This window comes from Streptomyces sp. NPDC021212, from assembly GCF_044332925.1.
Lineage (GTDB): Bacteria > Actinomycetota > Actinomycetes > Streptomycetales > Streptomycetaceae > Streptomyces.
Genome location: NZ_JBIRPZ010000006.1, coordinates 170,137 through 225,860, shown reverse-complemented (window position 1 = coordinate 225,860; position 55,724 = coordinate 170,137). Strand labels below are relative to the sequence as shown.

Sequence of the window (55,724 nt, the reverse complement as noted above, 5' to 3'; positions counted from 1 at the left end):
GCAGGGTGTGGACGGCATCGTCCTGTCCGATCCCATCGACAACGGCGCCCCGTCGGACCTCACCACCGATGTGCCCGTGGTCAGCCTCAACGTGGTCGGGAAGGAGGGCGTGGCGGCGGCCCGCGCCGGCACCGAGTATCTGCTCTCCCTCGGCCACCGCACGGTCTGGCACATCCCCGGCCCGCAGAACTGGTGGTCCGCCCGGGACCGGCTGCGCGGCTGGCGGGAGGCCCTTGCGGCGGCCGGGGCAGCCGAGCCGCCGCTGCCCGACGCGGGCGACTGGTCACCCGCCGCCGGGCATACGGCGGGACTGCGGCTGGCCCGGGCGCCGGGCGTGACGGCGGTGTTCGCGGCCAACGACGAGATGGCGATCGGGGCGCTGCGGGCGTTCTCCGAGGCGGGCCTGTCGGTGCCCGGCGACATCAGCGTGGTCGGCTTCGACGACATCCCGGCGGCCGCGTACCTGGCCCCGCCGCTCACCACCGTCCGGCAGGACTTCCAGGCCCTCGCCGACCGAGCGCTGGACGTCCTGCTGGCCCGGATCGAGGGCCGGGCCCGCCCGGACGGTCTCGCCGACCTCCCCGTACACCTGTCGGTCCGTCAGTCGACCGCGCCGCCTCCTCCGCACTGACGCGCGGCGGGACGCCGCACACCCCTCTTGGAGCCGCAGATGAGAGGACCGTCCCCCTACCTCACCCGACGCACACTCCTCGGCGGCGGGCTCGCGCTCGGCGCCACCGCCTGTGGCGGCCACCGGGCCGCCGCCGTCCGTACCTCCGGTCCGGTCACGCTGTCCCTGTGGACCCATGACGAGGGCTACGAGACGTTCTTCCGCACCGGCATACCCGGCGCCGACCATCGCACCGACTTCCGCTACCGGCTGGACGTGACCCGGGCCGGCGCCGCCGACCTCGTCACCAAGCTGCTCGCGCAGGCCGTGGCCGGGCGCGGGATACCGGATCTGATGGGGTTCGAGATCGGCGGCTTCCCCCGGATGCTGCGCGGCGACATCGCCGAGCGGCTGCTGCGCGATCTGACCGGCGACATCGCCGCCGTGCCCGGTCTCGCGGCCGATCTGCTGCCCGCGCGCACCGCGCCGTACCGCCAGGACGGCCATCTCTACGCCCTCGACTCCGACACCCCGCTGGTCGTCCACTACTACCGCCACGACCTCTTCGCCCGGTACCGGCTGCCCGTGGACATCGCCACCTGGGAGGAGTTCGCCGAGGTGGGCGCGCTGGCCCACCGGCGCCATGGCATCGCGCTCAACGCGGTGGTGACCGGCAGCGACGTCAACCAGGTGGTGCAGTCGTTCCAGATGCTGCTGAACCAGCGCGGTGGCGCGCTGTTCGACGCGGAACAGCGGCTGGTCCTCGACTCGCCGGAGGCGGTGGAGGCGCTGGACTTCCTGTGCCGGGGCCTGCGGGACGGCTTCGTCATCGACATCGGCGACTACTACGGCGGCGCCATGCAGGCGGCGCTGAAGCGGGGCACGGTGGCCGGGCTCGCCATGGCGAGCTGGTACAAGGTGTACGGGCTGATGGCCAATGTCCCCGAACAGTCCGGGAGATGGCGCATCCGGCCGCTCCCCCGCTTCTCGCGCGGCGGCCACGCCACCTCGGCCGTGGGCGGCACCGGTTTCGGCGTGCTGCGCGGCAAGGCGAACGAGCGGGCCGCCGTGGACTTCCTGCGCGCCACCTGGCTCACCCACGAGGGACAGGTGCGCCGCTTCCGCCGCACCGGCTATCTGCCCACCCGGCGCTCGGTGTTCAAGGACCCGGCGCTGCTGCGCACCGAGGACGCGTACCTGGGCGGTCAGCGGCCGTTCGACGTCTACACCGCGCTGCTGGCCGATGTCCCGCCCGTCCATCTGAGCCCCGATCAGTCCATCCTCCACGACGTGCTCAGCGGCCATCTGCTGCGTGCCTACCACGGGACCGAGTCACCGCGGGAAGCGCTGCGCAAGGCGGCGGAGGACTTCCGTGACCAGGCCGGCCGGTAGAGGGAGGACATGTGATCGCGCCGTATCTGTTCATCGCTCCCTTCTATCTGCTGTACGTGCTCTTCATGCTGGTGCCCATCGGGGTGGCGCTGTGGCTCAGCCTGTGCGAATGGGTCGGGCTCGGCGCGCCGCACTGGGTGGGCCTGCGCAACTACCACCATCTGCTGACCGATGGCAGCTTCCAGCGGGCGCTGGGCAACACGGGGGTCTACGTCCTGGTGAGCGTGGCGGTCATCGTGCCCGCCGCGTTGCTGATCGCCCAGGCCCTGAACTCCCGCGGACTGCGCGCCCGCGATCTGTGGCGTACCGCCTATTTCGTGCCCATGGTGGTGTCGCCGATCGTCGTCGCCCTCGTCTTCGGGCTGATCTTCGACCGGCACTTCGGGCTGGCCAACGCGGTGCTGCGGGCCCTGTTCGGCACCGGCGGGGTGGACTGGCTGGGCGATCCGACGATGGCCCGGGTCAGCATCTGCCTGGTCATGGTGTGGCGCTGGACCGGGTATCTGACCATTTTCTTCCTCGCCGGTCTGCAGAACGTGCCGCGCGAGCTGTACGAGTCGGCGTCGCTCGACGGCGCCGGGCGGCTGCGTACCTTCCGCGCCGTCACCCTGCCCGCGCTGCGGCCGGTCACCGCCTTCGTGCTGGTGACGTCGTTCATCGGAGCCGCGCAGATCTTCGACGAACCGTTTCTGCTCACCGGTGGCGGGCCGTCCGAGGCCACGCTGTCGGTGGCCCAGTTCGTCTACCGCGCCGCCTTCGAGCGGCAGCAGTTCGGGTACGCGGCGGCCGCGGGCGTCGTGCTGTTCGCGGTGGTCTTCACCGTGAGCCAGGTCTTCAACAGGCTGCTCGGCATCGGGAGGCCGGTATGAACCCCATGAGCCCGACCATACGGGGCGGCCTGATCGCCCGCCGCTGTCTGCTCTACGCGACCCTCGCCGCCCTGCTGCTCGCCTTCACCGCGCCGCTGCTGTGGGCGCTCAGCGGCTCCTTCAAGCCGCGCGGCGACATCTTCGGCTATCCGCCGCGATTGCTGCCCGACCCGGCGACGTTGCACAACTACCGGACGCTGCTGAGCGATCAGCCCTTCGGTCGGTGGTTCCTGATGTCCACGGTGGTCGCGCTCACGGCCACCGCCGTGTCGGTGTTCGTCTGCGCGCTGGCCGGGTACGGCTTCGCCAAGTTCCGCTTCGCCGGGCGGCGGCTGCTGTTCTCGGTGATGTTCAGCTCGTTGTCGATCCCGTTCGCGGTGATCCTGGTGCCGCTCTTCGTCGTCCTCGTCAAAACCGGTCTGGGCAGCCCCTGGTTCGCGCTGATCGTGCCCTGGGTGGCGCCCGCGTTCGGGATCTTCATGATGCAGCAGTACATCGTGCAGGGCGTGCCGGACGAGGTCCTGGAGGCCGCCCGGATCGACGGCTGCGGGGAGTTCCGCATCTTCCTGCGCCTCGTGCTGCCCCTGCTGCGGCCCTCGCTCGGCGCCCTCGGCGTCTGGACTTTCCTCCAGAGCTACAACAGCTTCCTGTGGCCGCTGGTGCTGGTCTCGGACAGCGAGCAGTACACCCTGCCGCTCGGTCTGCAGACCCTCTTCCGCGCCGAGAACCGCCAGTACGACCTGGTGCTGGCCGGGTCCGTGCTCGCCGTGCTGCCCGCCGTCGCGGTGTTCGTGCGCCTGCGCAGACAGCTCCTGGAGGGGCTGTCCACGGGTGCCGTCAAAGGCTGATCGCACATCCCGAAATTCGCGAGAGGAATGGGAGTGTCCATGCACCAGCTACCCGGCCGGGTCCTCTTCGGCGCCGCCTACTACCACGAGTACCAGCCCTGCGATCGGCTGAAGGAAGACCTCGATCTGATGGCCGCGGCCCACTTCTCGGTGATCCGGGTCGGCGAATCCGTATGGTCCACCTGGGAACCGGAAAACGGCCGCTTCGCGCTCGACTGGCTGCGGCCCGTCCTGGACGGCGCCCAGGAGCGCGGCATCTCGGTCGTGCTGGGCACCCCGACGTACGCCGTACCGCCGTGGCTGGCCCGGCAGTACCCGGAGATCGCGGGCGAGCGGCGGACCGGGCGGCGCACCCCGTGGGGTGCGCGGCAGGAGGCCGACTTCACCCATCCGGCCTTCCGCTTCCACGCCGAACGCGTCATCCGGAAGATCGTGGGCCGCTACGCCTCGCATCCGGCCGTGATCGGCTTCCAGGTGGACAACGAGCCCGGTCTCGAACTCTTCCACAACCACGGTGTCTTCCAGCGCTTCGTGGACGAGCTGCGGACCGCCTACGGCGATGTGGAGACCCTCAACCGCGAGTGGGGGCTGGTCTACTGGTCGCACCGGCTCTCCACCTGGTCCGACCTGTGGACGCCGGACGGCAACGCCCAGCCCCAGTACGACTACGCGTGGCGGTGCTTCCAGGCCCGGCTGACCACGGAGTTCATCGGCTGGCAGGCAGATCTGGTGCGGGAGTACGCGCGGCCGGAGCAGTTCGTCACCACCTGCATCGCCTACGACCGGCCCGCCGTGGAGGACGACCGGCTGACCCGGCGGCTGGACGTCACCGCGGGCAACCCCTACTACACCATGCAGGACGCGCTCACCCTGCCCGACCGCTCGGCGGCCGACCAGGACTGGACCGCCACCGGTACCTGGGCCCTGTACCAGAGCGCCGACCGGATGTACTCCTCCCGGCAGGAACCCTTCCTGGTCACCGAGACCGACGCGCAGGCCATCGGCCACTCCTGGAACAACCGCCCGGCCTACGACGGCCAGTGGCGGCAGGCCGCGTGGGCCCTGGTCTCGCGCGGCGCCGCCATGATCGAGTACTGGCACTGGCACACGCTGCACTTCGGCACCGAGACGTACTGGGGCGGGATCCTGCCGCACAGCGGGCGACCCGGGCGCGTCTACGGTGAACTGGCTCGGCTGGGCGCCGAGTTGGCGGCGGCGGGCGATCTGGTGGCCTCGCTCACCCCGGACGCCGAGGCCGCGTTCCTCTACTCCTCCCCCAGCAAATGGGCCCTGAGCGGCCAGCCGCCGCTCGCCACCCCGGACGGCGGGCCCGACCGGCGCTCCTACCACGGCATCCTCGACCCCTTCTACCGCGGCGCCTTCGACGCCGGGCTCCAGTCCCGCATCCTGCACGTGGGGCAGCTGGCGGACGAGGCGCCGGAGCGGATCGCCGGGCGCTTCCCGCTGCTCGTCGTCCCCGCGCTCTACATCGCCGACGACGCCACGCTCGACCTGCTCACCGGGTACGCGGAGGCCGGCGGGCATCTGCTCCTCGGCCCGCGCACCGGCTACGCCGACCACGAGGCGCGGGCCCGGACGGACGTCCAGCCGGCCCGGCTCGCCGAGGCGGCGGGGGTGTCGTACGACGAGTTCAGCAACCTCGGGGGCGAGGGGCTCGCCGTGCGCGGCGCCGGGCCGCTCGATCTGCCGCCCGGGGCGCGTGCCACCCGGTGGGCGGACGGGCTGGTGGCGTCCGGCGCGAAGACCCTCGCGGCGTACGACCACCCCCACTTCGGCCGCTGGCCGGCCGCCACCACCCGCCGTCTGGGAAACGGCCGCATCACCTATGTGGGCACCGTGCCGGATCCGTCCTTCGCCGAGGCCTTGTTCCGCTGGGCGGCCCCGGAGACCGCGCCGGACACCCCCGACTGGCGGCTGCCCCAGCCCTCCGTCACCTCGACGGGGGCGACGGCGCGGGACGGGCGCCGGGTGCGCTTTCTGCACAACTGGTCGTGGGAGGAGGTGACCGTCACCCTGCCCGCGGCGGTGCGGGACGCGGTGTCGGGGACGGAGCACGGGGCGGGTGAGCGGCTCGCGCTGGGGGCGTGGGACGTACGGGTGCTGCGGGAGGTCTGACGGCGGGCGCGAGGGGAAGAGGGGGGTCAGTCCACCGGGACCCAGTTCAGGGTGCGCTCGACCGCCTTCTTCCAGCCCGCGTAGCCCTCCGCGCGCCGCTCCTCGCTCCACTGGGGCTCCCAGCGCCGGGATTCGCTCCAGTGCGAGCGCAGCTCATCGGTGTCCCGCCAGAAGCCGGTGGCCAGACCCGCGGCGTAGGCGGCGCCCAGCGCGGTGGTCTCGGCGATGACGGGGCGGCTGACCGGGACGCCCAGGACGTCGGCCTGGATCTGCATGCACAGCTCGTTGTCGGTGACACCGCCGTCCACGCGGAGGACGTCGAGGTGGATCCCGGCGTCGCGTTCCATGGCCTCCACCACGTCCCGGCTCTGGTAGCAGATGGCCTCCAGCGTGGCCCGGGCCAGATGGCCATTGGTGTTGTAGCGGGTCAGGCCGACGATGGCGCCGCGGGCGTCGGAGCGCCAGTACGGGGCGAAGAGGCCGGAGAAGGCGGGGACGAAGTAGATCCCGCCGTTGTCCTCGACGGTGAGCGCGAGCCGTTCGCTGCCCGCGGCGTCGTCGATGACCTTCATCTGGTCCCGTAGCCACTGGACGGCCGAGCCGGTGACGGCCATGGAGCCCTCCAGGGCGTAGACGGCGGGGCTGTCGCCGAACTGGTACGCCACGGTGGTGAGCAGCCCGCTGGTCGAACGGACCAGCTCGGAGCCGGTGTTGAGAAGGAGGAAGTTGCCGGTGCCGTAGGTGTTCTTCGCCTCGCCGGGGGCGAAGCACACCTGTCCGACGGTGGCCGCCTGCTGGTCGCCGAGGACACCGGTGATGGGGGTGGGGTTACGCAGCGGGCGCGAGGAGCGGGCCTGGCCGTACGCCTCGGGGTGGGAGGAGGGATTGATGGCCGGGAGCATGGCGCGCGGGATGCCGAAGATGGCGAGGAGTTCGTCGTCCCAGTCGAGGGTCTCCAGGTTCATCAGCATGGTGCGGCTGGCGTTGGTGACATCGGTGGCGTGGATGCCGCCGGAGGGCCCGCCGGTGAGGTTCCACAGCACCCAGGCGTCGGTGTTCCCGAACAGGGCGTGGCCGGCTTCCGCGGCCTCGCGGACCCCGTCGACGTTCTCCAGGATCCACTTGATCTTGCCGCCGGAGAAGTAGGTGGCGGGCGGCAGCCCCGCCTTGCGGCGGATGGTCTCGCCGTGGCCGTCGCGTTCGAGGGCGGAGGCGATGGTGTCGGTGCGGGTGTCCTGCCACACGATGGCGTTGCAGTACGGGCGCCCGTCGCGCGGGTCCCAGATGACGGTGGTCTCGCGCTGGTTGGTGATGCCGATCGCGGCCAGGTCGGCGGGCGAGAGGTTGCCCGCGCGCAGGGCGTTCTGCATGACGGAGTTGGTGCGCTCCCAGATCTCCACCGGATCGTGCTCGACCCAGCCCGCGCGGGGCAGGAGCTGGTGGTGTTCGAGCTGGTACCTCGCCACCTCGCCGCCGTCGTGGTCGAAGATCATGAAACGGGTGCTGGTGGTCCCCTGGTCCACGGCACCGACGAAGTCCGGCATGCCGCCTCCTTCAGGCTTCGGGACCCTCGGGGGCCGGGATGCGTCCCACTTCCTGCGGTCCGGCCTTCGGGAGGAAGCGGCTGACCAGAACCTTGTAGAGGGCGGCGCCGACGAGCCCGCCGATCAGCGGGCCGACGAGGGGCACCCAGAAGTAGAAATTCCCGTACTGGTCCCGCCAGGCGGTGCCGTAGCCGGTGAGGAAGCTGGCGAGCCGGGGGCCGAAGTCACGGGCCGGGTTGATGGCGTAGCCCGCGTCGGCACCCCACGCCATGCCGATCGCGACCACGACCAGGCCGATGATGAACGGCGCCAGGTTGGCCTTGGGCGGATCGTTGAGGAGGTCGGTGAGGGCGAAGATCAGCAGCACCAGGATCGCGGTGCCGATGATCTGGTCGCGCAGCGCGCCCCATTCGCTGACCGGCAGTACCCCGTTGCCGGGCAGGGTGGAGAAAACGAACTGCGTCTTGAAGGTGTGCCCGGGGTCGGCGTGGCCCAGCGCCTCGGTGTAGTTCCAGCGCACCAGCAGGGCCGCGACGAACGCGCCGAGGGTCTGGGCCCCCATGTACGGCAGCACCTTGGGCCAGGGGAAGCCCTTGAAGGTGGCCAGGGAGAGGGTGACCGCCGGGTTGATGTGCGCGCCGCTGAGCCGCGCCGCCACATACACGCCCAAGGTGACGCCGAGCCCCCAACCCCAGGCGATGGAGTCGTGGTCGCCGAGCCCGCCGACCGGCTTGGTGAGCGCCCCGCCCGCCACCACCTGGGCCACCACACCACAGCCGAAGAGAATGAGGATCATGGTGCCGGCGAACTCGGCGCTGAGTTCGCCGAGCATGCGGCCCCGGGTACCGTCGTTCTTCTCCTCCGCCATGGCCGCCCCTCTCCAGCGGTGCGCGAGCGGCGGTACCGGTCGCGTTCGCACCATCGTGTGCGCGACCCTGGCCCGGCGGCCCGTCCTGCTGCTCCATCCGGGTCACATCGGGTGGCAGCGGGGCGGTCTGTACGGATCAGGGGGCGGGCCTGTACCAAGGTCCTTGCCACATCACCCCCGGCCCGGAGCGGGCCCAGCCCCTCAGCAGGAATCAGGAGTGTGGATGCTGACCACCGGAGCCACCACCAATTGGGCAGGCAACATCACCTTCGGCGCGGCCCGGCGGCACCGCCCGGCCTCGCTCGACGAACTGCGGCGGATCGTCGGCTCCGCCGACCGGGTCCGGGTGCTGGGCACCGGTCACTCCTTCAACCGCATCGCCGACACCGACGGCGATCTGGTGTCCCTGGAGCGGATGCCGCACCGGGTCGAGATCGCCGCCGACGGCGCGACGGCCACCATCGCCGCGGGCATGCGCTACGCCCAGGTGGCCGAGGAACTGCACATGGCGGGCTACGCCCTGGCGAACCTCGCCTCGCTGCCGCACATCACGGTCGCCGGTGCCTGTGCCACCGCCACCCATGGCTCGGGCAATGTGCAGCGCTGTCTGGCCGCGTCGGTGGCGGGTCTGGAGATCGTGGGACCGGAGGGCGATGTGACCGAGCTGCGCCGGGACACCGAGGCCGACCGGCTGCCGGGGGCGGTGGTCGGGCTCGGCGGGCTGGGCGTCGTCACCTCGATGACCCTGGACATCGAGCCGGCGTACGAGGTGGCGCAGTGGGTGTGGACCGGGCTGCCGCTGGACCGCCTGGGCGACAGCTTCGACGAGATCTTCGCCGCCGCGTACAGCGTCAGCGTCTTCACCGACTGGCACGCGGACGAGGGCGTGGTGTGGCTGAAGTGCCGTACGGACCTGCCGGGCCCGCCGGAGCCGGGCCAGCCGTGGCTGGGCGGCCGCCCGGCCGACCGCCACCACCACCCGGTGCCGGCGATGCCACCGCTGCACTGCACCGAGCAGCTGGGCTCGCCCGGGCCGTGGCACGAGCGGCTGCCGCACTTCCGGCCGGACTTCACGCCCAGCAACGGCGACGAGCTCCAGTCGGAGCTGATCCTGCCGCGCACCGCGGCCACCGAGGCCTTCGCGGCGCTGCGCGGCCTCGGGGACCGGATCGCGCCCGTGGTGCAGGTCTCCGAGGTCCGCACGGTCGCGGCGGACGAGCTGTGGCTGAGCCCCGCGTACGGCCGGGACTGCGTGGCCCTGCACTTCACCTGGGTGCCGGACCACGCCGCGGTCATCGAGGTGGTGGCCGCGATGGAGGAGGTGCTGCTGCCGCTGGGGGCGCGGCCGCACTGGGGCAAGCTCACGGCGGCGGCTCCCGGACGGATCGTCGCCTCGTACGAGCGGGCCGACGACTTCCGCGACCTGCTGGCCGACCACGACCCCGCGGGGAAGTTCCGCAACGCCTACCTGGACGGCTACTTCCCGGCCTGACGCCCGGGTCCTAGCCGGTCCAGGACCACTCGGCGATCTCGGGCATGTCGGTGCCGTGGTCGCGGATCCACTGGTGGTGGCGGGTGCGCGCGTCCTGCATCCGCTGCCGTACGGACACGGCGCGCACCGCGAGCCCCGGGGTGCGGTCGATGACGTCCATGACGAGGCGGTAGCGGTCCAGGTCGTTGCGGACCACCATGTCGAACGGTGTGGTGGTGGTGCCCGACTCGCGGTAGCCGCGCACATGCAGATGCGGATGGACGGCGCGTTTGTAGGCCAGCCGGTGCACCAGCCACGGATAGCCGTGGTAGGCGAAGATGACCGGCCGGTCGCGGGTGAACAGGGCGTCGAACTCGGCGTCCGGCATCCCGTGCGGATGCGCGTCCTGAGGCAGCAGCCGGGTCATGTCGACGACGTTGACCACGCGCACGGCCACATCGGGCAGATGGCGGCGGAGGATCCCGGCGGCCGCCAGCACCTCCTGGGTGGGCACGTCGCCCGCGGCGGCCAGCACCACATCGGGCTCGCCCGCGCCGGTCTCCGTCCCCGCCCAGTCCCAGCTTCCGGCGCCCCGGGCGCAGTGGACGCGGGCCTGGTCGAGGTCGAGCCAGTCGAAGCAGGGCTGTTTGCCCGCGACGACGACGTTGACGTAGTCGCGGCTGCGCAGCACGTGGTCGGCCACGCACAGCAGGGTGTTGGCGTCCGGCGGCAGATACACCCGTACGGCCTGGGGGCTCTTGTTGAGCACATGGTCGACGAAGCCGGGGTCCTGGTGCGAGAAGCCGTTGTGGTCCTGCCGCCACACATGGGAGGTCAGCAGGTAGTTGAGGGAGGCGATGGGGCGCCGCCAGGGCAGGTCGCGGGCCACCTTCAGCCACTTGATGTGCTGGTTGACCATGGAGTCGACGATGTGCACGAACGCCTCGTAGCAGGAGAACAGGCCGTGCCGTCCGGTGAGCAGATAGCCCTCCAGCCACCCCTGGCAGAGGTGTTCGGAGAGGATCTCCATGACCCGGCCGTGCCGGTGCAGATGCTCGTCGGTGGCGAGGATGTCCTCCTGCCACGTCTTGCCGGTGGCGCGGTAGACGGCGTCGAGCCGGTTGGAGGAGGTTTCGTCGGGGCCGACGAGACGGAAGTCCCGGCGGTCCGCGGTGTCCTCCATGATCTGCTCCAGCAGCCCGCCGAGCACTCGGGTCGGCTCGTGCAGGGTGGCGCCGGGCTTGTCGACGGGCACCGCGTACGGCGCGAGGTCGGGCACGGGCAGGTCGCGCAGGAGCAGTCCGCCGTTGGCGTGCGGATTGGCGCCGAGTCGGCGGTCGCCCTCGGGCACGCAGGCGAGGACCTGCGGGCGCGGGCGCCCCCGGTCGTCGAACAGTTCCTCGGGGCGGTACGAGCGCAGCCACCGCTCCAGCAGCCGCAGATGCTCCGGGTTCTCCCGGACGCCCGGCAGCGGCACCTGGTGGGCGCGCCAGGTGTCCTCGACGGGCAGGCCGTCGACCTCGGCCGGACCGGTCCAGCCCTTGGGTGTACGGAGTACGATCACCGGCCAGCGCGGGCGCTCGGTGGCGTCCTCCTCGCGGGCGGTGCGCTGGAGGAGGGCGATCCGGTCGAGCGCCTGGTCCATGGCCCGGGCCAGCGCCCGGTGCGTCCGCAGCGGGTCTTCCCCGGGCCGGGCGGCGACGTGGATCGGCTCGTGGCCGTAGCCGCGGAGCAGATCGTCCAGCTCCGGTTCGGGGAGCCGGGCGAGCACCGTCGGGTTGGCGATCTTGTAGCCGTTGAGGTGGAGGATCGGCAGCACGGCGCCGTCGTGGACCGGGTCGAGGAACTTGTTGGCGTGCCATGAGCCGGCCAGCGGGCCGGTCTCGGCCTCCCCGTCGCCGATGACGCAGACGGCCAGCAGTCCGGGGTTGTCGAGCGCCGCGCCGTAGGCGTGGGCCAGGGAGTAGCCCAGCTCACCGCCCTCGTGGATCGAGCCGGGGGTCTCCGGGGCGACATGGCTGGGCACCCCGCCGGGGAAGGAGAACTGGCGGAAGAGCCGGGCCATGCCCGCCTCGTCCCGGCTCACGTCCGGGTAGACGTCGGCGTAACTGCCGTCCAGCCAGGATCCGGCGAGCACCGCGGGCCCGCCGTGGCCGGGGCCCCACACACAGATCGCGTCCAGGTCGCGGGCCTTGATGACCCGGCCGAGGTGGGTGTGGACGAGGTTCAGGCCGGGTGAGGTGCCCCAGTGGCCGAGCAGCCGCGGCTTGATGTGCTCGGGGCGCAGCGGTTCGGCGAGCAGGGGGTTGGCCAGGAGATAGATCTGGCCGGCCGCGAGGTAGTTCGCGGCGCGCCAGTGGGCGTCCAGGGCGTGCAGTTCGTGCTCGGTGGGGTCGGTGTGGTCGGCGGGGCCGTTCGGCGCGGTCCTTGCTGCGTCGGGCATGGGCCTCTCTCTCCACTCGTCCTGTATGGGTTGATGCGTACCCCTTTTGCCGATCGGGTCACCGGCCGATTCGGGCCGTTCGGCCCGGACCCGACCCCGGGCAGCCCAAGTGGGCGGGCGGGCGGCCGGTGGAGGCTGGTCCGCGAGGAGGCGGGGATGAAGCATCGCAAAATCGGCAACGTGATGACCGACGAGGTCGTCCGGGTCGGCCACGGGGCCACGTCCGACGAGGTCGGCGCGCTGCTGAGGCGGCACCGGATCGGCGGGCTGCCCGTGGTGGACGAGGACGACAAGGTCGTGGGCGTGATCACCGGCACCGATCTGGTCGGCCGGGGCGGCCGGGCCGATGGGGCCGACGGCGCTGACGGCACCGACCGGGCCGTTCCGGCGGGACAGCTGATGTCGCGGCCCGCCGTCACCGTGCGCCCGCAGGACTCCATCGTCGACGCCGCGCGCTCCATGGCGCGCCATCGCGTGGAGCGGCTGCCCGTCGTGGACGAGGAGGACCGGCTGATCGGCATCGTCACCCGTCGCGATCTGCTCGGCGTCTTCCTCCGCCCCGACGACGAGATCCGCGCGGAGGTCATCGACGAGGTGCTGGTGCGGTCGCTCTGGCTCCGGCCGCAGTCGGTCGCTGTGACCGTCACCGACGGCGTCGTACGGCTGGAGGGGGAGCTGGACCGGCACAGCGAGATCCCGATCGCGGTACGGATGGCCGGGCAGGTGGACGGGGTGGTGGCGGTCGTGGACCGGCTCACCTACCGCGTGGAGGACGACTCCCGCCCGGCCGCCCCCGCGGGCGGTGCGCCCGGAGGTGGGGCGTGACGACGCGTAACGGCGGCCGGGTCGTGGTCGGTCTGGACGGCTCCGACAGCGCCTGGCATGCCCTGGACCGGGCGGTCGGCGAGGCGCGGCGGCGCGGCGCCACGCTGGAGATCGTGCACGCCTGGCCCTGGGCGCGGACCGATCCGCTCGCCTTCGACGCGGAGGCCGAACCGCCGCGGCCCCCGGTCGAGATCGCCCGGACCGTGCTGCGGCTGGCCATGGCACGGGCCGCCGAGCAGGACCCGGAGCTGCGGGTCGTCCCCACCCTCACCCCGCAGGACGCGGTGCCCGAGCTGCTGCGGATCGGCGAACGCGCCTCGCTCATCGTCATCGGCACCCGGGGGCTCGGCGGCTTCACCGGGCTGCTGCTGGGCTCGGTCGGGCTGCGGCTGGCCGCCCACACCCACCGCCCGCTGCTGGTGGTGCGCGGCGACGCCCCCGCCCCCGCGTACGGGCCCGAGGGCCACGGCAAGGTGCTGGTCGGGGTGGAGAGCGGCGCGGACGAGGCGGCGGCCCGGTACGGGTTCGAGGACGCGATACGGCGCGGTGCGCGGCTCCGCGTGCTGTACGCCTCGGCCCGCCCCCGGCTCTTCGCGGGCGACCACGCGCTGCCCTCACGGGAGGCCGTGGCCCTGCGGGCGGAGCGGGCGCAGGAGGTGACGTATCGCGTGGTGGCCGCGCTGCGCGAGGAGTTCGGGCAGGTGCGGGTGCAGGAGCACACGGCACGCACCGCGCCGGCCCAGGCCCTGGTGGAGGCGTCGCGAGCGGCGGACGTCCTGGTCCTGGCGGTCCAGCGGCGGGCGCCAAGGCTGGGCATGCAGCTGGGCCCGGTCACCCACGCGGTCCTGCACCACGCCCACTGCCCGGTGGTCCTGGTCCCGGTGGCCTAGCGGCGCCTGATACGGGACTCCGCCCCGCGACGGACGGCTGGGGTCTCCCTGAGCGTCGTCGCGGCCCGGTTGGGCCGGATGACCTGGGCGGGGGCCGGTTGGCCCTAGGCGGTGGGCACCCCTGGCGTGGTCGCCTGGAAGCGGCACCGGGGGCATTCGACAGACGCGGAGAAGCGGACCGGTCAAGCGCCACGTAACCGGGGACCGCGCACCGCGCAATCCGGGCCCACGAGAAGCGGGCGGCCCCCGTGTGCCCCCTACGCATCGCACGCCCCGCACGAGAGGAAGCGGCCATGAAAGCACTCGTCTTCCAGGGGCCCGGGCTGTTCTCCTGGCAGGACGTGCCCGACCCCGCGCTCGAGGACGCCACCGACGCCATCGTCCGCGTCGACACGGTCACCATCTGCGGCACCGATCTGCACATCCTCAAGGGCGAGGTGCCGGACGTCCGGGCCGGGACGGTCCTCGGGCACGAGGCGGTCGGCGAGGTGGTCGAGACCGGCGACGAGGTGCGCGGCGTACGCCCCGGGGACCGGGTGCTGGTCTCGTGCATCTCGGCCTGCGGCCACTGCCGGTTCTGCCGGGAGCGGGCCTACGGGCAGTGCCGCGGCGGCGGGGGCTGGGTCCTGGGGCGTTCGATCCACGGAACCCAGGCCGAGTACGTCCGGGTACCGTTCGCCGATCTGTCCACGCACCCGCTGCCCGCCGCGGCCGACGCGCAGTACGCGGTGCTGCTGGCGGACGTCTTCCCCACCGCCTACGAGGTGGGCGTGCTCAACGGCCGGGTCTCGCCGGGCGACACGGTGGCGGTGGTCGGCGCGGGCCCGGTGGGGCTCGCCGCGATCGCCACCGCCGAGTACTTCTCCCCCGGCCGGATCATCGCCGTCGACCTCGCGCCCGCCCGGCTCGACGCGGCCAAGCAGGTCGGCGCCGACGCGGTGGCAGACGCCACCGAGGAACCCGAGCGGCTGATCGACGACCTCACCGAGGGGCTGGGCGCCGATGTGGTGATCGAGGCCGTGGGGACGCCGCGGAGCTTCGAGGCGTGCACCCGCATGGTGCGGCCGGGCGGACGGATCGCCAACATCGGTGTGCACGCCCGGCCCGCGACCCTGCACCTCGAAGAGCTGTGGGAGAAGAACGTCACGATCACCACCGGGCTGGTCGACACGTACTCCACGCCCACGCTGCTGTCCATGCTGGCCGCCGGACGGCTGCCCGCGTCCTCGCTGATCACCCATCTGTTCGAACTCGACCAGATGGAGGAGGCGTACGACGTGTTCTCCCGGTCCGCCGACACCGGCGCGCTCAAGGTCGCGATCGGCGGGCACCATCCGCCCCTGGTCACCCGAGGGAAGTGAACGGTGATGTCCGAAGCGTCCAGGACGGCCCCGGCGGGCGCCCGGCCCATCGGCGGCGGAGGGGACCTCGGCCGGCGGGTGGCGCTACGGCGCGAACAGCTCGGTCTCTCCCGGGCGGCGCTGGCCGCGCGCGCGGGCACCTCGCCGGGCTATGTGCGCTACGTCGAGGAGTACCCGGCCGATCCGGGCGCCGGAGTGCTGCTGCGGCTCGCCGCGGCGCTGGAGACCAGCCCGGCCGAACTGCACGGCGGCACCGCCATGTCGCCGCCGGGCCCCGGCCGGGCCGCCCGCGACGCCGAGCTGCTGGAGCTGGGCCCGTGGCAGTGCCGGGAACTGCTCGCCTCGCACGGCGTGGGCCGGATCTCGGTCTCCACCGCGCCGGGACCGGCCATCGTGCCCGTCAGCTACAGCCTCGTGGACGACACCGTGGTGTTCCGGACCGCGCCCGACGCCGCACCGGCGGCCGCGGCGGGCGCCGAGGTGGCCTTCGAGGTGGACCACATCGACGAGGCGCTGAGCGAGGGCTGGAGCGTGCTCGTCGTGGGCCGCGCCCGGCGGGTCACCGACCCGGCGGCGGTACGGCGGCTGGACGACGCGGCGTACACCCCGCCGTGGCCGGGCGGCGGCCGCGATCTGTGGCTGCGCATCGATCCCGCGCACATCACCGGCCGCCGCGTCCGGGCGCACGGCGGACCGGTCGGCGGCGGCACCGCGCCCTGACAGGGCTGAACAGGACTGTGAGGAGGCTTCCGTGTCCCGGACCGCGCGCATCGTGAGCGATGTGATGACCCAGACCGTCGTCGCCGTCGGCCGCGAGGCGCCGTTCAAGGAGATCGTCAGGACGCTGGAGCAGTGGAAGGTGAGCGCCCTGCCGGTGCTGGCGGGCGAGGGCCGGGTCATCGGTGTGGTGTCCGAGGCGGATCTGCTGCCGAAGGAGGAGTTCCGGGACAGCGATCCGGCGCGGCTGGCCCAGCTGCGCGACCTCCCCGGCATCGCCAAGGCGGGCGCGGTGAGCGCCGATGAGCTGATGACGAGCCCGGCCATCACGGTGCACGCGAACGCGACACTCGCCGAGGCGGCCCGGATCATGACCCACCGGCGGGTCAAGCGGCTTCCGGTGGTCGACGACGAGGGCCGGCTGGAGGGCATCGTCAGCCGCGCCGACCTGCTGAAGGTGTTCCTGCGGCCGGACGAGGAGATCGCCGATGAGGTGCGCCGCGAGGTGGTGGCCCCTCTCTTCCCGCCGCCGGGAGGGGCGGTGGAGGTGCGCGTGAGCGAGGGCGTGGTCACCCTCACCGGGCGGGTCCGGGACGCCGTGCTGATCCCGGCCGCGGCCCGGCTGATCCGTGCGGTCGAGGGCGTCGTGGACTTCGACAACCAGCTGACCACCGCCCATCTGACGGGGCCACCGGCCTGAGATCGCCACTCGGCTCGGAGATCAGGTGGATCAGGTGTGGCGTCGCGTCCACCGGGGGCCGACCTCGGCCCACGCGCGCTCCCACTCACGCTCCCGGCCGCGGTCCAGCCGCCACCGCACCACCCCGCGGCCCGCCAGCGACACCAGGCACACCCCCGCCGACGCCGACGCACCGGCCAGCGTGGCCCGGGTCGCCGCCTGCCGTCCGGTGGGCGGGTCGGGGACGAGACGGCCTCGGTCATCGGTCCAGACCGTGGTGGCCGTACCGGCGCGCCTGCCCTCGTCCACCCGCGCCGTGCCGGTGTGCACGACGCCGTCCGGCGCGGTCCACCGCACCCGGGCATGCACCCGGGCGGTGTCCGTGCCGTCGGCGGCGGGCAGCGCGGCGGGCGCGTTCTCCATCAGCACCGCGGGCACCCGATGCCGGTCCGCGCGCTGCTGCTCCAGGTTGGCCGCCACCGCGTCGCCGGTCGCGACGCCCGCCGCCGGGCCGCCGACCGCTATCACCAGGCCGGTCACCAGGACCACCCAGGCTTCCACCACGTCCGAGCGGCGTTTGAGGGGATTGCGCCGCCATCGCCACAACCACCGCCCCCGCACCTTCGTGCCCATGATTCAGACCGTGGCACGCGCGCGATGGGGATACGAGGGCCGTGCAGCCCTCTCCGTCGGGGGCCTTTCGGTCCCGTCGCCGCCGCGCGGGGGACCGTTCGGCCCTGGTGTGCACGGGGCGGATGCGCCACGCTCGTCTACCAGGGGGTGTCTTGCCGGTCAGGCCGGATCAGCGAGCGGCGTCTGGTGCAGGGGGCACCTCCCAGCGGTAGCTGGGGGAGGCGCGGAGTGCGACGAGCGCGGCGCGGCGAGGTGCCGTGCCAGGCGTCGGGAGCCCGGCATGACCGGCAAGACACCCCCTAGGAGCCGTGGGGGACGGACGAGCGGATGAGCGGTGCGAGGGCGCCATGACCGAGACCTGGGCCGGGACACGGGTGACACCACCGGCGCCCATCAGGGTGTTCCTGCTCGACGACCACGAGGTGGTACGGCGCGGTCTGCACGATCTGCTGGACGCCGAGCCGGACATCGAGGTGGTCGGCGACGCCGGAACGGTGGACCACGCGCTGGCCCGGGGCCCGGCGCTGCGGCCCGACGTGGCCATCCTGGACGTCCGGCTGCCGGACGGGGACGGCATCACGGTCTGCCGTGAACTGCGCTCCCGCATGCCGGGGCTGGCCTGTCTGATGCTGACCTCGTTCGACGACGACGATGCGCTGCTGGACGCGATCATGGCCGGGGCCGCGGGCTATGTGCTCAAGCAGATCAAGGGGTCCGACCTGGTGTCCGCCGTACGGACGGTCGCGTCCGGCCAGTCGATGCTGGACCCGGCCACCACCGCCCGGCTGATGAGCACCCTGCGCGGCGACGCCACCCCGCAGGAGCCCCGGGACGAGGCGCTGGCCGGGCTGTCGCCGCGGGAGCGGGAGATCCTGGCGCTGATCGGCGAGGGGCTGACCAACCGGCAGATCGGCAAGCGGCTCTTCCTGTCCGAGAAGACGGTCAAGAATCACATCTCACGGCTGCTGGCCAAGCTGGGCGTCGAACGCCGTATCCAGGCCGCCGTCCTGGCCAGCCACGCGCCCCAGGCGCAGGCCCCCGACGCCCGTCCCGCCCCGCCCCGCTGACCCTGTCCCCACGCAGCCGGTTCGACGCCTGCCAGGCGAGGAGAAGACCATGGAGCCCGCAGTGCTGGACGCGGCGACGCTGGAGAAGCTGATCTCCGCCGCCGTCGCCGCTCCGTCGATGCTCCACGCCCAGCCGTGGCGGTACCGGCTGAACCCGGACACCGTCACCCTGGAGGTCCGGGCCGCCCCGGAGCGCGGTCCGCGGCAGGCCGACCCCATGGGGCGGGCGCTGTGCGTCTCCGCCGGGGCCGCCGTGTGCAACCTGCGCGTGGCCGTGGCCCACTTCGGCTGGGAGCCGGTGGTCCGGCTGCTGCCGCACCGCTCCCAGCCGGACCTGCTGGCCACCGTGCGGCTGACGGTGTCCCCGCGCGGCGGCGCCGCCCCGCCGCCGGGCGGCCTGTACGAGATGATCTGGCGGCGGTCCGGCAGCCGGTACCCGTTCCCGGGCCTCCGAATGCCGCCGCGTGAGCTGGGCGCGTTCGCCGAGGCCGCGCGCGGGGACGGGGCGACGCTGTATCCGGCGGGCCCCGAGGAGACCGCGCGGCTGCTGCGGCTGACCGCGGAGGCCGAGCGGCGCACCGCCGAGGACCACCGGCGCGGGGCGGTCGACGGCCGGGCGCGCGGGAGCGGCCCGTACAGCGCGGACGGCCGTCCGCCGACCGCGGTCATCGAGAGCCGGCCCACGATCGCCGTGCTCACCACCGCCCATGACCGGCGCGCCGACTGGCTGCGGGCCGGTCAGGCGCTGGAACACGTCCTGCTGCTGGCGACGGCGCACGGCGTCCGGGCCTCGCTGCTGCACCAGGCGCTGGAGTGGCCCGATCTGCGCTGGGCGCTGAGCGACGGGCGGCGCGCGCCCGGTCATGTCCAGATGCTGATCCGACTGGCCCCGGGCGTCAGCGGTCCGGCAGCGGAACGGCCCACACCAGCCGGGTTCCACCGCCCCCGGGCGCGGTGAGGTCCAGCCGCCCGCCCAGTTTCTCGGCGCGCTCCGCGAGGTTGCGCAGGCCGCTGCGGCGGCCGCCGTCCGGTATGCCGACGCCGTCGTCCGTCACGGTGAGGGTGAGCCGGCCGCCGTGCACGATCAGCGAGACCTCGGCGGCGTGCGCACGGGCGTGCCGGGCCACGTTGGACAGCGCCTCGGCGAGCACCGCGACCATGTCGTCGGCGACCGGCCGCGGCACATCGGTGTCGACCAGCCCCTCGGTGCGCAGCGCGGGGGTGAAGCCGAGCGCGGGCACGGCCTCCTCGATGGTCTTGGCGGTACGGACGCGCAGCCCCTGCACCGCGGGGCCCGCCTCGTGGGAGCGCAGCCCGAAGATCGTGGAGCGGATGATTTTGATGGTGTCGTCGAGGTCGTCCACCACCCGCAGCAGCCGTTCCGAGCCCTCCGGGTGCTGGACGAAGCGCAGGGTGCTCTGGAGCGTCATCCCGGCCGCGAACAGCCGCTGAATGGCCAGGTCGTGCAGGTCGCGGGCGATCCGGTCGCGGTCCTCCAGCAGGGCGAGCTGTTCGGCGTCGCGCCGCCGCTCGGCCAGCCGCATGGCGATCGCCGCCTGGCCCGCGAAACCGAGCAGGGTGTCGGTCTCGATCTGGGTGAAGGCGGGGCTGCGTTCGTTACGGGCGAGGGAGAGGACGCCGCCGACCCCCTCGCTGGTGCGCATGGGGACCGCGACGGCCGGGCCGAGGCCGTTCCAGCGTCCGGGGCCGTCCGTGATCCGGGGGTCGTGTCCGACATCGGTACTGGTGACCGGCTCGGACGCGGTGAAGGCGGCGCCGGCGAACGTGCCCTCGCGGGGCAGCACCAGACCGCGGTGCGCCTCGGCGTCGGTGCCCGACGCCAGCGCGACCTGGAGGGAGTCGGAGCCGGTGACGGGCAGCAGCAGCACACCCAGGTCGGCGGAGAGGATCCGGCGGGCGTGGTCGACGATCAGCTCCAGCACTCCGGTCTCGTCCACGCCGGACAGCAGGTTGTTGGTGACGTCGGCGTTCGCCTCCAGCCAGTGCTGGCGGTGCCGGGCCTCGTCGTACAGCCGGGCGTTCTCGATGGCGACCCCGGCGGCCACGGCGAGGGTGGACAGCACCGTCTCGTCCTCGCCGTCGAACTCCTTCCCGCCGCGCTTCTCGGTGAGGTAGAGGTTCCCGAACACCTCGTCCCGCACCCGGATGGGCACGCCCAGGAAGGAGTGCATCGGCGGGTGGCCGGGCGGGAAGCCGTACGAGGCGGGGTGGTCGGACAGCTCGGCCAGCCGCAGCGGCTCGGGGTGGCGGATCAGCTCGCCCAGGATGCCGTGCCCGGCCGGCAGCGAGCCGATCGCCGCGCGCTGCTCCGGGCTGACGCCCACCGGCAGGAACTCGGCCAGCCCCTGGTCGTCGCCGACCACGCCCAGCGCCCCGTACTCGGCGTCCACCAGCACCACCGCGGCCTCGACGATCCGCCGCAGCACCTGCCGCAGATCCAGCTCGCGGCCGACCGAGAGGACCGCTTCCAGCAGGCTGCGCAGCCGGTCCTGGGTGCCGCTCACCGCGTCGATGCGCAGCTGCAGCTCCTCCAGCAGCTCGTCCAGGCGCAGCCGGGGCAGGGACTCGGAACTCCTCACGTTCTCCATGCCCACCACCGTGTTCCCGTCAGCGTGTCCCGGCCGCCCCGTCCAGCAGTTCGCCGAGCCGGTCGAGGAAGATCTGCTGCTTCGCGATGATCTTCGTACGGGCCGTGTCGAGGTCCAGCCAGGCGACCCGGTCGACCTCGGGGAACTCCCGCGTCCGGCCGGATCCGCGAGGCCATTCCATGGCGAACGTGCCGGGTGTGATCCGCTCCGGGTCGAGGTCGCCCGCCAGGGCCCAGGCGGTGACCAGCTTGCCGCCGGTCTGCCGTACGGTGCCCAGCGGAAGAAGGTCGCCCGCGGGCGGCGGCAGCCCCAGCTCCTCCTGGAACTCGCGCCGCGCGGCGGCCTCGGGCGGCTCGTCCCCCTCGTACTCCCCCTTGGGCACCGACCACGCGTGCTCGTCCCGGGTGGCCCAGAACGGCCCGCCCATATGGCCCAGCAGAACCTCGGTGGCCGGGCCCGTCCCGCGGTAGAGCAGGAGCCCGGCACTGCGCTTTCCCGTCACAGTGCCAGTGTGCGCCGGAACACGCGGTGTGCCGCGTTCAGCCGCCGAAGCCCGGTCGGCCCTTCAGGGCGTATCCGAGGTAGGTGACCCGCGGCCGGGCATCCGGGGCCAGTACGAAATCGGCCATCGACGGGATCCGCTCGTCGGTGATCCGGCCGCGGCGGCGGGCGACGGTGGCGCGGATGAGTCCGCGCGGATCCCGGGGCCGGAAGTCGCAGATGTCCTCGTTGCGCAGGCCGTGCCGGTCGAGCGCGGCGGCCAGTTCGGCGGGGGTGCGCAGCCGGGCCGCCGTGTAGCGGCCCGGGGGCATGATCCGGGTGAGCGGGAGGCGCTGGAAGGCGCCGAGGTAGATGAGCCGGGACAGCGGGGTGCGGTTGACGGTGTCGTAGACGAGGACGCCGCCGGGGCGCAGCACCCGGGCGGCCTCGGCCAGCGCCCGGTCGGGATCGGGGGTGATCTCGAAGGTGTCGGCGTAGTAGGCGAGGTCGAACGAGGCGTCCGCGAGGCCCAGTTCCTCGGCGGGCGCGGTCCGGTAGGCGACGGCGGGGTGGTCGTGCGGGTGGGTCGCGCGGGCGATGCGGGTGGCGGCGGCGGACGGGTCGACGGCGGTGACGTCGAAGCCGAGCCCGGCCAGGCCCCGCGCCAACAGCCCGCGGCCGCTGCCCACGGCCAGGGCGGGGCGGCCGGACGGGGTGCGGCCGAGGGCCGCGAGGGCGCCGCGGAGATACGCCAGCCGGCACTCCTGGAAGGCGACGGCCCTGATCTGGCGGCCGTCGACGGCCTCGGGCGAGTCCGCGTCCAGCTCGATGCGCGGTGCGGTGGCCATCGCGTTCTCCTTCATCCCTGGTGCGGGTTCCCTGAGGGAACTTAACATCATGGGTTCCCCGAGGGAACTCGGGTAGGGTCGGGGCATGACCCGTACTCCGCTCGCCGACGTGGCCTGCTCGATCGCCCGCGCCACCGATCTGTTCGGCGACGCGTGGACCGCGCTGATCATGCGGGACGTGCTGACCGGGGTCAGCCGCTTCGACGACCTCGCCCATGACCTCGGCATCTCCCGCAAGGTGCTGGCGGCACGGCTGTCCCGGCTGGTCGAGGAGGGCGTCCTGGTCAAGGAGCGCTATCAGGAGCGGCCGCCGCGCGAGCACTACCGCGCGACCGAGAAGGGCGAGGAGCTGTATCCGGTGCTGCTGGCGCTGATGAACTGGGGCGATCGCTGGCGCGCCGGTGCGGACGGGGCACCGGCCCGCATCCGCCATCTCACCTGCGACCGGGACACCACCCCCGTCACCGTGTGCGCGCACTGCGGCGATCCGCTGACCGTGCACACCACCACCCAGCTCCCGGGTCCCGGCGGGCACACCGGCCCCGGCACCCGGGTCCTGGGCCCGCTGCTCGCCTCCCGCGAACCGGGGTGACGATTCGCGGGGGCGGCCCTGGGCACTCGGCAGGGCGAGCCGGGCACCCGATTCCCGAGGAGCGCCGATCATGCGCTACGAAGAACTGACAGGCCAGGTCCAGGAACGGGCGCGGCTTCCGGACCGGCAGGCCGCCGAGAGGACCGTGCGCGCGACGCTCGAAACGCTCGCCGAGCGGATTCCGGACGGGCTGGCCGACCATCTGGCGGCGCAGCTGCCCACGGAGGCCGCGGAGCCGATCCGCCGGGTCATCGCCTCCCACGAGGGCTCGCCGGAGCAGCGGGCGCACCACCGTGACCACGGCGAGCGGTTCGGCCTCACCGGCTTCGCGGGCCGGATCGCCTGGCGCGGCGAAGCCTCCGAGGACGAGGCGATCCGCGAGGCGAGCGCCTTCTTCGAGGTGCTGGACTCGGCCGTGGACCCGGAGCTGATGGAGAAGGTGTACGACGCGCTGCCGGCCGACATCCGGGAGCTGCTGCCGGAGGCCCGGGCCGTCCAGTACGGGGACGCCGAGGGCCGGGGCGGGGCCGCGGGCGGCTGAGCGCGGGGCGACGCACCGGCGGCCGCGGGAGGTCAGGGCCTCCGCGGCCGTCGGCGGTTCGCCTCCGGCCGGGAGCTGACCGGGGGCTGCCGCTCCGCCGTGTACCAACGGGGAGAGACACCGCGGAGCGGCAGCGAACCGAGTCTCGGGAGGACCCGGACGAGCCGCGGAGGCGTGGGATTCCCCGGCGGCTCATCAGCGGGTACGGAGCGCGTCCGTACCGCGTTCACCGTTTGTCCGATCGTGAGCAAGAGGCGGAGACACCCGTTCCGGGGGCCGTCGCCCGCCGACGGATTGCCCCCGCCCGGCCTCCTTGCCAGGCTGTCCCCATGCCCCTCACACCCCTGCCCGAGCTGGTCGAAGAACTGCTCACCGGCTGCCATCCGCTCCCCATCGTCTCCGCCGGTGTCGCCGTCCTGCGGCAACCGGCCCTCCCCTACGACGGCCAGCTGTCCGACGGCCAGTTGGAGCGGCTGCTGCGGGCGATGCGCGAGACCATGCACCACGCCCCCGGGGTGGGGCTGGCCGCGCCGCAGATCGGCGTGCCGCTGCGGCTCGCGGTGATCGAGGACCCGGCGGAGGTGGCGGCCGAGGTACGCGAGGCGCGCGGCCGGGTGCCGCAGCCGTACCGGGTGCTGGTGAACCCGTCGTACGAACCGGTCGGCGACGCCCGGGCGGCGTTCTTCGAGGGGTGCCTGAGCGTCCCCGGCTGGCAGGCCGTGGTCAGCCGGCCCGAGCGGATCCGGCTGCGCGGGCAGGACGAGGCGGGCCGCGAGCTGGACGAGGAGTTCACGGGATGGCCCGCCCGGATCGTCCAGCACGAGACGGACCATCTGGACGGTGTGCTCTATCTGGATCTGGCCGAAACTCGTTCCCTCTCCTCCGCGCAGGCCGTCGACGACCACTGGTCGCAGCCCACCCCGGCCGCCGCGGCCCGGGCGCTCGGTTTCCCGCTGCCCGGGGAACACGGGGCTCGGGGTCGCCAGGGGGCCCACGACGCTCTTTAGCATCTCGTCGTTCGCCCTGTGGCATGTTTTCGTCATCGGCTGGCAGTCGCCGAATCACCACGCGGACACTGTGCCGTTCGGAGCCGGAGCAAGAGTGGTGTCCTCACCGCTCCTGACGGTCCCCTGAACGGAGAACAGGAATGTCCGTGCTCACGACGTCCCCGGCTGCGGCCTCCACGAGCTCGTACGTCACCTCCATCGCCCATACCGAGGAGCAGATCCACGCCGCGCAGCGACTGCGCTACCAGGTGTTCGGCGAAGAACGGGGAGGGGTGCTGACCACACCCTTCCCAGGCCGTGACGTGGACGAGTTCGACGCCGTCATGGACCACCTGATCGTCACGGACACCGCGACGGACACCGTGGTCGGCACCTACCGGCTACTGCCCCCGGGGCGCAGCGAGCGGCTCTACTCGGACACCGAGTTCGATCTGCGGGGGCTTCCCGAGGAGGTGCGCTCCTCGATGGTCGAGGCGGGCCGCGCCTGTGTGCACCCCGATCACCGCTCCGGCGCGGTGATCAACCTGATGTGGGCCGGCCTCGCCCGCTACGTCCTGCTGTCCGGCCACCGCTACCTCGCGGGCTGCGCCTCGGTCCCGCTCGGCGAGGGTGAGCAGGCCGCGTCGAACGCCTGGCTGCTGGGCACCACCAAGCACGCCGCCCCGCCCGAGCTGCGGGTCCACCCGCTCGACCCGTGGGTCCCGACGCAGCCGCTGGACGCCCGGCCCGGCTACGCCGAACTGCCGCCGCTGCTCCGCGGCTACCTGCGGGCCGGCGCCTGGGTGTGCGGCTCCCCGCAGCACGACCGGAACTTCAACGACGCCGACTTCTTCGTCCTGCTGGACACGGAGCGGATGAACGACCGCTACCGCCGCTACTTCCTCGGCGACTCCCGGTGACCGTGCCGGTGAGCGTCAACGCGAACCTTCCGGCCCACGCGTGGGCGGCCTGGTCGCCGTGTTCCCCGAGCTGCGTGTCACACGCCGCTGACCGGCTGCCCGCCACCCGGATCGCCCGCCGTTACGCGGCGTTCAGCCGGGCGATCATGAGCGCGCTGATCCGGGGCGAGGGCATCGGCGACCCGGAGTGCTTGCGCTCGCTCGCCGCGTCGATGCTGGACGCGCTGGACATCCGCCTGGAAGTGGCGGGCGACCGCACGCTCAGCGCACCGGGCGGCACCGGCACCCTGGTGGTGGCGAACCACATCTCCTGGCTCGACATCATCGCGCTGCTCGCCGTCGAGCCGGTGATCATGCTGGCCAAGCGGGAGGTGGGCACCTGGCCGGTGGTCGGTCCGCTGGCGAAGCGGGCGGGCACGATGTTCCTCGACCGCGGCTCGCTGCGCCGGCTGCCGGGCAGCGTGGCGGGGATGGCGGAGCGGCTGCGTGCCGGCCAGTCGGTGATGGTCTTCCCGCAGGGCGTCACCTGGTGTGCCGGGACGGGCGGCAGCTTCCGCCGGGCCACCTTCCAGGCGGCACTGGACGCGGGCGCCCCGGTACGGCCGGTGTCGCTGGAGTACGTCCAGCACGGCGCGCCCACCACGGTGGCCGCCTTCGTCGGCGAGGACGACTTCGGAACCTCGCTGCGCCGGGTGGCCAGCGCCACCGGGCTCACGGTGCGGGTGTATACGCACCGGCCGCTGCTGCCCGCGCACGGCACCGACGACCGGCGCACCCTGGCGGCCCGGGCGCAGGCGACGGTGTGCCGTGCGCAGCTGTCCGTTCACAGCTGAGGGCTGACACGTAACAGATGACAGCTGACAGCTGACGTACGGTGTCCGGTGCACTCCGGACACCGTACGTCCGGATCGCTAGTTCCCCTCCGTGTGCGGGATCCGCCCGGCGGGGATCACGCCGAGGCGTCCGCTCTGGAAGTCCTCGACCGCCTGGGCGATCTCGGCCTTGGTGTTCATCACGAACGGGCCGTAGTGCGCGATGGGCTCGCGGATGGGCAGACCCCCGAGGATCAGGACGTCGAGGTTGGGCGTGCGGCTGTCCGGGCGCTCGGTGGCGGCGACGCTCAAGGAACCTCCCTGACCGAAGACGGCCAGCTCGTGCGCGTCCAGCGGGCGCTGTTCGGCGCCGACCGTGCCGCGCCCGGAGAGGGCGTAGACGAGCGCGTTGAAGTCGGGGCGCCAGGGCAGGTCGAGCCGGGCGCCCGGGCCGAGGGTGGCGTGAATCATGGTGATCGGGGTGAAGGTGCCGCCCGGCCCCCGGTGTCCGGCCACGTCACCGGCGATGACGCGCACCAGTGCCCCGCCGTCCGGCGAGGAGAGCAGCGTGGCCTGCTCACCCTCGATGGACTGGTACTGCGGCGGGTTCCACTTGTTGGCGCGCGGCAGGTTCACCCACAGCTGGATGCCGTGGAAGAGACCACCGGAGGCCACCAGGTGCTCCGGGGGCGTCTCGATGTGCAGGATGCCGCCACCGGCGGTCATCCACTGGGTGGCGCCGTCGGCGATCAGCCCTCCGCCGCCGTTGGAGTCCTGGTGCTCCATCTGGCCGTCGATGATGTAGGTGACGGTCTCGAAGCCCCGGTGGGGATGCCAGGAGGTGCCCTTGGGCTCACCCGGGGCGTACTCCACCTCGCCCATCTGATCCATGTGGATGAACGGGTCGAGATCGCGCAGCGAGGCCCCGGCGAAGGCCCGGTGGACCGGGAAGCCCTCCCCCTCGAAACCCCGCGGAGCGTCGGTCACCGAGCGGACCGGGCGCGGCGGGGCGGTCTGCGGGTCGGGGGCGGGGACGCGGGGCAGCTGCACGGTGCTGTCGACGGTTACGGCGGGCATGGCACTCTCCTCTCTGCGGATGCGATGTCTGGTTGAACGCTTAACCATCTCGGTTCATTCCCGCATGCCGCGCCGCATACCGTCGCGCCGTCGCGCCCTCCTGTGATGCGTCAGGCCACGCTCTTCACGGAGGAGGACTGGGCGGGGTCGTCCGCCACCGGGTCGCCGGCCTTGCGGGCCTTCCCGGTGCGCAGGTAGTAGATCGCCCCGGCCACGGCCAGGCCGAAGACCCAGGAGAAGGGGGCGACGTCCTTGAACGTCTTCGCGAGGGCGAGGATCGCGGCGATGACCGCCGAGGGGACGAAGGCGATGATCGCCTCCGGGTTGAAGCCCTTGCGGTAGTGGTACCGCCCCGCCTCGTCGGCGGAGAAGAGGGCGTCGATGTCGATGCGTCCGCGCCGCACGAAGTAGTAGTCGACGAGCAGGATCGCGACCAGCGGGCCGAGGAAGGCGCCGAGGGCGCCCAGGAAGTACTGGATGACGACGGGGTTGGAGTAGAGCTTCCACGGCATGACGACGATCGCGAGGCCCGCCGTGAGCATGCCGCCGCGCTTGAAGTTCAGGTACTTGGGGGCAAGGTTGGCGAAGTCGTACGCGGGGGACACGAAGTTGGCGACGACGTTGATGCCCACGGTGGCGATGACGAAGGAGATCGCGCCGACGATCGTGACCACCGGGTTGTCGATCTTCGCGATGACGTGGACCGGGTCGGAGATCGCCTTCCCGAACACGGAGATCGTGCCCGCCGTCATCAGCACCGAGACGACGGCGAAGGCGGTGAAGTTCACCGGCAGCCCCAGCAGGTTGCCGCGCTGGTAGGCGCGGTGGTCCGGGGTGAAGCGGGCGAAGTCGGCGTAGTTCAGCACCAGGGTGAGGAACGTGGCCACGGTCAGGCTGACCGCGATCAGGCTCTGGTGCAGCTGCTCGGCCCCGCTGAGGCCGGTGAGGCTGTCGGTGAGCGAGATGTTGCCGCCCGCCTTGACCACCAGCCAGATGGCCAGCACGAGCATGACCAGCCAGACGACCGGACCGGTCGCGAAGTCCTGCACCTTGCGGATGAATTCCATGCCGCGCGTGAGCAGCACCGCCTGCAGCGCCCACATCAGGAGGAAGGCGATCCAGCCGAGGGTCGACAGGCCGATGATGGAGTTGCGGTCGTAGGCGGCGAGACCGGGGGCGACCTGGATACCGAGCAGCACGACGGCCTCGGAGGCCAGCCAGGTCTGGATGCCATACCAGGCGACGGCCATCACCGCCCGTATCAGTGCGGGGATGTTGGCCCCGTACACGCCCCAACTCGCGCGGGCCAGAACGGGGAAGGGGACACCGGTGGTGTGGCCCGCGTGGCCCATGCGGTTCATGAACCAGTAGACGATGGTGATGCCGGTCAGGAGGGAGAGGAAGACCTGCCAGGTGGGAAGTCCGAGGACGAAGAGGCTTGCGGCGAAGGCGTAGTTGCTGATCGCGTGGGTGTCGGACATCCACAGGGCGAAGATGCTGTACGTGCCCCATTTGCGCTCGGCCGCGGGCGCGAGGTCGGCATTGTAGAGGCGGGGGTCGGGCTGGACGGGTCCTGGCATCGGTGAGGTCATCGGGCTCTCCGGGAGACGAGCGGGGGAAATGGGAGAAAGAGGGGAGACAGGGAATTCTTCGTGGGGCGGTTCACCGAGGGTGGTGTGCCGCGATTTCGGGGACATTGCGGATCGGAGTCGGCGGGATCACCTCGGCCCGGACCCGGGCCCGAAGGGGGACCCGGGAGCTTCCGGCAGATGGGCGCTGAGCGGCCAGGAGCCGATGGCCTTCGGCCTCGGCGGCGCGAAGCTCCTTACCTTGCTGGTCGACAGGCCGAGCCCGACGGCCGCCTCGGCGAACTTCACGGCGGCCGCCACTCCGTCCACCACCGGCATGCCCCCGAGTGCCGCCGAGACCTTCTCCTGGAGCCCGGCCATGCCGCCGCACCCCAGGCAGATCACCTCGGCGCCGTCCTCCTCGACGGCCCGGCGCGCGGTCCCGACGACCGCCGCGACGGTCCGCTCCTGGTCCTCCTCCAGCTCCAGCACGCCGAGGCCGGTACCGCGCACGCCCGCGCAGCGCTGGAGCAGGCCCGCCGTGAGCAGCCGGTCCCGGATCTGCGGCACGGCCCGGTCGAGGGTGGTGACGACGCCGTAGGAGTGGCCCAGCATCATCGCGAGCTGGGCCGCGGATTCGGTGATGTCGAGAACCGGCACATCGAGAAGCTCCTGCGCGCCCTCGCGCCCCGGCTCGCCGAAACCGGCCATGACCAGCGCGTCGAAGGGCTGGTCGGAGGGGAAGGTGGCCAGCCGGTCCAGTACCGCGGCGGCGCTGAGATACCCTTCGAAATGGCCTTCGATCGACTCCGGCCCCCACTGCGGCTCGGCTGCCACGATCTCGGTGCCAGGACTGGCACTGGCCTCGGCGATGGCCTTGATCGAGGCGGTCATGGAGGCCGTGGTGTTGGGGTTCATGACCAGGATGCGCATGAGGGATCTCCCACCCGAAAATTCTTGCGCGGTTCGGAATTTGGTTTCCGTAGCGTGGAAGTTGTTTTTCGATGGCCAGAACATACCTGCTCAGAGTCAGGTGTCAATGGGTTGGACACGGGTCGAGACGACCGGGCGGCGGCCGGGGACGGCGCTGAACAACCGGTTTCACTCGTACGTACCCCTGGTCGTGAGGTACGCACCGGTGTGCTCCACGCGCCGGCCGAACCAGAACGAGAGGGAGCCTGATGGAAGCTTCACCCCACCCGGTCAGAACGCGGCGCCGCCCAGGCCGGCGCATCGCGCCGGTGCTGGCGGTGGCGAGCGTGCTGCTGGCCGCCGGTTGCGGCGGCGGTTCGGCGGACGCCAACGCGGGCGGCAAGTCGGGAACCGGCGGCGAACGCGCGACCGCGCGGCCGGGCGGCTCCACGCGCGCGCCCAAGCCCGCGCGCGTGGAGCAGCTGGCGAAGTCCGTCGGCTGCGAACCGGAGTTCACCACCGAAGTGGACGACTACCGGCAGGCCGTATGCCGCAATTCCCAGGGGAAGTTCCTCTTCCTCGACTTCGTCAGGACGAAGGGCATGCGTGACTGGCTGGAGACAGCGCAGATGTACGGTGGGGTCTATCTGGTCGGCAATCGCTGGGTGATCTCGGCGTCGCCGACGAAGAACATGGAGAAGATGCGGAGCGAGTTCGGCGGCACCATCGAGAAGAGCGACTCGTTCGGCTCCTCGCCGGGCGCGTCGTCCTCACCGGGCGCGGGCTGATCGCCCGCACCCGGCCGGATGCGTGACGTCCGCTCAGACGGCGGCGAGTGCCCGGAGCGTCGCCGCCTCCCGCGGCAGCAGCCGCTCGTCGTCCCCGGGAACGAACTCCAGCAGCACGTCCAGCGGTGCGGCGCCCTGGCTGCTCAGCCGCTCGAACGCCCGGCGCCACAGCGGGGCGCGCGCGGTCAGCGGCAGCCGGGTGGTGCCGGGCCACCAGGAGAAGGCGTGGACGGCGGCGACCCGGCCGTCGAGCGTGTCCAGCCCGGTCAGTGCCTCCGCGTCGGGCAGGTCGACCGGCGGCTGCCAGTAGGTGCGCACCTCGGCGCGGCCCACCTCGTCGAGCAGGCGGAGGGTGTGGGCGGCGCCGTCGGTGAGCGTGTTGCGGTGGAACTCGTAGGCGAGCTCCACGCCCGCGTCCGCCGCGAGCGCCGCCGCGCGCCGGGTGTCCTCGACCACCGCCCGGCGCTGTTCGGGCGGTGTCGCGTCGGTGCCCGTGGCGCCCGCCCAGATCCGCACCCGGGGCGCCCCGAGGGCCACCGCCGAGCGCAGCACGGCGTCGAACTCCCCCGGGTCGGTGTGCCCGGCGCGGTAGTACGACCCGTACGAGGCGACGGCGAGCCCCGCGCCCAGGGTGGCCTCGCGCACCGCCCGGGCGACGGCCTCGTCGCCCGGGGGCACATGGACGTCGCCTCCCCATTCGACGCACTCCAGGCCCGCCCCGGCAACGACGGAGATCACCCGGGCCGGGTCGAGGTGGCGGAAGGTGACCGAGCAGATGCCAAGCCGGCTCACGCGGTCTCCTCCCGCACGGTGGGCACGGTGTGCGCAGCCCCGTCGCCGAAGTCCACGACGGTACGGGTGCCGCCGGGCCAGCGCACGGTGAGGACGCGGCCGCTGACCTCGGCGGTGGCGAGCCCGGTGAGCGGGGCCGGTCCGGGGTCGCCGGTGAGTGAGGCGAGCGCGGCGAAGAGGGTGCCGTCCGGGTCCTCGCCGACGGTGCCGGTCAGCTCCGGGACCAGGGCCCAGGTGCCGTACGCGGTGCCCCGGGGCGCCCGTACCGTACGGGAGGTGTCCCAGCCGTGCAGTCCGAGGAGCTGGCCGGTGACCTCCGCCCCGGCGAGGGACACCTCGGGGGCCCCGTCGGTGGCGTCGGTCTCGGTGGCCGTGCCCGGGGGCAGGGCGATGGACCAGCCGGTGTGGTGGACCGTGGTTCCGGCGGGGATGTTCACCGTGCGGTGGACCCGCAGTTCGAACCTGCCGCGCACCAGGGTCAGGCTGTCGAGGCGCGCCGCGGGCAGGACGGGGCCGCCGGGCGGGAAGAGTGGGGTGTGGGAGGAGGCCAGCCAGCCGGGTCCCGCGGCGAGCGGCTGGATGCGCAGCCGGTCGCTGCGTACGCCGCGCATGCGGAGGGCGATGTGGTTGTCGGGGATGTTGTCGGCGCTGGTGGGGCCGGTGCGGGTGGAGTAGGCGAGCCGCCCGTAGAGGGGGTCGGCCGGTGGCTGCTCCGCCTCCCAGGGGCGCACCTTGCAGCTGCCGTGGTTGTGCAGCCGCACCAGGCCGTCGCTCGCGGTGGTCTGGACGAGCAGCCCGGGGGCGGGCAGCGCGAGCGCCCGGTCGGGCCCTTCGGCCGGGGCGGCCTCCTCGGGTGCGGTCCACACGGGGTGGTCCGACGGGAGCAGCAGCCCGAGGAAGCCCTTCGACGCCCAGTAGGGCGAGGCGGGCCCGGAGTAGCGCTGCACGGTCGGGGCGTGCGGCCCGTACCAGCCGAGGCCGAGAACGCCGTCCGCGGTGAGCGCGCCGCGGTCGAGGAAGTGGCGGAGTGCGCCGCTGAGGAGGCGGCGGGTGGTGCCGGGCGCGAGCGGGGTGTGGCCGGTGAGCGCGCCGAGCGCCACGGCGGCTCCGGCGGCGAAGCGGTAGGTGAGGGAGCGTCCGTGGTGGATGGGGGCGCCGTTCGCGTCGAAGAGCAGCGCGAAGCCGTCGAGGAACTCCTCCAGGCGAGGGCCGAGCCGGTCCAGGAGGGTACGGTCCTGGGCGAGTTGGGCGTGCAGCAGCGGATACATGTGCAGCGCCCAGCCGTTGTAGTGGTCGAAGGCGCGTCCGTCGCCGTCCGAGTACCAGCCCTGTCCCTGGTACCAGCCGTCGAGCAGGCCGAGTGCGCGGTCGATGGCGCCGGCCGTCTCGCGGTCGCCGCGTCCGACGGATTCGAGGAAGCCCGCGACGGTGAGCTGGAAGAGGTACCAGTTGTTGGGCGCGGGCGCGTGGCGCAGTGCGCCGCGCAGCCACTCCTCGGTACGGTCCCGGGCGTCGGGCGTCAGCGCGTCCCAGGTCCACGGCGCGGTCAGGCGCAGCCCGAGCGCGATGGAGGCGGACTCCACCATGGGCTGTCCCTGCGCTCCGTGGTGTCCGATGAGCGGCCACGACTCGGCGTCGTCCCGCCCGGGGGTGCGGGTGCCGTGGTCGATGCCCTCGGTGTAACGCTCCAGGAAGCCCTGCGGGTCCTTGCCGTAGGCACCGGCCCCACGGAACGCGGCGAGCAGGAAGGTGCGGGCGAACCCTTCGAGCCCGTCGGAGCGGACACCGGACCGGGACGGCGGCCCCGGCAGGTCCAGCAGTGCGTGGTGGGGGGTGGCGAAGCGGAGCGCGGCCCGCAGCAGTCCGTCGGCGGCGGCTTCCCAGTGGGCGCGCGTGTATCCGGTGTGCGGGCTGAGGGAGCGGTCGTCTTCGGGGAGGTCGGTTACGAACATGTGGGGGTGTGTCTCCTTGTCCGTTACGGGCACCGGGGCGGTTACGCGGAGCGGTCCAGCCGTTCGTGGCGTACGGGATGCGCGAAGTCCCGGCCGGCCACATAGTTCTCGACCTCGCCGATCGCGAGGTCGGCCAGACGCCGCAGCTCACCGCTCTTCGACCCGGCGATGTGTGGGGTGAGGAGCACGTTGTCGCAGGTGAACAGCGGCGAGTCGGCCGGCAGGACCTCCGGCACGGTGACGTCGAGGACCGCGTGGAGGCGTCCCGCCACCACCTCGTCGGTCAGCGCCGCCTGGTCCAGCACCGCCCCCCGCGCGGTGTTGATCAGGGTGGCGCCGTCCGGCATGGCGGCCAGCAGCTCGCGGCCGACCAGGCCGCGGGTGGCGGGCAGCAGAGGGGTGTGCACGCTGACGATGTCGCTGGTGGCGAACAGCTCCCGCAGGCCCACCTGCCGTACGCCCAGCTCCCGGGCGTCCGGCGCCGTCACATACGGGTCGTACAGCTGGACGTCGAGGTCGTACGGCTCCAGCAGGGCGATCACCCGGCGGCCGATTTCCGAGGCGCTGAGGATGCCGACCGTTCTGCGGTAGTTGCCCGCGTCCGGGTAGCGCGCGCTCCAGTCGACGGTGCCCCGTTCGGCGCGGTAGTCGCGGGCCATGTCGAGGACGCGCTTGTTGGAGAGCAGGATCATGGCGAGGGTGTATTCGGCGACGGGTACGGCGTTGGCCGCGGCCGCCGAGGAGACCGCGATGCCGCGCTCCCAGCAGGCGTCGGTGATGTGGTGGCGTACCGTCCCGGCGGTGTGGACGACGGCGCGGAGCCGGGGCGCGGCGTCCAGGGCACGGCGGTCCAGCGGCGGGCAGCCCCAGCCGGTGACGAGGAGTTCGGCGTCGGCGAGGGCGCGGCGCGCGGCGGGGGTGGTGAAGTCGTCGAGGACGACCCGCGGATCGAGGTCGAGGAGTGCGGTGAGCCGGTCCAGCGCGCCGGACCCGAGCACCTGGCGGGCGGTGCGTCCCGCCATGGCCAGGGCGGCGCGCGGGCGCGGACCGGACGGCGGCTGCGGCGGCTGCGATGCGGTCACTTGACACTCCCTGCGGTCAGTCCGGACTTCCAGTAGCGCTGCAGCATCACGAACGCCACGATCAGCGGGACGACGGCGAGCAGCGAGCCGATGACGACCAGCGGGTAGTACTCGGGCGAGACGGTGGCGGAGCTGTTCCAGGTGTAGAGGCCGAGGCTGAGCGGATACAGGTGCTGGTCGGACAGCATCACCATGGGAAGGAAGAAGTTGTTCCAGATGGCCGTGAGCTGGAACAGGAAGACGGTCACGAAGCCGGGGCCGAGCATGCGCAGGCTGACCCGCACATAGGTCTGGAGTTCGCCCGCGCCGTCGACCCGGGACGCCTCCAGCACCTCGTTCGGTACGTAGCCGCTGCTGAGCAGGCGGGCGAGGTAGACGCCGAAGGGGTTGAAGAGGACGGGGATGAAGACCGCCCAGAAGGTGTTCACCATGCCGATGCCGGAGGCCACCAGGTACAGCGGCAGGGCGAGGACGGTGGGCGGCACCATGACGCCCGTGAGCACGAGGGCGAACAGCTTCTCCTTGTGCCGGAACTCGTACTTGTCGAACGCGTAGCCCGCGGCGACGCTGATCAGCGAGCCGGTCAGGGCGCCGACGACCGCGTACAGCAGGCTGTTGACGTACCACTCGCCGTAGAGCCCGCCGTCCATGGAGAACAGGTCGGAGAGGTTGCTCGCGAAGGAGAAGTCGCCGAAGGAGAGGATGTCGCTGCCGAAGAGCGCGTCGGCGTTCTTGGTGGACGCCAGCAGCAGCCACAGGGCGGGCAGAAGGGTGTACAGCACCGCGATCAGGACGACGGCGTTGGCCACGCCGCGGCTGGTCAGCCGGGGCCGGCCGCCGGCTCCGGGGGTGCGCACGGTGCTGGTCGGGGTGGTCGTGGTCATCGCGCGCTCCGTTCCCGGCGGCCCGACCAGCGCGTCACGGCGTACGACAGGGCGCAGGTGACGACGAGCAGGATGACCGAGGCCGCGGAGGCGAGTCCGTAGTTGTTGCGGCGGAAGGCCGCGTCAAAGATGTACATGTTGGGGGTGAAGCGGGAGTTGACCATCGGGGTGGCCTGGTTCATCAGCATGGGCTCGGTGAACAGCTGCAGCGCGCCGATCAGGGAGAACATGCACACCATCACCAGGGAGCCCCGGATGATGGGCACCTTGACCTGGAGCGCGGTGCGGATGCCGCCGGCGCCGTCGATGGTCGCCGCCTCGATCACCTCGCGAGGCAGCGCCTGGAGCGCGGCGTAGAAGATGATCATGTTGTAGCCGAGCCCGCTCCACAGGGCGATGTTGACGATCGACGGGAGCACGGTGTGCAGGCCGAGGAAGTCGATGGTGATGTCGGCCTGGCCGAAGAGCTTGATGATCGGGCTGAGCCCGGGGGTGTAGAGGTACAGCCAGATGACGGCCGCGATGATGCCGGGCACGGCGTGCGGCAGGTAGAGCAGCATCTGCGCCGTCCGCCGCAGCCGGACCAGGCCCGAGTCCAGCAGCAGGGCGATCGCGAGCGCGCCGAGGACCACGAGGGGAACGAAGATCAGGCAGTACAGGGCGATGGTGCCGAACCCGGTGAGGAAGCTCGGGTCCTGGAGCACCGCGAGATAGCTGCGCAGTCCGGTGAAGACGGTACGCCCACCACCGAAGCCGAGCCCCTCGTGGTCCTCGCCGAAGAAGCTGAGGTAGATGGCGTAGCCGACGGGGACCAGGAACACGGCGACGAGCAGTGCCGTGAAGGGGGTCAGCAGCACGGTGGCGGCGATCCGATGCTGGCGCCGCCCGGTTCTGGAGGGCGATGCGGCGGCGGCCGCCGATGGCGGCGCCTTCCGTTTCTGGGAGATGACGGTACTCACGGGATACCTCGGCTCACGGTGAAAGGGGAAGCCGGCTGAAGGGAGACACAGCGCGGGTGGCGGGATTCAGCGCTCGGTGACCGACAGGCCGAGGCTCTTCAGATCGGGCATCGTCCGGCTCTGGGCCTCGCGCAACGCCTCCAGGACACCGCCGCTGCCGGCACCGGCCTTGGCGAGACCGTCGTCACCGGAGGTGGTCGTCGACACCATCCGCGGGCCCCACTTCCAGGTGGGGGCGATCAGCTTGGCCTGCTGGTCGAAGAGGCCGAAGATGTCCTGACCGGAGAAGTAGCTGGTGTCCATCTCCTTGCGGGCGACCGGGACCAAACCGGGCACGGACGGGAAGGCGCTGCTGACCCCGCTGGAGAGCTTGGCGCGCAGGGCGTCGGGGCTGGTGACCATCCAGGAGATGAACTCCATGGCCTCCTTGGGATGGTCGCTGTCCTTGGTGACCATGAACGTCGAGCCGCCCTGGGTGCTCACCTTCGGCTTGGCCGGGTCCCACTGCGGCACCGGCGCGATGGCCCACTTGCCCTTGCCGTCGGGGGTGGACGCCATCATCGATCCCGCGGCCCAGGCGCCCGCCAGATAGCCGGCCGTCTCACCGCTGCGCAGATGGGCCCGCCACTGCTGGCTGGATGACGGCTCCACCCGCACCAGGTCGTCATCCTTCAGTCCCTGCCAGTACTTGGCGACCTTGCGGGTCGGGGCGTCGTCCATGGCCACGCGCCAGGTGTCGCCGGAGGTGTCGTACCACTTGCCCCCGGCCTGCCAGGCGTACGCGGCCATGTAGAGCGTGCCGCCGGTGGTGAAGAGGCTGGCGATACGGGACCGGGGCGCGGCCTTCTTCAGCTTGCGGGCCGAACTCTCGAACTCCGCCCAGGTCCTGGGGACCGGGATGTGGTTCTTGGTGAAGATGTCCTTGCGGTACAGGAAGACCATCGGCTCGATGTCCACCGGTACGGCGTAGGTGCGCCCGTCGAAGGTGGTGAGGTCCAGCGCCTGCGGCAGGATCTTGCGGCGTACCGAGTCGGGCAGCAGCTTGCTGATGTCCCGGGGCACCCCGTCGATCGTGAAGCCGGGCAGCTGGGGGTATTCGATGGTGGCCACGTCGGGAGCGTTGCCCGCGCGTGCGGCGTTGCTGAGCTTCGCCCAGCCGCCCTGTTCCCCCGAGGGGACCTGTGCGAAGTCGACCTTGATGTCGTCGTGGGTGCGGTTGAACTCGTCCACCACCTCCTGGCTGCCGCGCAGCGCGGACCAGAAGGTGAGGTGGACGGGGCCGTCCTTGGCGGTGTTCGCTCCGCCGCCGCTGGAGCAGCCGGTCAGCAGGAGGGCGAGCAGTGTGAGCAGTGCCGTCGTTCCGGCTGTCGCCCGGCGTCCGGTAGCCGCGCGTCCTGGGCCTCTTTGACCAGGCATGGACCCTCCCCTGTTCGCGGTGGAGTCAGGGGAGATCCTGATCGCTTGACGGAAATACCGTCAATAGATCGAACAGAAGAAACCAAAGCGGTCAAACGATCAGGAGCGCGGGGCCGTAGAATCCCGCACCACCAGACCGGGCAGCAGCTCCAGGTGGCGGGCGGCCCCCGGCCACCGGCCCTCCCGGGCGTGGTCGAGCTGCCGGAGCAGCAGCCCGAGGGCGGCCCGGCCGACCTCCGCCTTGGGCGGGGCGACGGCCGTGAGCGCGATCTGACCCATGTCGGCGACCACGTCGTTGTACGCGACCACCGAACAGTCCCGCGGCACCTCGACGCCGGCCTCCCGCAGCCGCTGGACGAGTACCAGCGCGTCCATGTCGCTGTGGATCAGCGTCGCGGTGGCCCCGGTCCCGCGCAGCGTCTCCGCCAGGTCGACCGCCCGCGGATCGGCGGCGCGCGGATCGGGGCCCGCGGTGCGCGAGCTGAGGATGGCCGTACAGCCCTCGCCGATGCCACGAGCCGCCGTCTGCCCGGCGAACTCCGCCTGGATCACCCTGGCGGTCGGGCTGTCGTCGCGCGCGGCCAGCACGATGCGCCGGTGGCCGAGGGAGGTCAGATGCCCCAGCGCCAGGTGCACCCCGTACGCGTGATCCGAGCGCACACAGTCCAGCTCGTAGTGGGAGCTGCCGCGCTCGGGGCGGCGCTCCAGCAGCACCACGGGGACGTCCAGGTCATGCAGCCAGGAGTGATCCCGCGCCGCCTCGTCCGCCGTGCGCCAGCGCGGCGAGAGCAGCAGCCCGCGCGCGCCCGCGTCCAGCGCCGAGCGCACCGCGGTGCGCTCGGCGTCGTGCTCGTCGGCCGCGATGTGCAGCGCGAGCCGCAGCCCCGCCTTCTCGGCGGCCTCCCGGGCCGCCTGCACGGACTCGGTCAGATAGCTGTTGCGCTCCGGGATCACCATGCCGACCGTGTCGCCGGTGACGCCGTCCGGGGGCACGGTGGACGCCGCGGCCATCGGCTGCAGCGAGCGGGCCACCCCGTGGCCGCGGCGCACCTCACCCCGGCGGGCCAGCTCCTCGACGTCCCGCCGTACGGTGACGACGGAAACCCCCAGTTCATCCGCGAGATCGGTGATCCGCGCGCTGCCCCGGGACTCCACCAGGTCCGCGATCCGCGCCTGCCGCTTCCGCGCCGGTTCCCGCATGTGCCACCGCCCGTCTCGCCGGACGCGTACGGCCGGACTGTGCGTCGACGCGATCGGCTTTTCGTTACCCGCTGAACACCGCCATAGTAGCGATCATTCGATCAGCGTCGCCGGGGGCGTCGTCACACACCGAAGCTGTCGGGGAAGCCGTCAGGGGGGTAGCGGCGCATCAGCCACTCGGCCTGCACCTCCAGAACACGTTGCTTGCGCCGGCCGGCGCGCAGCATCAGGAGCAGCGCGATCTCCAGGACGACGAAGAAGACGACCGGCACCAGCAGCACCGGCTTGCCGGTCTGGATCAGCTGCACCAGCAGTCCGACGGCGAGGAACAGCACCAGCACCATGGCCGGCACCAGCTTGACGAGGCTGCGCTCCCGCTCGATCATCTCGGCGTGGTTGCGGGCGGCCCGGGCGCTGCGGTCGTGGAAGGCAGGATGCCGGGCGGCCACTTCGAAGGGTGTGCCGGGCGGCACTGCCTCCCGCTGCGCAGCGGCGTCGTGGTCCGGTACGAAGACGCGGTAGCGGACCGACTTGGAGCCCCGGGTCCGATGGTGGCGGTAGCCGTACGCGGTGGCCAGCTGGACCGCCTGGTCGGGGCGGAGTTCGGTGGTGGAGATGTCCACCTCGGGCCGCCCGTCGAAGAGATGGGCATAGTGGCCGGGCAACTCCCGCCGCGCCTGGTCCACCCGCTTCGACAACATCTCTCGCACCGCGGCCACGTCTCACCTCTTGTTGCGCCCTGCCCGACCGGCTGACCGGGCACACGCTACCTGCGCCGTGGGTGGGCCGTACCAGCAGGTCAGAGGTGAGGGAACCGCGCTCCGGCATAGTGTCATACGTCAGGAAACCGACGCCGACCGACCATCAGCGGCCCTGGCAGCTCAGGCGGCTTCGGGTCCGCCGGGCGGCCGCCCGGCCCGGTCCTCTCCCCTATAACGCCTCTCCCCCATATAGAGGACAGGCCTGAAGGGGAGACGCGAAGAGGAGAGCCGGCCCGGGGCGGCACCCGCCGCGCCGTCACCGTCCGGCGCCGGACCCCGGCCACCCGGGAACAGCCGGACCACCGCGGCGCCCGTCCCCTCCTCGGCGGGCTCGTGGGGCACGGGCTGATGGGGCGCCGGGGTCCGGTCCCGGGCGGCCAGTGACAGCATCGGCGGTTTCGACGCAGAACGGTTTCCAGGGACGGTCCGCGAAACACTGGTCACCGACGTCGGGTTCATCGCGATCGCTCGCACGGCTTGGGCCCTTCCGGTCGTGGTGATGGCGAGGGGTTCTCCCTGCCATACGTAGGACCGCGCCGTGGTGCTCAATGCGGCGGGAAAAAAATTTTGAGCGCCGCGGAAATCGACGGATTCCGGGACGAATCCACGCCTCCAACGCGCGGGCGCGGAGAATACCAACCAGTAGAGATCCCTGTCCCGGCTTTATTCACTAGTGATGAGGTCTCCACGACCGTGCCACACCAGGCACTAGCGTCCGGTGTCACTCCGAAGCAAGGAGGGCGCTGTGCGATCAGCAAACCTGAGCAGATCCATCGCATCCAGCCGTACGCTCGGCAGCGGGCTCATCATTGGTGCGCTCGCCGTTACGCTCGCGGCAATTCTCATCCCCGTGAGCCTGTTCAGCTCGAGCAGCGCCGCGGTACTTCCCAACGGCGTCTCCGACGACGGCGGCGGGACGGTCACCACCCAGTACGGACCACTCACGCCGACCGATCGGGACTTCGTACGCAAGGTCAAGCTCGCCGGACTCTGGGAACTCCCCTCTGGCCGCATGGGCAAGGAACGTGGCACCACGGAGGCCGTCAAGACCGCGGGCCAGCACCTCATCGACGGCCACACCGAACTCAACCGCCGTACGGACGAAGTCGCGCAGGCCCTGGGCATCACCCTGCCCACCCAGCCCAACGACCAGCAGCAGGGCTGGCTGGACGAGATGACCAAGGCACCGAACAGCGCAGAATTCGAGCGTTTGTTCGCGCAATTCCTGCGCGCTGCACACGGGAAGGTGTTCAATCTGGTGGCACAGGTACGTGCCCAGAGCAAGAACTCCATGGTCAGGTCTCTGGCCACCAGGGCCAACACCATCGTTCTCGACCACATCACGGTCCTCGAGGACACCGGGCTTGTCGACTACGACGCCCTCTAACGACTAAGTGAAGTGATCTCATGAGGCAACAGACCCACAAGCGCGGGCGGTTCAAGAACAAAACGGTCGCCATCGTCGCCGCTCTGGCACTTGGTGGCGGCGGGGCCGCGATCATCACCGCCAACGCATCCGCAAGTGGTGACAAGGACTCTTCCGCCCAAGGTGGCGCCGTATCGGCCAAATCCGCCGGTGGCACGATCAGCTGCCCCGATGTGAGCCAGAAGCTGAGCGGCGATGTGCCGAAGGGTTCCCAGTCCCAGGTCGCCAAGGGCCTCGGTGAGCTGGACAACCAGGTGGCGACCGCCTACCAGCAGATGAACAAGGGCCAGGCCTCGGGCAATGAAGTCCTGAGCAAGCTCAACGAGCAGCGCCAGCAGACGCTCAGCCAGATGGGCCAGGCCATGGGCCAGGGCGGCGGGCAGAACGCCCAGATGCAGGGCATGGCCGACTGCAAGATGCAGCAGGTCGCGCAGGCGGGCCAGCAGGGCGGCCAGCAGCAACAGGGCCAGCAGCAAGGTGGCGACCAGCAGCAGGGCCAGCAGCAAGGTGGCAACCAGCAGCAGGGCGGCGACCAGGGCGGCCAGCAGCAGGGCGGCGAGGGCGCCAACGACGTGCCCGGCAATGCCGGTGGCCAGGCGGGCAACGGCCCCGCGCAGAACGACTTCGTCGACATCACCAAGGTGCAGCCGAACGCGAAGCAGGAGCCGCAGGTCCAGGGCAACGGCTCGGCCGGCACCTTCACTTCGGAGTGCGGCGTCGGCGAGGCGGGCCTGCGCAACAGCGACAACGTCATCGTCGCCCCCGGTGTCAGCAACGGCGCCCACCACATGCACGACTACGTGGGCAGCGACAAGAACGACGCGTTCGCCAACAACCAGACCTTCGAGCAGGGCGGCACTTCCTGCGCCAACCAGGACGACAAGTCGACCTACTACTGGCCGGTGGTCCGCAGCCAGGACGGCAAGGACGAGGCGGACGCCGACCAGCTCGGCGGCGGCCAGGAAGGCAACGTCGGCACGATCCTGACCCCCAAGGCCTCCAAGATCGAGTTCAAGGGCAACGCCAAGAGCAAGGTCACGGCCATGCCGAAGTTCCTCCGGATCATCACCGGTGACGCCAAGGCCTTCACCAACGGCGATGCCAACGCCAACGCCTCCTGGAGCTGCTCCGGCTTCGAGGACCGTCAGCTGACGGACAAGTACCCGCTCTGCCCCCAGGGCAGTGACCTGCTGCGCACCTTCGACTTCCAGGGCTGCTGGGACGGCAAGAACATCGACAGCGCCAACCACCGTGACCACGTGAAGAACGCCGGCGCGGACGGCGCCTGCCCGCAGGGCTTCAAGGCCATCCCCCAGCTGGTGAACACCATCAGCTACGAGAACCCGGGCGACACGCCGTTCGCCGTGGACGGCTTCCCCGAGCAGTTGCACAAGCCCATCACCGACCACGACGACTTCATCAACGTGATGTCGGATGACCTCATGAAGAAGGCTGTGGACTGCATCAACAGTGGCCAGCAGTGCAAAAACTGATGGCAGGTGATCACGAGGCGCGCGCCGGCCGCAAGGTCGGCGCGCGCCGCGCTGCGTCACACCACCGGGCCGCGGGCGACGCGGCCGCCGACGACGACGCCGGGGACCACCCCGGCCACGGCCACGTCGGCCACCCCGACCCCTCAGACCGTCCGGTCCTTCCCGCCATCCGGGAGCCGGGCGGTCCGTGCGTGTGGGGAGTCTCCGCCACCGGCGCCGGTGCGCTGTCCGACCAGGAGCTGACCCGCCGGCTCAGGGAGGAGTACGCCTCGGGCGCCACCAGCCCGGCCTCGGGCGACCTCCTGTACCGCCGCCACCACCAGGCGACGCTCTCGTACGCCCGGACCTGCTGCCGGGCGCTGCATGACGCCGAGGATCTGGCCTCCGAGGCGTTCATCCGCACGTTCCAGGCGGTCCGGGCGGGCGGCGGCCCGCGGGGCCCGTGGCGGCCGTATCTGCTGACCGTCGTGCGTCACACGGCGCTGGAATGGAGCGAGGGCGAGCGCCAGATCCTGCTGACCGCGGACTTCGAGTCCTGGCGGCAGCACGCGCCCACGGCCGACCCACAGTGGCATCTGGTGGCGCGCGAGGACCGTCAGCTGCTCATCCGCAGTTTCCGCAGGCTTCCGGAGCGCTGGCGGATCGTGCTGTGGCACACGCTGGTCGAGGAGGAATCCCCGCGGCGCGTGGCGTCCTTACTGGGTATCTCCCCCAGCGGTGTCACCTCCCTGGCCTTCCGCGCTCGCGAGGGGCTGCGGGAGTCGTATCTGCAGTCCCACCTGGAGTCCGCGGCGAACGCCCGCTGCCGCCACTTCAGCGGCATGATCGGCGCCTCGGTGCGGCGTGGCGGGGTGCGTGGCCACACGCTCGCGCGCCACCTGGCGGAGTGCGCCTTCTGTGCCCACGCGTACAAGGAACTGCTGGGCCTCAACGCCGCGATGCGCAGGGCGAATCACACGGCGAATCCCACGGCGGCGCCTCCGATCCGCTGACCACGCACCGGACTGCCGACCGCGATCGCGACCGGCAGTCCTTGGTGGTGTCGGTGTGCTCAGAGGCCGTTGACGCGCGCCTCCCGGGCGATACCCAGCGGACGGACGCCTGGGGCAGCGCCGGTACGGGGTCGTCGGCTCGCCCGGGACGCATGGCGCCGGATGCGGTCCATCTGCGCCATCAGCCTGCGGCCGCGCAACGCCATCTCCAGCTCGAACCGTATTCGCGGGTCACGCAGGCCCGGGCCGAAGAGCTTCTCTATCTGGCGCAGCCGGTACCGCACCGTCTGCGGGTGCACCTTCAGCGCCTTGGCCGCCTCGGGGGCGCCACCGCCCTCCAGCCAGGCCAGCAGGGTCATCTGCAGCCGTTCGCTCTGCCGGGGGGTCAGTCCGACCAGCGGCTTGAGCCAGCGCGCGGCCAACGCCCGGACCAGGGACTCGTCCTGAAGCAGCAGCAGCATCGACAGATGGTCGTCGACGAAGAGCACCCGGGGGTCGGGGCCGCCACGGCCGGGGGCCATGGTCAGCAGCCGCCGGGCCCACCGGACCGATGACGCCGCGTCGTTCAGCGGCACCACATGGCCCACGGCGGCGGTCCGGCCGCGCAGCGCGGCTTCCAGCGCGCCACGGACGCCCGGGTCCGCGGGCGCTTCCCGGTCCATGTCCCGTTCGCCGTCCTGGAGCCGCTCCGCGCCCTGGTCGGGGGCGGGATCGGGGTCCGCGTCCGGGTCGGGGATCAGCAGGCACAACTCGTCGCCGACGGCGCCGATCAGGGTGTCTCCCAGTACGGCGGCCAGTGGCGGTGCCTCGCCCGGGGTGGGCAGGGCGATGGCCTGGACCGTCTCCGGCAGCGGCCACCGGGCCGCCCGGGACAGCTCTGCCAGCGTCCGCTCGGACACCGAGACTTCGCCGATCAGCGCCTCGAAGAGGTCGCGCCGGGCCCGCTCGGGCGGTATGTCCGTGGGCGGCTCCTCGCCGTACGCGGCGTCGGAGAGAGCCTGCGGTCCGGCGCCCTCCTCGCCCGCCTTCCGGTGGCCGAGCGCCGTCAGGAGAGCCTGCTCGACTTCCCAGCGGACCTTTTCGCGCTCGGTGTCCTCCAGAAGGTCGGCGAATCCCGGGATTCTGGCCCGGAGGTTCTCGAGCACCTCGTCGGCCAGGGACGGGAGCTCATTGCGCAGCACGCGGGTCCACTCGCCACGGGGGCGGGACCAGATGCGGTTCACCAGTTCGCCCATCATTACCTCGTTCTTGCCGGGGGGAGGTCCGACCGTTGGGGGGTCGGTCGGACCCATGGAGGTTGCCTCCGTCTCCGGCTCGTCCGGTCCGGAAAGGGAGTCGAGGGTCCTCCGCTACCTCATAGAGGACCCGCGCCCCTACCGGTCCCGGTGCTTTGCCGGGTCTTTGCCATCGGGATGACAGTGGATCAGCCGAAGACGGTCTGGGCAGTGTTCATGCACGAGAAGTTGTCACGTTACGACAAATCTTATGGAGATCACGTGGAGTTCCGAGAAGCTGCTGCCCCCAAGACGACTTTGACGTATCTCGTCACCCGCGCGGAACACGCGCGATCGGGAGGCTCCAATGTCCATGTCCCAAACGCCTTCTCCCTCACAGGGGCGACGCCACGGGGGACGCCAAGCACCTGGAGGACGACGAGCCGCTCGCCGGACTCGACAGGACCAGCCCGGAATCGGATGGTCCCGGAACATCCGCATCTACGCTATCGTCGCCACCCTCGTGCTGTCCCTCATCGTGACGTACAACGCCGGCGCTTTCAGCCAGACCTTCCTCTTCCTCGACTTCGGCGCCGGGGTGCTCGCCCTGGTCTGCCTGACCGCGGCGGTCATGTGGGGGCTCGCCGCGACCGACCAGCTCATCCTGCACTCCAACCACCGGCTCATCGCCCAGGGCATCCACCGGGCGGCCGCGGTCGCCGGCCTCCTCTTCCTGGTCATTCACATCTGGGTGAAGGTCACGGAGGACCACACGAACGCAGCTTCGAGCGTGCTACCGTTCGCTGACGCAAAGCAGCCGGTACTGATCGGGCTGGGCACCATTGCCGGTTACCTCTTCGTCATCGCGGCGGTGACCGGAGCGGTCCGCAGCTCGTTCGCCGCCGCGGGCAACTCCCGCTGGCGGTACCGCTGGTGGCGGGCGCTCCACGTGGGCGCCTACCCCGCCTGGGGCCTCGCGCTGATCCATGGTCTGAAGGCCGGACGTGCGGCCAAGACCTGGGCGACATACGGCTACATCGCGGCCCTGGCCGGAGTGGCCATCGCGCTGTGGATGCGGCTCGCAGCCCGGCGCAGCCAGGACGACGATCGAGGGGACGGCATCTCGGTGAGGAACCCACCCGCCCGTGGCCTTCAGGAAGGCCGCACCCGGCGCGCCGCGCCCACTGTGCCGCGGCCCCGCGCGGCCGACTCGGGCCGACGGGACGGTGAACGGCTCGGTGCCTCCCGTGGGTGGGACCGGTGATCACGACAAAACCCAGGCTGGCCTGTGTCGATCCGCCCCGGCTGCTCGCCGGGTTGGACGAGGCGTACCGGCTCGACCGGGTCGGCCACTTGACGGTGCACGGCACGATGCCCGCCCTGCGGGCGGACGAACTCGTCGCGCTCGCGGAGAACATCGATCTCCGCGGGCGCGGCGGGGCCGGTTTCCCGTTCGCCAAGAAGGTCAGTGCGGTGGTCGAGGCGGCGGGCCGTGCGGGCGGCCGCTGCAACGTGGTGGTCAACGGCAGTGAGGGCGAGCCCAGTTGCCTCAAGGACACCGCCCTGCTGCTGCACACCCCGCATCTGGTGATCGACGGCGCCACCCTGGCCGCCGAGGCGATCGGCGCCGAGGAGGTCGTCATCGCCTGCCACCGGCCGGATGTCGAGGAGTCGCTGAGGGCCGCCATCGCCGAGCGCGGGCCCAGCGGGGTCCCGGTGGATGTGAGCGTGACGCCCGACCGGTTCGTGGCCGGTGAGGGCGGCGCCGTCATCAACGGCATCAGCGGCGCCCCGGCCATCCCCAACGGCCGGAAGATCCGGTCCAGCGAAAACGGTCTCGGCGGGCTGCCCACCCTGCTGTCCAACACCGAGACCTACGCCCAGATCGCCGTCGCGGCGCGGATGGGCGCCCTGCCGTACCGCTCGGTGGGGCTGCCCACCGAGCCGGGCACGACGCTGCTGACGGTCGGCGGTAAGTACGTGATGGAGACGCCGACCGGGGTGCCACTGACGTACGTCCTGGAGCTGTGCGGGCTCTCCCCCGGCCAGGGTGTGCTGGTGGGCGGCTACCACGGCAAGTGGCTGGACCCGAAGAGCATCAGCGCCACCACGATCTCGCGCGAATCCATGAAGAAGTACGGCGCGCGGCTGGGCGCGGGCGCGGTGCTGCCCATCCCCGAGGACACCTGCCCGCTCGGCGAGACCGCGCGGGTGGCCCGCTGGCTGGCCGCCGAGACGGCCGGGCAGTGCGGCCCCTGCTTCATCGGGCTCCCCGCCCTGGCGGACGCGATCGGCCAGGTGGAGCGGGGCGGTGGCCAGTCGTCCATCGACAATGTGCGCGCGTACATCAACTCGGTGCGCAAGCGCGGCGCGTGCAGCCACCCCGATGGCACGGCGGGCTTCGTGACCACGGCGCTGGACGCGTTTCCCGAGGAGTTCGAGTCCCATGCGCTCGGGGCCGGCTGCGGGCGGCCCACGCTCGGCGTACTGCCGATGCCCGAGGAGACCCAGCCGCTGGCCCTGCCGCCCGGTCCGGCGTCCGCGCCACCGCGCGCGGAGCGGCAGCAGCGGGGCCCGATGGAGAAGCTCCTGGTGGACTGGTCGCTGTGCCAGGGCCACGGGCTGTGCGCGGACATCCTGCCGCCCGAGGTGCTGACGCTCGGCATCGACGGCTATCCGTCCTCCGCCCGGATGGACGTGCCCCGCCAGCTGCGCGCCCAGGCGGTGCGCGCGGTGCGCCGCTGTCCCGCGCTGGCGCTGCGCATCGAGGAGTAGGTCCGCCCCGAACTCCCCTGTCCACGACGGCCGTTGCGCAACGGCCGTCGCTTGTTTTGTGCTCACGTACCCAGCGTTTTTTGCCTCTGGTGACAAATTTTAAACCGGCTGAACGTGGCTCGGCACGGGCTCCGTATGGGCATGGTGTCGGCGCCTACACCGCCGGACACCGATAAGGATTTCGCAGGGAGTGGTCATGGAGAAGCGGCGTCAGATCGCATTCGCGGGAGTGTCCGTGGCGATGGTCATGCTGACGGCGGCGTGTGGCAGCAATGACACCTCCGCGGGCAGCGCGAACGTCCAGCCCGTGGGCGGCAGCAGCCAGACGGCGGGTGCGGGTGCTTCGGCGTCGGCGGGTGCGGGTGCGGCGGCCGCGGGGGCCGGCGCGACCGGTGGATACGGCAGCGACACCGGTGCGGCGGCGGGCAGCGGTGACAGCAAGACGGGCGCGGCGAAGGAGCTCGCGGTCAAGAACGACGCCAAGCTCGGGAAGTTCGTCGCCGACAGCGCCGGTATGACCCTCTACCGGTTCGACGAGGACACTCCTAAGCCGGCCAAGTCCAACTGCAACGACGCGTGCGCCACCAAGTGGCCGCCGGTGCCCGCGGACGACGCCACGGCCGGCGCCGGCATCGAGGCCGGCAAGCTGGGCAAGGTCAAGCGGGCCGACGGCACCGAGCAGCTGACCCTGGAGGGCTGGCCGGTCTACCGCTACGCGGGTGACACCAAGGCGGGCGACACCAAGGGCCAGGGCGTGGGCGGCACCTGGAACGCGCTGGCCCCGGACGGAAAGCCGGCCGGCAAGAAGGCCGGGGGCGGCGCCCTGCAGCTGATGGTCAACAACAACGCCGACCTGGGCAAGATCATGGTGGACGGCAAGGGCATGACCGTCTACCGGTTCGACAAGGACAGCGCGTGGCCGATGAAGACGGCCTGTGTCGACGCCGCCTGCCTGGACAAGTGGAAGCCGGTCAAGGCCGTCGACACCACCAAGGTGTCCGGGGTGGACGCCTCGAAGGTCACCTCCTTCAAGCGCCCCGACGGCAGCAAGCAGGCGGCCTTCGACTGCTGGCTGCTCTACACCTTCGTCGGTGACAAGAAGCCCGGCGACACCAACGGCCAGGGCGTGAAGGGCACCTGGTTCGCGGTGACCGACAAGGGCAAGAAGGCGGGCCAGTAAGACGGCATGATGGTCCACCCCGGCGGGGGCCCGGGAGCGTGGTGCTCCGGGCCTCCCGCCGGATGTCGACGGGAGGTTGATGTGTCACGCGCACTTCGTGCCACCGCGCTCTGCGCGGCATTGCTGTTCGTGAGCGGCTGCGGTGGGAGCAGCCAGGCCGACGGGAAGAAGCCGGAGAAGGAGAACGCCCACGCCGCCAAGGAGCTGGGGAAGCCCGGGAAGCCGGCGGCCCTGACGCAGATCGCCGATGCCATCGGCTGCAAGGCGACGATCGTCACCGAGGCGGACGAACTGCGCCAGGGTTCCTGCGAGTCCGGCAAGGGCGACCGGTACACCATGGTCACCTTCGCCACCGAGAAGGGCCAGAAGGACTGGCTGAACACCTCGAAGGACTACGGGGGCATGTATCTGGTCGGCGCCCGCTGGTCGGTCACCGGCCAGTCCTCGGGGTCCCTCAAGCCGCTGCGTGCGAAGCTCGGCGGGGCCATCGAGCAGGGCTCGATGATGCACCACGGTGGGGCGGGGTCCCAGGGCGGTTCCATGTCCCACGAGAAGGGCAAGTCCCACGACGGGATGAAGATGGACTGACCGGTGACACGGCTCCCAGCCTCAAGCCGCCCGGGAGTCGGCCCACTTGAGCAGGTCGGGGTCGGCGAGCGTGGAGACCCACATGTCCACCGGCGGACGGTCGTCGACCGGTTTGCGGGGTCCCACGCCGAGCACCCTCAGCCCGGCCCGGGAGGCGGACAGGAAGCCGCAGTGGGAGTCCTCCACCGCGAGCGCGTCGCCGGGGGCCGCACCGCACAGGCGGGCGGCCGCCAGATACACATCGGGGTGGGGTTTGGGTCGCACTTCCCCGCCGGGGACCAGCACATGGTCGAAGTAGCGCAGCAGGCCGGCCTTGGAGAGCCCGTCCTCGACCACGTCGCGCGGGCAGTTGCTGGCCACTGCCAGCGGGGCGAACGCCGCCGCCTTGTGGACCAGTTCGGCCGCGCCCGGCATGGTGACCGGGTCTTCGGCCACCAGTCTGCGGAATGCGCTCAGCAGTTGCCGGGTCATCTCGTCGGCGAGGTCGGGGAGTCCCGCGAATTCGGCCATCATGCGGCCGCATTCGGTGTAGTGGAGCCCCTTGGTGCGCTGCGCGAACTCCTCGTCGGTGACGGTGCCGTAGTCCTCGAGCACCACTTCGCGGGCCTTTACCCAGTGCCGCTCCGAGTCCATCAGAGTGCCGTCACAGTCGAAGACGACGGCGGCGGGGGTCCATGCGAGAAGGGTTTGTGCTGTCATCTGCCTGCCGTTCCAGGAGAGATGGGGGAATCGGCGCAGGGATACCTGCCTGTGGCCACGGGGAGCAGCGCGGAGAAGGGCGTGTGGCGCTGCGCGCGGAATGCGCTGAAAAGCCGTCCAGGCGGAGAATTGCCTGCCCGAAACATAACGATCACTACGTTACTGAGATGACTCCGCGTAGGCAATAGGTCACTCTGTGTCGGCGATTTGTTCGTCGCTCGGCATGTTCGTCGCTCAATGCGTTCGTCGCTCGGCTTGTTCGTCGTCCTGGTGTGCGGTCAGCCGTACTGGAGCACACCGACCGCCGTGCAGATGTCCGCCTGGCGCAGCCGGAAGACACACGTTCTGCCGTGGGAGACGCACTCGACCACCGCGGGCGGATGGGACTCGGTGAAGCGGATCGCCTTCATCCGGATGGCCAGGGGACGGATCAGCGAGCCCCCGGTGGCCAGCGCCGCGCCCTGCCGGGCACCCTCCAGCAGGACCAGCCCCGGAACATGGTCGCTCCAGTGGTCGAAGAAGAACGGGTGGCGGGGGTCCGCGGGGTCCAGGTACACCACTCCCCCGTCCCGCACCACCAGCACGTCCCGGGCCGCAGTGACGCCCAACTGCCCCGGTGAGGGCCGTACGGCGGCACGCAGCCGGCGCCGCGCGGTCTGGCCCGAGTGCGCGGAGCGGGTCTCCGCGTAGGCCGTGCCGTCGAGGAAGCGGGCGGTGCCCCCGGCCCGCGCGAAGATCCGGCCACCGGCCCACAGGCCGACGTCGAGCCGCATCCCGGACACGAACCGCCCGGAGGGTGGTGCGGTGCGGACGTCCGTCACCGCGATCCGGCAGGTGATGTCGGTCGCCCCGTGCGGGGCGCGTGGCTCGGTCTCCGGGTCGAGCCGGAAGAACAGATCGCGGATCAGGAAGTGCGCGCCCGCGGGCACGGCGTAGTACCGGGTCGGGATGTAGATCCCCAGTTCGCGCAGGGTTTCGGCGATCATCAGCGGATGGTGCCGGCCGTCCCCGCCGTGCGGGAACGTCGGATGGGACCGCGGCCACTGGGCGGCCGCCTCGAACCGTCCGTCACCCAGCGTACGGACGTCGGTGAGCAGCACCTCGGCCACCGAGACCCGGTGCACGGCCTCACGCGCCACGGTGCGGGACCAGCTGAGCGGCCGACCGGTGGGACCGGTCGGCTCCGAAAGGCCGCGAGCCTCGCGAACGATCACCATAAAATACTAATAATGTTTGACCTGTCTGTCCTCATCACCATCAGCGGCCTGAAGTCCGCTAAGTTCACTGCGTCACACCGGACGGCTGATGAAGGACGACGAACACGTGCAAGAGCGGGCCGAACAAACACGCCGGTCTCTTCTGGAAGCGGCCGCATCCCTTTTCGACGAACGCGGATACGCCGGAACGAGCATCAGCGACATCACCGCCCGGTCGGGTCACACGAGTGGCGCCATTTACTTCCACTACACCAGCAAGGAAAGACTCGCCCTCGCCGTGGTGCAGGAACACTTCGCCACCTGGCCGCCCCTGATCGACCGGCACACCGGGCTACGGGCGCCCGCCCTGGAGCAGCTCGTCCGGCTCAGCTTCGCGGTGGCCCGCGCCTTCCGCGACGACATCGTGGTGCGGGCGGGGGCCCGGCTGTGGACCGAGCGCTCCCTGATCGCGGCGCCCTTCCCGCCCCCGTTCATCGGCTGGATCGACGCCGTCGGGGCCATGCTGGAACGGGCCCACGGCGAGGGCGAGCTGGCCCCGCATGTCGATCCGCTGCCCGCCGCCCGGACCATCGTGTGTGCCTTCTTCGGCCTGCACACGGTGTCCGAGGCCCTCGACGGGCGACGGCTCGTCGAGGACCATCTGGCCGAGCTGTGGACCCTGCTGCTGCCCTCGCTGCGGGCAGGCCCAGGACACCCCGGCCACACCGCCGACCTGCTGGCGGCGGCCCGGGGCGCCTGACCGGCGGACCGGGCTACTTCCAGATGTCGGCGACCCACTCCGGGTGGTCGATGAACGGGTTCCTGTTGTGCTGGAAGTCGTCGTAGATGACCTGGTTGCGCTTCTTCTCGAAGGCGTCCGGCGGGTCCTGCTCGCTCCACTTCTTCAGCACCGAGAGCCGTCCCATGAAGGGCTGGCTGCCGTTGTCGACCTTGTCGTTGGGCTCCAGGTCGGGGAAGCCCTCACCGCCCTCGTAGCGAACCGCCATGTACAGGATCATCCGCGCCACATCGCCCTTGACCTGGTCACGGGGCTCGAAGGAGTCGTCGTCGGTGCGGTTGCCCGGCGCCTCCCCCACCTCCGAGCCGCCCTCGTCGAAGTCCTTGCTCCCCCGGGTGCTGTTGACCGAGACATCGGCCGGGCGCAGATGGTGGATGTCCGTACCCGGTCCGGTGGACGTGCCGAAGTCGCCGTGCGACTTCGCCCAGACGTGTTCGCGGTTCCAGTCGTCCGCGTTTCCGCTGTTCGCGTCCTTGCTCTGGGAGCGGCCGCTGTAGAGCAGGATGACGTTGGCGGAGTTGTCCGGGTCCTCGTCGGTCTTCTTGAGGGCGTCCCAGACCTCGTCGTACGAGAGCTTGCTGACGTCCTTGCTGATGATCTGGTGCAGGGCGTCCTTCAGCGGCTCCCCGGTCTTGCCCATCGCGTCCTGGTAGTACGTGTCGTCGTACGCGGTGCCGGCGGGTTCCGCGGTGGCCGGGGTCTGCGCCGTAACGGCGAGAGTCACGACGCCGGCCAGCAGCGCCAGGGATTTCCAGCGGGTCACACGGGTCATGTGTGGTGTCCTCTCCCCGATTTACAACCGTTGTTCGAACCCCGAAAGCGTGGCAGGCACAGGATCGTCCAATGGTGAACATCATGAAGAGGTTGTGTGTCAGGGTCATGACCGGAAACAGCCTGGGCCCCGCCGTCACAGCGAGGCGCCCCCGCACATCACCAGCGTCTGGCCGGTCACCGAACCGCCCTCCGGGCCCAGCAGGAACGACGTCATCCCCGCCACCTCCTCGGGCCGTACGAGCCGGCCGAGCGGCGGAACGACGGGCGGGGTACGGCTGCGGCCCGGGTCCCGCAGCATCGGGGTGTCCGTCGGCCCCGGCGCCACCACGTTCACGGTGACCCCGCGCGGCGCCAGTTCGGCCGCCCACGACCGGGCCAGGCCCGTCAGCGCCGCCTTGGTGGCCGCGTACTGGCTCTTGCCCGGGACGCCCGTCATCGTCCGGCTGCCCACCAGCACCACCCGGCCGCCGTCCCGGACCCGGCCCACCAGCGCGTCCGCCAGGACGGTGGCCGCCTGGACGTGGATGCGCCACATGAGGGACCCGTCCTCGGCGTCCAGTTGGCCCAGCCGGGCGGAGCGCTGGACGCCCGCCGCGTGCACGAGGGCGTCCAGCGGGCCGTCCTCGCCCATCGGGACGAGCGCCTCCGGCAGCTCCTCCGGCCGGGCCAGGTCGGCCGGGAGCCAGCGCAGCCGGTCGTGCCCGTGGGGCGGGGCCGTACGGCTGATTCCGGTGACCCGCCACCCCTCGTCCAGCAGCCGGGTGGCGACGGCGGCGCCGATGCCGGAGCTGGCGCCGGTGACGACGGCGTGGCGGGGCCCGCCCGGGGAATCAGCCATCGGCTGCCCAGTCCGGGCCGACGCGGACGTACTTGATGGCCTGGCGGTGGTACGTGTACGCGATGTGCAGCGTGCCGTCCGGGGTCTGCCGGATGGTGGGGTACGACAGCTCCCGGTTGAGCCGGTCGCGTGAGTTGTTGGTCAGGCAGTGTCCGTCGCCGACGTCGAGATCGCGCCGTACGGGCCAGGTGCGGCCGCCGTCGGCGGACAGCGCGAGGGTCATCGGCGCCCGGGGCGCGCCCCAGAACGCGCCGGGGGCGTCCTCGGTCCGCGCGTCCGGCGGGGGCGCGGCGGCCGGGGAGTCGCCCGCCTGTCCGTCGTCGTCGATCTCGTCGTAGAGCGACACCCGGCGGGCCGTCGCGTCGGCGCGGCTGCTGTGGTTGTAGACCAGCGCCAGCCGTCCGTCGCCGAGCGGGACGTACTGGACGGAGGAGTTGTTGTTGGGCAGCTCGGTCGGCTCCGGCTCGCTCCAGCTCTCCCCGCCGTCCGTGCTGTGCGAGCGGTACACCGCGTCGGCCCAGCGGCTGCGGAACAGGGCCAGCAGCGCGCCGTCCGGGAGCGGATGGACGTTCATGTGCACACAGCCCGTGGACCCCGGCACGGGCCGCTCCCGCCACGTCCGGCCCTCGTCGTCGCTGATCATCACCGCGCTGGTGTCGTGGTCGCCCACCCACTTGGCGCCGGGGGTGGACACGCAGTGGAACACGGGCAGCAGCCACCGCCCGTCGCCCGCCACCGCGACCGGCTGACGGATGAACACCCCGCCCTCGCCGGTGGCCGGGAAGAGGGTGCGCGGCGCACCCCAGGTCTCCCCGTTGTCGCCCGACACCCGCACCCGGACCTCCGCGGTGTCCTGGTTGCCCGCCTGCTGGGCGGTGTAGAACAGCCACAGCTCACCGGCCGGGGTGGGGAACAACAGCGGGTTCTGCTCGGAGCGCGTCGGGTCGTCGGAGAGCCGGACCGGCTCCGACCAGGTGCCGGAGCCGGGTGCCAGCCGGGAGAACCACACGGAGATGTCCGGCACGCCCTCCTGGGTGCCGCCGAACCATACGCAGCCGAGGTCGCCGCCGGGCAGCACCGTCAGGTTGGCGGCGTGGTTCTGGACGGCCGGTGCGGGCAGGAACGCCTCCTGGCGCGCCGGATCGCCCGGCCGCGGCCGGAGCCGGCCGTCGTAAAGCCGTATCGCGATGTCATGGTCGGCGGTCATGGCGCCGGGCTCCTCGTGGTTGCGGTGGTATGGCTGTACGTCATCGGCCGGCCGGGGCGTCACGAAGGGGCGCCCCGGCCGGAACCCCGACCCCCGGGACACGCCCGGTGGCTTTCGGGGCCGCGGGGACGGAGCCTCCGGGCCGGGGGCCCGAGGGGCGGAGCCCCAGGTCGGGGCCCCGGGGGTCGAGCCCCTCACGCGGCGGAGCCGCATATCGACGGGTGCCGGGAAGGGCGGGGTGGGGAATATCCACCGGCTTACCTGTTGTACGCGGGCATCGGGCCCCTCAGCCGGGCGCCCACCTCGTCGCACGCCGCCACCACGTCCTCCGGCAGCGGACCCGCGGCGGCCGCCGCCAGGTTGGCGCGCAGGTGCTCGATCCGGGAGCCGCCCAGCAGCAGGGCGTCCACCCCGTCGCGGCCCAGCAGCCAGCGCAGCGACAGGTCCGTCAGCGGGATGGACGCCTCGTCCGCGATCCGCCCCAGGTCGCGGACCGCCTCGAAGAGGCGGGGGTCCCAGTAACGCTTCCGGTACATCTCGCCGAGCTTGGAGTCGCCGAAGCGGCCGGACCCGGGGGTCTCCTCATAGACATGACGGCCCGTCAGCAGACCGCCGCCGAGCGGGTTGTAGACCATCGTGCGCAGGCCGCTGGTGGCGGCGTACTCGCGGTACTCCTCCTCGATGCGCCGGGCCAGCAGGTTGTACAGCTGCTGCGCCACCACCGGGCGCGGGGCGCCGACCCGGTCGGCGGTGTGGGTCAGCTCGGCGATCTGCCAGGCGGCGTAGTTGGAGACGCCGAGCGCGCGGATCTTGCCCTCGGCGACGAACTCGGCGACCGTGCTCAGCGTCTCCTCCAGCGGGGCCGCGCGGTCGGGCTGGTGGAGGTAGAAGAGGTCGACGTGATCGGTGCCGAGGCGGCGGAGGCTGCCTTCGAGGGCCGCGCGCATGCCGCGCGCGGACAGCGGGGAGTGGTCACCGGCGTCGGCGTGCGGCATCCCGGCCTTGGTGGCG

52 protein-coding genes (2 of these 52 only partly in view) are annotated in these 55,724 nt (G+C 71.9%); 27 read left to right on the top strand and 25 right to left on the bottom strand.

Features of this window, described 5'->3' with window-relative positions:
- The 5 genes in view from ACH4SI_RS18155 to ACH4SI_RS18135 are tightly spaced (at most 39 nt apart) and all read left to right on the top strand, a layout consistent with a single transcriptional unit that may run on beyond the window.
- Positions 1–631 carry the 3' portion of a LacI family DNA-binding transcriptional regulator gene (locus tag ACH4SI_RS18155; protein WP_398296749.1) on the top strand. 356 nt of this gene lie to the left of the window's left edge, so the window shows 631 of its 987 coding nt (coding positions 357–987); its start codon lies off the left edge, out of view; it ends in the stop codon at positions 629–631.
- 39 nt (positions 632–670) lie between these two features.
- Positions 671–2,002: an ABC transporter substrate-binding protein gene (locus tag ACH4SI_RS18150; protein WP_398296748.1), complete on the top strand. Its 1,332-nt coding sequence runs from the start codon at positions 671–673 to the stop codon at positions 2,000–2,002.
- 11 nt (positions 2,003–2,013) lie between these two features.
- Positions 2,014–2,871: a carbohydrate ABC transporter permease gene (locus ACH4SI_RS18145; RefSeq protein WP_398296747.1), complete on the top strand. Its 858-nt coding sequence runs from the start codon at positions 2,014–2,016 to the stop codon at positions 2,869–2,871.
- 5 nt (positions 2,872–2,876) lie between these two features.
- Complete coding sequence (locus ACH4SI_RS18140; RefSeq protein ID WP_398296746.1) at positions 2,877–3,719, top strand: carbohydrate ABC transporter permease; 843 nt, start codon at positions 2,877–2,879, stop codon at positions 3,717–3,719.
- A gap of 39 nt (positions 3,720–3,758) precedes the next feature.
- The gene (locus tag ACH4SI_RS18135) at positions 3,759–5,855 is read left to right on the top strand and encodes a beta-galactosidase (RefSeq protein ID WP_398296745.1); all 2,097 of its coding nucleotides are present in this window, start codon (positions 3,759–3,761) and stop codon (positions 5,853–5,855) included.
- A 26-nt stretch (positions 5,856–5,881) separates the two neighbouring features.
- Here the strand turns inward: ACH4SI_RS18135 and glpK are convergent, their stop codons facing one another.
- Together glpK and ACH4SI_RS18125 are read right to left on the bottom strand one after the other, a co-directional pair.
- Positions 5,882–7,399 (bottom strand): glycerol kinase GlpK, encoded by a 1,518-nt coding sequence (glpK, locus tag ACH4SI_RS18130; RefSeq protein WP_398296744.1) that lies wholly within the window; start codon positions 7,397–7,399, stop codon positions 5,882–5,884.
- A gap of 10 nt (positions 7,400–7,409) precedes the next feature.
- Positions 7,410–8,267 (bottom strand): MIP/aquaporin family protein, encoded by an 858-nt coding sequence (locus tag ACH4SI_RS18125; protein ID WP_398296743.1) that lies wholly within the window; start codon positions 8,265–8,267, stop codon positions 7,410–7,412.
- Positions 8,268–8,490: 223 nt separating this feature from the next.
- On the opposite strand from ACH4SI_RS18125, the gene ACH4SI_RS18120 reads away from it, so the two are divergent.
- A complete protein-coding gene (locus ACH4SI_RS18120; protein WP_398296742.1) occupies positions 8,491–9,759 on the top strand; it encodes an FAD-binding protein in 1,269 nt (422 codons plus the stop codon).
- Positions 9,760–9,769: 10 nt separating this feature from the next.
- Here the strand turns inward: ACH4SI_RS18120 and ACH4SI_RS18115 are convergent, their stop codons facing one another.
- Positions 9,770–12,181 carry a phosphoketolase gene (locus ACH4SI_RS18115; protein WP_398296741.1) on the bottom strand — a complete coding sequence of 804 codons (2,412 nt, stop codon included), beginning with the start codon at positions 12,179–12,181 and terminating at the stop codon, positions 9,770–9,772.
- Between the two features lie 156 nt (positions 12,182–12,337).
- On the opposite strand from ACH4SI_RS18115, the gene ACH4SI_RS18110 reads away from it, so the two are divergent.
- The 5 genes from ACH4SI_RS18110 (at position 12,338) to ACH4SI_RS18090 (ending at position 16,674) form a co-directional block, all read left to right on the top strand.
- Positions 12,338–13,006 carry a CBS domain-containing protein gene (locus tag ACH4SI_RS18110; RefSeq protein WP_398296740.1) on the top strand — a complete coding sequence of 223 codons (669 nt, stop codon included), beginning with the start codon at positions 12,338–12,340 and terminating at the stop codon, positions 13,004–13,006.
- Positions 13,003–13,896 carry a universal stress protein gene (locus tag ACH4SI_RS18105; protein ID WP_398296739.1) on the top strand — a complete coding sequence of 298 codons (894 nt, stop codon included), beginning with the start codon at positions 13,003–13,005 and terminating at the stop codon, positions 13,894–13,896. Before ACH4SI_RS18110 ends, ACH4SI_RS18105 begins: the two co-directional genes overlap by 4 nt.
- Before the next feature lie 293 nt (positions 13,897–14,189).
- Positions 14,190–15,257 (top strand): alcohol dehydrogenase catalytic domain-containing protein, encoded by a 1,068-nt coding sequence (locus ACH4SI_RS18100; RefSeq protein ID WP_398296738.1) that lies wholly within the window; start codon positions 14,190–14,192, stop codon positions 15,255–15,257.
- 6 nt (positions 15,258–15,263) lie between these two features.
- Positions 15,264–15,977: a pyridoxamine 5'-phosphate oxidase family protein gene (locus ACH4SI_RS18095; protein ID WP_398296737.1), complete on the top strand. Its 714-nt coding sequence runs from the start codon at positions 15,264–15,266 to the stop codon at positions 15,975–15,977.
- Positions 15,978–16,008: 31 nt separating this feature from the next.
- Positions 16,009–16,674, top strand: a complete 666-nt coding sequence (locus tag ACH4SI_RS18090; protein ID WP_398296736.1) for a CBS domain-containing protein — start codon at positions 16,009–16,011, stop codon at positions 16,672–16,674.
- A 30-nt stretch (positions 16,675–16,704) separates the two neighbouring features.
- On the opposite strand, the gene ACH4SI_RS18085 is transcribed toward ACH4SI_RS18090, so the two are convergent.
- Positions 16,705–17,286, bottom strand: a complete 582-nt coding sequence (locus tag ACH4SI_RS18085) for a hypothetical protein (RefSeq protein ID WP_398296735.1) — start codon at positions 17,284–17,286, stop codon at positions 16,705–16,707.
- Between the two features lie 347 nt (positions 17,287–17,633).
- Here ACH4SI_RS18085 and ACH4SI_RS18080 point away from each other — a divergent pair, with 347 nt between their 5' ends.
- Positions 17,634–18,353, top strand: a complete 720-nt coding sequence (locus ACH4SI_RS18080) for a response regulator (RefSeq protein ID WP_398296734.1) — start codon at positions 17,634–17,636, stop codon at positions 18,351–18,353.
- A 49-nt stretch (positions 18,354–18,402) separates the two neighbouring features.
- A complete protein-coding gene (locus ACH4SI_RS18075; protein WP_398296733.1) occupies positions 18,403–19,311 on the top strand; it encodes a hypothetical protein in 909 nt (302 codons plus the stop codon).
- Here ACH4SI_RS18075 and ACH4SI_RS18070 read toward each other — a convergent pair.
- Genes ACH4SI_RS18070 through ACH4SI_RS18060 form a run of 3 tightly spaced genes read right to left on the bottom strand, consistent with a single transcriptional unit; the run spans position 19,250 to position 22,290 of the window.
- Positions 19,250–20,962: a GAF domain-containing protein gene (locus ACH4SI_RS18070; RefSeq protein WP_398296732.1), complete on the bottom strand. Its 1,713-nt coding sequence runs from the start codon at positions 20,960–20,962 to the stop codon at positions 19,250–19,252. The genes ACH4SI_RS18075 and ACH4SI_RS18070 overlap by 62 nt on opposite strands.
- 19 nt (positions 20,963–20,981) lie before the next feature.
- Positions 20,982–21,464 (bottom strand): NUDIX domain-containing protein, encoded by a 483-nt coding sequence (locus ACH4SI_RS18065; protein WP_398296731.1) that lies wholly within the window; start codon positions 21,462–21,464, stop codon positions 20,982–20,984.
- A 37-nt stretch (positions 21,465–21,501) separates the two neighbouring features.
- On the bottom strand, positions 21,502–22,290 hold the full coding sequence (locus ACH4SI_RS18060) for a methyltransferase domain-containing protein (protein ID WP_398296730.1): 789 nt from the start codon (positions 22,288–22,290) through the stop codon (positions 21,502–21,504).
- 85 nt (positions 22,291–22,375) lie between these two features.
- Between ACH4SI_RS18060 and ACH4SI_RS18055 the strand changes: the two genes are divergently transcribed.
- The 5 genes from ACH4SI_RS18055 to ACH4SI_RS18035 all read left to right on the top strand — a co-directional run bounded on the left by ACH4SI_RS18055 (position 22,376) and on the right by ACH4SI_RS18035 (position 26,162).
- On the top strand, positions 22,376–22,882 hold the full coding sequence (locus tag ACH4SI_RS18055) for a winged helix-turn-helix transcriptional regulator (protein WP_398296729.1): 507 nt from the start codon (positions 22,376–22,378) through the stop codon (positions 22,880–22,882).
- Between the two features lie 70 nt (positions 22,883–22,952).
- Complete coding sequence (locus ACH4SI_RS18050) at positions 22,953–23,423, top strand: DUF2267 domain-containing protein (RefSeq protein WP_398296728.1); 471 nt, start codon at positions 22,953–22,955, stop codon at positions 23,421–23,423.
- Between the two features lie 329 nt (positions 23,424–23,752).
- A complete protein-coding gene (locus tag ACH4SI_RS18045) occupies positions 23,753–24,430 on the top strand; it encodes a peptide deformylase (RefSeq protein WP_398296727.1) in 678 nt (225 codons plus the stop codon).
- Between the two features lie 140 nt (positions 24,431–24,570).
- Positions 24,571–25,329 carry a GNAT family N-acetyltransferase gene (locus ACH4SI_RS18040; RefSeq protein ID WP_398296726.1) on the top strand — a complete coding sequence of 253 codons (759 nt, stop codon included), beginning with the start codon at positions 24,571–24,573 and terminating at the stop codon, positions 25,327–25,329.
- Between the two features lie 74 nt (positions 25,330–25,403).
- Positions 25,404–26,162, top strand: a complete 759-nt coding sequence (locus ACH4SI_RS18035) for a lysophospholipid acyltransferase family protein (protein ID WP_398296725.1) — start codon at positions 25,404–25,406, stop codon at positions 26,160–26,162.
- A 78-nt stretch (positions 26,163–26,240) separates the two neighbouring features.
- Here ACH4SI_RS18035 and ACH4SI_RS18030 read toward each other — a convergent pair whose 3' ends face one another.
- From ACH4SI_RS18030 to ACH4SI_RS18020, 3 genes are all read right to left on the bottom strand, one after another.
- On the bottom strand, positions 26,241–27,218 hold the full coding sequence (locus tag ACH4SI_RS18030; RefSeq protein ID WP_398296724.1) for a pirin family protein: 978 nt from the start codon (positions 27,216–27,218) through the stop codon (positions 26,241–26,243).
- A gap of 110 nt (positions 27,219–27,328) precedes the next feature.
- Positions 27,329–28,810, bottom strand: a complete 1,482-nt coding sequence (locus ACH4SI_RS18025; protein WP_398296723.1) for an NCS1 family nucleobase:cation symporter-1 — start codon at positions 28,808–28,810, stop codon at positions 27,329–27,331.
- 126 nt (positions 28,811–28,936) lie between these two features.
- Positions 28,937–29,719: an aspartate/glutamate racemase family protein gene (locus ACH4SI_RS18020; protein ID WP_398296722.1), complete on the bottom strand. Its 783-nt coding sequence runs from the start codon at positions 29,717–29,719 to the stop codon at positions 28,937–28,939.
- Between the two features lie 248 nt (positions 29,720–29,967).
- On the opposite strand from ACH4SI_RS18020, the gene ACH4SI_RS18015 reads away from it, so the two are divergent.
- The gene (locus tag ACH4SI_RS18015; protein WP_398296721.1) at positions 29,968–30,486 is read left to right on the top strand and encodes a hypothetical protein; all 519 of its coding nucleotides are present in this window, start codon (positions 29,968–29,970) and stop codon (positions 30,484–30,486) included.
- Positions 30,487–30,519: 33 nt separating this feature from the next.
- On the opposite strand, the gene ACH4SI_RS18010 is transcribed toward ACH4SI_RS18015, so the two are convergent.
- From ACH4SI_RS18010 to ACH4SI_RS17975, 8 genes are all read right to left on the bottom strand, one after another.
- Positions 30,520–31,278: a sugar phosphate isomerase/epimerase family protein gene (locus ACH4SI_RS18010; protein WP_398296720.1), complete on the bottom strand. Its 759-nt coding sequence runs from the start codon at positions 31,276–31,278 to the stop codon at positions 30,520–30,522.
- Positions 31,275–33,230, bottom strand: coding sequence for a DUF2264 domain-containing protein (locus ACH4SI_RS18005; protein WP_398296719.1), 1,956 nt, complete (start codon positions 33,228–33,230; stop codon positions 31,275–31,277). Before ACH4SI_RS18005 ends, ACH4SI_RS18010 begins: the two co-directional genes overlap by 4 nt.
- 41 nt (positions 33,231–33,271) lie before the next feature.
- On the bottom strand, positions 33,272–34,252 hold the full coding sequence (locus ACH4SI_RS18000; RefSeq protein ID WP_398297116.1) for a hydroxyacid dehydrogenase: 981 nt from the start codon (positions 34,250–34,252) through the stop codon (positions 33,272–33,274).
- Between the two features lie 56 nt (positions 34,253–34,308).
- The gene (locus ACH4SI_RS17995) at positions 34,309–35,196 is read right to left on the bottom strand and encodes a carbohydrate ABC transporter permease (RefSeq protein ID WP_398296718.1); all 888 of its coding nucleotides are present in this window, start codon (positions 35,194–35,196) and stop codon (positions 34,309–34,311) included.
- Positions 35,193–36,155, bottom strand: a complete 963-nt coding sequence (locus ACH4SI_RS17990; protein WP_398296717.1) for a carbohydrate ABC transporter permease — start codon at positions 36,153–36,155, stop codon at positions 35,193–35,195. The genes ACH4SI_RS17995 and ACH4SI_RS17990 overlap by 4 nt, the downstream gene beginning before the upstream one ends.
- A 66-nt stretch (positions 36,156–36,221) precedes the next feature.
- A complete protein-coding gene (locus ACH4SI_RS17985; protein ID WP_398296716.1) occupies positions 36,222–37,571 on the bottom strand; it encodes an ABC transporter substrate-binding protein in 1,350 nt (449 codons plus the stop codon).
- A gap of 99 nt (positions 37,572–37,670) precedes the next feature.
- A complete protein-coding gene (locus tag ACH4SI_RS17980) occupies positions 37,671–38,771 on the bottom strand; it encodes a LacI family DNA-binding transcriptional regulator (RefSeq protein ID WP_398296715.1) in 1,101 nt (366 codons plus the stop codon).
- A gap of 122 nt (positions 38,772–38,893) precedes the next feature.
- A complete protein-coding gene (locus ACH4SI_RS17975) occupies positions 38,894–39,490 on the bottom strand; it encodes a hypothetical protein (RefSeq protein WP_398296714.1) in 597 nt (198 codons plus the stop codon).
- A gap of 787 nt (positions 39,491–40,277) precedes the next feature.
- Here ACH4SI_RS17975 and ACH4SI_RS17970 point away from each other — a divergent pair.
- From ACH4SI_RS17970 to ACH4SI_RS17960, 3 genes are read left to right on the top strand one after another with little or no spacing between them, the layout of a single operon-like run.
- Positions 40,278–40,919, top strand: coding sequence for a DUF4142 domain-containing protein (locus ACH4SI_RS17970; protein ID WP_398296713.1), 642 nt, complete (start codon positions 40,278–40,280; stop codon positions 40,917–40,919).
- A 20-nt stretch (positions 40,920–40,939) separates the two neighbouring features.
- Positions 40,940–42,451, top strand: a complete 1,512-nt coding sequence (locus ACH4SI_RS17965) for a DUF1996 domain-containing protein (RefSeq protein WP_398296712.1) — start codon at positions 40,940–40,942, stop codon at positions 42,449–42,451.
- Entirely contained in the window at positions 42,451–43,443 is a 993-nt protein-coding gene (locus ACH4SI_RS17960; protein WP_398296711.1) for an RNA polymerase sigma factor, read from the top strand. Before ACH4SI_RS17965 ends, ACH4SI_RS17960 begins: the two co-directional genes overlap by 1 nt.
- A gap of 59 nt (positions 43,444–43,502) precedes the next feature.
- Here the strand turns inward: ACH4SI_RS17960 and ACH4SI_RS17955 are convergent, their stop codons facing one another.
- Positions 43,503–44,681: a PucR family transcriptional regulator gene (locus tag ACH4SI_RS17955; RefSeq protein WP_398297114.1), complete on the bottom strand. Its 1,179-nt coding sequence runs from the start codon at positions 44,679–44,681 to the stop codon at positions 43,503–43,505.
- Between the two features lie 499 nt (positions 44,682–45,180).
- On the opposite strand from ACH4SI_RS17955, the gene ACH4SI_RS17950 reads away from it, so the two are divergent.
- From ACH4SI_RS17950 to ACH4SI_RS17935, 4 genes are all read left to right on the top strand, one after another.
- Positions 45,181–45,921, top strand: coding sequence for a hypothetical protein (locus tag ACH4SI_RS17950; RefSeq protein WP_398296710.1), 741 nt, complete (start codon positions 45,181–45,183; stop codon positions 45,919–45,921).
- Positions 45,918–47,432, top strand: coding sequence for an NADH-ubiquinone oxidoreductase-F iron-sulfur binding region domain-containing protein (locus ACH4SI_RS17945; RefSeq protein WP_398296709.1), 1,515 nt, complete (start codon positions 45,918–45,920; stop codon positions 47,430–47,432). Before ACH4SI_RS17950 ends, ACH4SI_RS17945 begins: the two co-directional genes overlap by 4 nt.
- 196 nt (positions 47,433–47,628) lie before the next feature.
- Positions 47,629–48,612, top strand: a complete 984-nt coding sequence (locus ACH4SI_RS17940) for an SCO0930 family lipoprotein (RefSeq protein ID WP_398296708.1) — start codon at positions 47,629–47,631, stop codon at positions 48,610–48,612.
- Positions 48,613–48,693: 81 nt separating this feature from the next.
- The gene (locus tag ACH4SI_RS17935) at positions 48,694–49,200 is read left to right on the top strand and encodes a hypothetical protein (protein ID WP_398296707.1); all 507 of its coding nucleotides are present in this window, start codon (positions 48,694–48,696) and stop codon (positions 49,198–49,200) included.
- Positions 49,201–49,221: 21 nt separating this feature from the next.
- Here the strand turns inward: ACH4SI_RS17935 and ACH4SI_RS17930 are convergent, their stop codons facing one another.
- Together ACH4SI_RS17930 and ACH4SI_RS17925 are read right to left on the bottom strand one after the other, a co-directional pair.
- Positions 49,222–49,899 (bottom strand): HAD family hydrolase, encoded by a 678-nt coding sequence (locus ACH4SI_RS17930; protein ID WP_398296706.1) that lies wholly within the window; start codon positions 49,897–49,899, stop codon positions 49,222–49,224.
- 278 nt (positions 49,900–50,177) lie between these two features.
- The gene (locus ACH4SI_RS17925; protein WP_398296705.1) at positions 50,178–51,116 is read right to left on the bottom strand and encodes a ScbA/BarX family gamma-butyrolactone biosynthesis protein; all 939 of its coding nucleotides are present in this window, start codon (positions 51,114–51,116) and stop codon (positions 50,178–50,180) included.
- Positions 51,117–51,204: 88 nt separating this feature from the next.
- Here ACH4SI_RS17925 and ACH4SI_RS17920 point away from each other — a divergent pair, with 88 nt between their 5' ends.
- Complete coding sequence (locus ACH4SI_RS17920; protein WP_398296704.1) at positions 51,205–51,855, top strand: ScbR family autoregulator-binding transcription factor; 651 nt, start codon at positions 51,205–51,207, stop codon at positions 51,853–51,855.
- Positions 51,856–51,868: 13 nt separating this feature from the next.
- On the opposite strand, the gene ACH4SI_RS17915 is transcribed toward ACH4SI_RS17920, so the two are convergent.
- The 4 genes from ACH4SI_RS17915 to ACH4SI_RS17900 all read right to left on the bottom strand — a co-directional run.
- Positions 51,869–52,666 (bottom strand): endonuclease I family protein, encoded by a 798-nt coding sequence (locus tag ACH4SI_RS17915; RefSeq protein ID WP_398296703.1) that lies wholly within the window; start codon positions 52,664–52,666, stop codon positions 51,869–51,871.
- Positions 52,667–52,801: 135 nt separating this feature from the next.
- Positions 52,802–53,506, bottom strand: coding sequence for an SDR family NAD(P)-dependent oxidoreductase (locus ACH4SI_RS17910; protein ID WP_398296702.1), 705 nt, complete (start codon positions 53,504–53,506; stop codon positions 52,802–52,804).
- Positions 53,499–54,713, bottom strand: coding sequence for an exo-alpha-sialidase (locus ACH4SI_RS17905; RefSeq protein WP_398296701.1), 1,215 nt, complete (start codon positions 54,711–54,713; stop codon positions 53,499–53,501). The genes ACH4SI_RS17910 and ACH4SI_RS17905 overlap by 8 nt, the downstream gene beginning before the upstream one ends.
- Positions 54,714–54,970: 257 nt before the next feature.
- On the bottom strand, positions 54,971–55,724 hold the 3' portion of the coding sequence (locus ACH4SI_RS17900) for an aldo/keto reductase (RefSeq protein WP_398296700.1). Its footprint extends 266 nt past the window's final position; only the last 754 of its 1,020 coding nucleotides appear in the window; its start codon lies beyond the right edge, outside the window; the stop codon is at positions 54,971–54,973.

Bases quoted from the DNA above. Each gene is read 5' to 3' on its own strand.
- ACH4SI_RS18150 (WP_398296748.1), top strand. From the start codon at position 671: ATGAGAGGACCGTCCCCCTACCTCACCCGACGCACACTCCTCGGCGGC.
- ACH4SI_RS18140 (WP_398296746.1), top strand. From the start codon at position 2,877: ATGAGCCCGACCATACGGGGCGGCCTGATCGCCCGCCGCTGTCTGCTC.
- ACH4SI_RS18135 (WP_398296745.1), top strand. From the start codon at position 3,759: ATGCACCAGCTACCCGGCCGGGTCCTCTTCGGCGCCGCCTACTACCAC.
- glpK (WP_398296744.1), bottom strand. From the start codon at position 7,399: ATGCCGGACTTCGTCGGTGCCGTGGACCAGGGGACCACCAGCACCCGT.
- ACH4SI_RS18125 (WP_398296743.1), bottom strand. From the start codon at position 8,267: ATGGCGGAGGAGAAGAACGACGGTACCCGGGGCCGCATGCTCGGCGAA.
- ACH4SI_RS18120 (WP_398296742.1), top strand. From the start codon at position 8,491: ATGCTGACCACCGGAGCCACCACCAATTGGGCAGGCAACATCACCTTC.
- ACH4SI_RS18115 (WP_398296741.1), bottom strand. From the start codon at position 12,181: ATGCCCGACGCAGCAAGGACCGCGCCGAACGGCCCCGCCGACCACACC.
- ACH4SI_RS18110 (WP_398296740.1), top strand. From the start codon at position 12,338: ATGAAGCATCGCAAAATCGGCAACGTGATGACCGACGAGGTCGTCCGG.
- ACH4SI_RS18100 (WP_398296738.1), top strand. From the start codon at position 14,190: ATGAAAGCACTCGTCTTCCAGGGGCCCGGGCTGTTCTCCTGGCAGGAC.
- ACH4SI_RS18095 (WP_398296737.1), top strand. From the start codon at position 15,264: ATGTCCGAAGCGTCCAGGACGGCCCCGGCGGGCGCCCGGCCCATCGGC.
- ACH4SI_RS18085 (WP_398296735.1), bottom strand. From the start codon at position 17,286: ATGGGCACGAAGGTGCGGGGGCGGTGGTTGTGGCGATGGCGGCGCAAT.
- ACH4SI_RS18080 (WP_398296734.1), top strand. From the start codon at position 17,634: ATGACCGAGACCTGGGCCGGGACACGGGTGACACCACCGGCGCCCATC.
- ACH4SI_RS18075 (WP_398296733.1), top strand. From the start codon at position 18,403: ATGGAGCCCGCAGTGCTGGACGCGGCGACGCTGGAGAAGCTGATCTCC.
- ACH4SI_RS18070 (WP_398296732.1), bottom strand. From the start codon at position 20,962: ATGGAGAACGTGAGGAGTTCCGAGTCCCTGCCCCGGCTGCGCCTGGAC.
- ACH4SI_RS18060 (WP_398296730.1), bottom strand. From the start codon at position 22,290: ATGGCCACCGCACCGCGCATCGAGCTGGACGCGGACTCGCCCGAGGCC.
- ACH4SI_RS18055 (WP_398296729.1), top strand. From the start codon at position 22,376: ATGACCCGTACTCCGCTCGCCGACGTGGCCTGCTCGATCGCCCGCGCC.
- ACH4SI_RS18050 (WP_398296728.1), top strand. From the start codon at position 22,953: ATGCGCTACGAAGAACTGACAGGCCAGGTCCAGGAACGGGCGCGGCTT.
- ACH4SI_RS18045 (WP_398296727.1), top strand. From the start codon at position 23,753: ATGCCCCTCACACCCCTGCCCGAGCTGGTCGAAGAACTGCTCACCGGC.
- ACH4SI_RS18040 (WP_398296726.1), top strand. From the start codon at position 24,571: ATGTCCGTGCTCACGACGTCCCCGGCTGCGGCCTCCACGAGCTCGTAC.
- ACH4SI_RS18030 (WP_398296724.1), bottom strand. From the start codon at position 27,218: ATGCCCGCCGTAACCGTCGACAGCACCGTGCAGCTGCCCCGCGTCCCC.
- ACH4SI_RS18025 (WP_398296723.1), bottom strand. From the start codon at position 28,810: ATGACCTCACCGATGCCAGGACCCGTCCAGCCCGACCCCCGCCTCTAC.
- ACH4SI_RS18020 (WP_398296722.1), bottom strand. From the start codon at position 29,719: ATGCGCATCCTGGTCATGAACCCCAACACCACGGCCTCCATGACCGCC.
- ACH4SI_RS18015 (WP_398296721.1), top strand. From the start codon at position 29,968: ATGGAAGCTTCACCCCACCCGGTCAGAACGCGGCGCCGCCCAGGCCGG.
- ACH4SI_RS18005 (WP_398296719.1), bottom strand. From the start codon at position 33,230: ATGTTCGTAACCGACCTCCCCGAAGACGACCGCTCCCTCAGCCCGCAC.
- ACH4SI_RS18000 (WP_398297116.1), bottom strand. From the start codon at position 34,252: ATGGCGGGACGCACCGCCCGCCAGGTGCTCGGGTCCGGCGCGCTGGAC.
- ACH4SI_RS17995 (WP_398296718.1), bottom strand. From the start codon at position 35,196: ATGACCACGACCACCCCGACCAGCACCGTGCGCACCCCCGGAGCCGGC.
- ACH4SI_RS17985 (WP_398296716.1), bottom strand. From the start codon at position 37,571: ATGCCTGGTCAAAGAGGCCCAGGACGCGCGGCTACCGGACGCCGGGCG.
- ACH4SI_RS17980 (WP_398296715.1), bottom strand. From the start codon at position 38,771: ATGCGGGAACCGGCGCGGAAGCGGCAGGCGCGGATCGCGGACCTGGTG.
- ACH4SI_RS17965 (WP_398296712.1), top strand. From the start codon at position 40,940: ATGAGGCAACAGACCCACAAGCGCGGGCGGTTCAAGAACAAAACGGTC.
- ACH4SI_RS17960 (WP_398296711.1), top strand. From the start codon at position 42,451: ATGGCAGGTGATCACGAGGCGCGCGCCGGCCGCAAGGTCGGCGCGCGC.
- ACH4SI_RS17955 (WP_398297114.1), bottom strand. From the start codon at position 44,681: ATGATGGGCGAACTGGTGAACCGCATCTGGTCCCGCCCCCGTGGCGAG.
- ACH4SI_RS17940 (WP_398296708.1), top strand. From the start codon at position 47,629: ATGGAGAAGCGGCGTCAGATCGCATTCGCGGGAGTGTCCGTGGCGATG.
- ACH4SI_RS17930 (WP_398296706.1), bottom strand. From the start codon at position 49,899: ATGACAGCACAAACCCTTCTCGCATGGACCCCCGCCGCCGTCGTCTTC.
- ACH4SI_RS17925 (WP_398296705.1), bottom strand. From the start codon at position 51,116: ATGGTGATCGTTCGCGAGGCTCGCGGCCTTTCGGAGCCGACCGGTCCC.
- ACH4SI_RS17920 (WP_398296704.1), top strand. From the start codon at position 51,205: ATGAAGGACGACGAACACGTGCAAGAGCGGGCCGAACAAACACGCCGG.
- ACH4SI_RS17915 (WP_398296703.1), bottom strand. From the start codon at position 52,666: ATGACCCGTGTGACCCGCTGGAAATCCCTGGCGCTGCTGGCCGGCGTC.
- ACH4SI_RS17910 (WP_398296702.1), bottom strand. From the start codon at position 53,506: ATGGCTGATTCCCCGGGCGGGCCCCGCCACGCCGTCGTCACCGGCGCC.
- ACH4SI_RS17905 (WP_398296701.1), bottom strand. From the start codon at position 54,713: ATGACCGCCGACCATGACATCGCGATACGGCTTTACGACGGCCGGCTC.